Origin of the sequence: Brevundimonas aurifodinae (assembly GCF_040195595.1) — a bacterium.
Taxonomy (GTDB): Bacteria; Pseudomonadota; Alphaproteobacteria; order Caulobacterales; family Caulobacteraceae; genus Brevundimonas; species Brevundimonas aurifodinae.
In genome coordinates this window covers 1-55201 of the sequence record NZ_JBEGDD010000001.1, presented here as the reverse complement: position 1 = coordinate 55201, position 55201 = coordinate 1, and the positions used below count along the sequence as shown (strand labels likewise).

General features: G+C 68.9%; 60 protein-coding genes (1 of these 60 cut by a window edge). 25 read left to right on the top strand and 35 right to left on the bottom strand.

Features of this window, described 5'->3' with window-relative positions; translation table 11 throughout:
• The 6 genes from ABN401_RS00300 to ABN401_RS00275 all read left to right on the top strand — a co-directional run.
• Positions 1-53, top strand: the 3' portion of a protein-coding gene (locus ABN401_RS00300) for a hypothetical protein (protein WP_349682820.1). Its footprint begins 190 nt before the window's first position; 53 of the gene's 243 nt are visible here — the last part of the coding sequence; its start codon lies off the left edge, out of view; its stop codon occupies positions 51-53.
• A gap of 170 nt (positions 54-223) precedes the next feature.
• Positions 224-436 carry a cold-shock protein gene (locus ABN401_RS00295; RefSeq protein WP_349682819.1) on the top strand — a complete coding sequence of 71 codons (213 nt, stop codon included), beginning with the start codon at positions 224-226 and terminating at the stop codon, positions 434-436.
• Between the two features lie 143 nt (positions 437-579).
• Positions 580-1299, top strand: coding sequence for a heme ABC transporter permease (locus tag ABN401_RS00290; RefSeq protein WP_349683236.1), 720 nt, complete (start codon positions 580-582; stop codon positions 1297-1299).
• On the top strand, positions 1299-1493 hold the full coding sequence (gene ccmD / locus ABN401_RS00285; protein WP_349682818.1) for a heme exporter protein CcmD: 195 nt from the start codon (positions 1299-1301) through the stop codon (positions 1491-1493). Before ABN401_RS00290 ends, ccmD begins: the two co-directional genes overlap by 1 nt.
• Positions 1490-2092, top strand: coding sequence for a DsbE family thiol:disulfide interchange protein (locus ABN401_RS00280; RefSeq protein WP_349682817.1), 603 nt, complete (start codon positions 1490-1492; stop codon positions 2090-2092). Before ccmD ends, ABN401_RS00280 begins: the two co-directional genes overlap by 4 nt.
• A gap of 45 nt (positions 2093-2137) precedes the next feature.
• Entirely contained in the window at positions 2138-2344 is a 207-nt protein-coding gene (locus tag ABN401_RS00275) for a hypothetical protein (protein ID WP_349682816.1), read from the top strand.
• Here ABN401_RS00275 and ABN401_RS00270 read toward each other — a convergent pair.
• From ABN401_RS00270 to ftsY, 3 genes are all read right to left on the bottom strand, one after another.
• Positions 2341-2943, bottom strand: coding sequence for a MarR family winged helix-turn-helix transcriptional regulator (locus tag ABN401_RS00270; RefSeq protein WP_349682815.1), 603 nt, complete (start codon positions 2941-2943; stop codon positions 2341-2343). The two genes, ABN401_RS00275 and ABN401_RS00270, sit on opposite strands and share 4 nt — an antisense overlap.
• A gap of 81 nt (positions 2944-3024) precedes the next feature.
• Positions 3025-3711 carry an inner membrane-spanning protein YciB gene (locus ABN401_RS00265; RefSeq protein WP_349682814.1) on the bottom strand — a complete coding sequence of 229 codons (687 nt, stop codon included), beginning with the start codon at positions 3709-3711 and terminating at the stop codon, positions 3025-3027.
• 2 nt (positions 3712-3713) lie between these two features.
• Positions 3714-4667 (bottom strand): signal recognition particle-docking protein FtsY, encoded by a 954-nt coding sequence (ftsY, locus tag ABN401_RS00260; RefSeq protein WP_349682813.1) that lies wholly within the window; start codon positions 4665-4667, stop codon positions 3714-3716.
• 99 nt (positions 4668-4766) lie between these two features.
• Between ftsY and ABN401_RS00255 the strand changes: the two genes are divergently transcribed.
• Positions 4767-6818: an NAD(+) synthase gene (locus ABN401_RS00255; RefSeq protein WP_349682812.1), complete on the top strand. Its 2052-nt coding sequence runs from the start codon at positions 4767-4769 to the stop codon at positions 6816-6818.
• Between the two features lie 4 nt (positions 6819-6822).
• Here the strand turns inward: ABN401_RS00255 and ABN401_RS00250 are convergent, their stop codons facing one another.
• Positions 6823-7218: an NtrZ family periplasmic regulatory protein gene (locus ABN401_RS00250; RefSeq protein ID WP_349682811.1), complete on the bottom strand. Its 396-nt coding sequence runs from the start codon at positions 7216-7218 to the stop codon at positions 6823-6825.
• 337 nt (positions 7219-7555) lie between these two features.
• Here ABN401_RS00250 and ABN401_RS00245 point away from each other — a divergent pair, with 337 nt between their 5' ends.
• The 4 genes from ABN401_RS00245 to holA all read left to right on the top strand — a co-directional run bounded on the left by ABN401_RS00245 (position 7556) and on the right by holA (position 12315).
• Positions 7556-8008 (top strand): DUF3576 domain-containing protein, encoded by a 453-nt coding sequence (locus ABN401_RS00245; RefSeq protein WP_349682810.1) that lies wholly within the window; start codon positions 7556-7558, stop codon positions 8006-8008.
• A 187-nt stretch (positions 8009-8195) separates the two neighbouring features.
• A complete protein-coding gene (gene leuS, locus ABN401_RS00240) occupies positions 8196-10790 on the top strand; it encodes a leucine--tRNA ligase (RefSeq protein WP_349682809.1) in 2595 nt (864 codons plus the stop codon).
• The gene (lptE, locus tag ABN401_RS00235; protein ID WP_349682808.1) at positions 10790-11266 is read left to right on the top strand and encodes an LPS assembly lipoprotein LptE; all 477 of its coding nucleotides are present in this window, start codon (positions 10790-10792) and stop codon (positions 11264-11266) included. The genes leuS and lptE overlap by 1 nt, the downstream gene beginning before the upstream one ends.
• Positions 11263-12315, top strand: coding sequence for a DNA polymerase III subunit delta (gene holA / locus ABN401_RS00230; RefSeq protein WP_349682807.1), 1053 nt, complete (start codon positions 11263-11265; stop codon positions 12313-12315). Before lptE ends, holA begins: the two co-directional genes overlap by 4 nt.
• Here holA and ABN401_RS00225 read toward each other — a convergent pair.
• The 3 genes from ABN401_RS00225 to timA all read right to left on the bottom strand — a co-directional run bounded on the left by ABN401_RS00225 (position 12312) and on the right by timA (position 14531).
• The gene (locus ABN401_RS00225; RefSeq protein WP_349682806.1) at positions 12312-12725 is read right to left on the bottom strand and encodes a BLUF domain-containing protein; all 414 of its coding nucleotides are present in this window, start codon (positions 12723-12725) and stop codon (positions 12312-12314) included. The genes holA and ABN401_RS00225 overlap by 4 nt on opposite strands.
• Before the next feature lie 73 nt (positions 12726-12798).
• Positions 12799-13605 (bottom strand): MltA domain-containing protein, encoded by an 807-nt coding sequence (locus ABN401_RS00220; protein ID WP_349682805.1) that lies wholly within the window; start codon positions 13603-13605, stop codon positions 12799-12801.
• A gap of 278 nt (positions 13606-13883) precedes the next feature.
• Positions 13884-14531, bottom strand: a complete 648-nt coding sequence (gene timA / locus ABN401_RS00215; RefSeq protein WP_349682804.1) for a TIM44-related membrane protein TimA — start codon at positions 14529-14531, stop codon at positions 13884-13886.
• 195 nt (positions 14532-14726) lie between these two features.
• On the opposite strand from timA, the gene secB reads away from it, so the two are divergent.
• Complete coding sequence (secB, locus tag ABN401_RS00210) at positions 14727-15230, top strand: protein-export chaperone SecB (RefSeq protein WP_349682803.1); 504 nt, start codon at positions 14727-14729, stop codon at positions 15228-15230.
• A 4-nt stretch (positions 15231-15234) separates the two neighbouring features.
• Here the strand turns inward: secB and dnaQ are convergent, their stop codons facing one another.
• The 5 genes from dnaQ to ABN401_RS00185 all read right to left on the bottom strand — a co-directional run bounded on the left by dnaQ (position 15235) and on the right by ABN401_RS00185 (position 18944).
• A complete protein-coding gene (gene dnaQ, locus ABN401_RS00205; protein WP_349682802.1) occupies positions 15235-15951 on the bottom strand; it encodes a DNA polymerase III subunit epsilon in 717 nt (238 codons plus the stop codon).
• Positions 15952-16013: 62 nt separating this feature from the next.
• Entirely contained in the window at positions 16014-16655 is a 642-nt protein-coding gene (coaE, locus tag ABN401_RS00200) for a dephospho-CoA kinase (protein WP_349682801.1), read from the bottom strand.
• A complete protein-coding gene (locus tag ABN401_RS00195; protein WP_349682800.1) occupies positions 16652-17482 on the bottom strand; it encodes a shikimate dehydrogenase family protein in 831 nt (276 codons plus the stop codon). The genes coaE and ABN401_RS00195 overlap by 4 nt, the downstream gene beginning before the upstream one ends.
• The gene (locus ABN401_RS00190) at positions 17479-18078 is read right to left on the bottom strand and encodes a Maf family protein (RefSeq protein ID WP_349682799.1); all 600 of its coding nucleotides are present in this window, start codon (positions 18076-18078) and stop codon (positions 17479-17481) included. The genes ABN401_RS00195 and ABN401_RS00190 overlap by 4 nt, the downstream gene beginning before the upstream one ends.
• A complete protein-coding gene (locus ABN401_RS00185; protein ID WP_349682798.1) occupies positions 18075-18944 on the bottom strand; it encodes a pyruvate, water dikinase regulatory protein in 870 nt (289 codons plus the stop codon). The genes ABN401_RS00190 and ABN401_RS00185 overlap by 4 nt, the downstream gene beginning before the upstream one ends.
• A 505-nt stretch (positions 18945-19449) precedes the next feature.
• Here ABN401_RS00185 and hemE point away from each other — a divergent pair.
• The 4 genes from hemE to rho all read left to right on the top strand — a co-directional run bounded on the left by hemE (position 19450) and on the right by rho (position 23687).
• A complete protein-coding gene (gene hemE / locus ABN401_RS00180; protein ID WP_349682797.1) occupies positions 19450-20487 on the top strand; it encodes a uroporphyrinogen decarboxylase in 1038 nt (345 codons plus the stop codon).
• Positions 20484-21575, top strand: coding sequence for a ferrochelatase (hemH, locus tag ABN401_RS00175; RefSeq protein ID WP_349682796.1), 1092 nt, complete (start codon positions 20484-20486; stop codon positions 21573-21575). Before hemE ends, hemH begins: the two co-directional genes overlap by 4 nt.
• Positions 21572-22024, top strand: a complete 453-nt coding sequence (locus ABN401_RS00170; protein WP_349682795.1) for a HemJ family protein — start codon at positions 21572-21574, stop codon at positions 22022-22024. The genes hemH and ABN401_RS00170 overlap by 4 nt, the downstream gene beginning before the upstream one ends.
• A 229-nt stretch (positions 22025-22253) precedes the next feature.
• Positions 22254-23687: a transcription termination factor Rho gene (gene rho / locus ABN401_RS00165; protein ID WP_349682794.1), complete on the top strand. Its 1434-nt coding sequence runs from the start codon at positions 22254-22256 to the stop codon at positions 23685-23687.
• A gap of 237 nt (positions 23688-23924) precedes the next feature.
• Here the strand turns inward: rho and ABN401_RS00160 are convergent, their stop codons facing one another.
• From ABN401_RS00160 to ABN401_RS00130, 7 genes are all read right to left on the bottom strand, one after another.
• Positions 23925-24104, bottom strand: a complete 180-nt coding sequence (locus tag ABN401_RS00160; protein ID WP_349682793.1) for a hypothetical protein — start codon at positions 24102-24104, stop codon at positions 23925-23927.
• 26 nt (positions 24105-24130) lie between these two features.
• Positions 24131-25018 carry a ParB/RepB/Spo0J family partition protein gene (locus ABN401_RS00155; RefSeq protein ID WP_349682792.1) on the bottom strand — a complete coding sequence of 296 codons (888 nt, stop codon included), beginning with the start codon at positions 25016-25018 and terminating at the stop codon, positions 24131-24133.
• 21 nt (positions 25019-25039) lie between these two features.
• Positions 25040-25870, bottom strand: a complete 831-nt coding sequence (locus ABN401_RS00150) for a ParA family protein (RefSeq protein ID WP_349682791.1) — start codon at positions 25868-25870, stop codon at positions 25040-25042.
• 4 nt (positions 25871-25874) lie between these two features.
• On the bottom strand, positions 25875-26489 hold the full coding sequence (gene rsmG / locus ABN401_RS00145; RefSeq protein ID WP_349682790.1) for a 16S rRNA (guanine(527)-N(7))-methyltransferase RsmG: 615 nt from the start codon (positions 26487-26489) through the stop codon (positions 25875-25877).
• Complete coding sequence (gene mnmG / locus ABN401_RS00140; protein ID WP_349683235.1) at positions 26489-28354, bottom strand: tRNA uridine-5-carboxymethylaminomethyl(34) synthesis enzyme MnmG; 1866 nt, start codon at positions 28352-28354, stop codon at positions 26489-26491. The genes rsmG and mnmG overlap by 1 nt, the downstream gene beginning before the upstream one ends.
• Positions 28355-28424: 70 nt before the next feature.
• Positions 28425-29723: a tRNA uridine-5-carboxymethylaminomethyl(34) synthesis GTPase MnmE gene (mnmE, locus tag ABN401_RS00135; protein WP_349682789.1), complete on the bottom strand. Its 1299-nt coding sequence runs from the start codon at positions 29721-29723 to the stop codon at positions 28425-28427.
• A gap of 19 nt (positions 29724-29742) precedes the next feature.
• Entirely contained in the window at positions 29743-29970 is a 228-nt protein-coding gene (locus ABN401_RS00130) for a DUF6489 family protein (protein ID WP_349682788.1), read from the bottom strand.
• 71 nt (positions 29971-30041) lie between these two features.
• On the opposite strand from ABN401_RS00130, the gene ABN401_RS00125 reads away from it, so the two are divergent.
• Positions 30042-31013 carry a quinone oxidoreductase family protein gene (locus ABN401_RS00125; protein WP_349683234.1) on the top strand — a complete coding sequence of 324 codons (972 nt, stop codon included), beginning with the start codon at positions 30042-30044 and terminating at the stop codon, positions 31011-31013.
• A gap of 26 nt (positions 31014-31039) precedes the next feature.
• Here ABN401_RS00125 and ABN401_RS00120 read toward each other — a convergent pair whose 3' ends face one another.
• The 15 genes from ABN401_RS00120 to ABN401_RS00050 all read right to left on the bottom strand — a co-directional run bounded on the left by ABN401_RS00120 (position 31040) and on the right by ABN401_RS00050 (position 46894).
• Positions 31040-31450: a helix-turn-helix domain-containing protein gene (locus ABN401_RS00120; RefSeq protein WP_349682787.1), complete on the bottom strand. Its 411-nt coding sequence runs from the start codon at positions 31448-31450 to the stop codon at positions 31040-31042.
• A 210-nt stretch (positions 31451-31660) separates the two neighbouring features.
• Positions 31661-32107 (bottom strand): helix-turn-helix domain-containing protein, encoded by a 447-nt coding sequence (locus ABN401_RS00115; RefSeq protein WP_349682786.1) that lies wholly within the window; start codon positions 32105-32107, stop codon positions 31661-31663.
• Positions 32104-33687, bottom strand: a complete 1584-nt coding sequence (lnt, locus tag ABN401_RS00110) for an apolipoprotein N-acyltransferase (RefSeq protein ID WP_349682785.1) — start codon at positions 33685-33687, stop codon at positions 32104-32106. The genes ABN401_RS00115 and lnt overlap by 4 nt, the downstream gene beginning before the upstream one ends.
• Complete coding sequence (gene ybeY / locus ABN401_RS00105; RefSeq protein WP_349682784.1) at positions 33684-34133, bottom strand: rRNA maturation RNase YbeY; 450 nt, start codon at positions 34131-34133, stop codon at positions 33684-33686. Before ybeY ends, lnt begins: the two co-directional genes overlap by 4 nt.
• Entirely contained in the window at positions 34130-35119 is a 990-nt protein-coding gene (locus ABN401_RS00100; RefSeq protein WP_349682783.1) for a PhoH family protein, read from the bottom strand. The genes ybeY and ABN401_RS00100 overlap by 4 nt, the downstream gene beginning before the upstream one ends.
• Positions 35109-36449 (bottom strand): tRNA (N6-isopentenyl adenosine(37)-C2)-methylthiotransferase MiaB, encoded by a 1341-nt coding sequence (miaB, locus tag ABN401_RS00095; RefSeq protein ID WP_349683233.1) that lies wholly within the window; start codon positions 36447-36449, stop codon positions 35109-35111. Before miaB ends, ABN401_RS00100 begins: the two co-directional genes overlap by 11 nt.
• Positions 36450-36552: 103 nt before the next feature.
• Positions 36553-37032 (bottom strand): Fur family transcriptional regulator, encoded by a 480-nt coding sequence (locus tag ABN401_RS00090; protein WP_349683232.1) that lies wholly within the window; start codon positions 37030-37032, stop codon positions 36553-36555.
• Positions 37033-37054: 22 nt separating this feature from the next.
• Positions 37055-37486 carry a ribosomal protein S18-alanine N-acetyltransferase gene (rimI, locus tag ABN401_RS00085; protein ID WP_349682782.1) on the bottom strand — a complete coding sequence of 144 codons (432 nt, stop codon included), beginning with the start codon at positions 37484-37486 and terminating at the stop codon, positions 37055-37057.
• Positions 37487-37494: 8 nt separating this feature from the next.
• On the bottom strand, positions 37495-38163 hold the full coding sequence (tsaB, locus tag ABN401_RS00080) for a tRNA (adenosine(37)-N6)-threonylcarbamoyltransferase complex dimerization subunit type 1 TsaB (protein WP_349682781.1): 669 nt from the start codon (positions 38161-38163) through the stop codon (positions 37495-37497).
• A 7-nt stretch (positions 38164-38170) separates the two neighbouring features.
• Positions 38171-38599, bottom strand: a complete 429-nt coding sequence (locus tag ABN401_RS00075; protein ID WP_349682780.1) for a helix-turn-helix domain-containing protein — start codon at positions 38597-38599, stop codon at positions 38171-38173.
• A 69-nt stretch (positions 38600-38668) separates the two neighbouring features.
• Positions 38669-39268, bottom strand: a complete 600-nt coding sequence (locus tag ABN401_RS00070) for a helix-turn-helix domain-containing protein (RefSeq protein ID WP_349682779.1) — start codon at positions 39266-39268, stop codon at positions 38669-38671.
• A 69-nt stretch (positions 39269-39337) separates the two neighbouring features.
• Entirely contained in the window at positions 39338-39892 is a 555-nt protein-coding gene (locus ABN401_RS00065; RefSeq protein ID WP_349683231.1) for a NifU family protein, read from the bottom strand.
• Positions 39893-40136: 244 nt separating this feature from the next.
• The gene (locus ABN401_RS00060; protein ID WP_349682778.1) at positions 40137-40601 is read right to left on the bottom strand and encodes a universal stress protein; all 465 of its coding nucleotides are present in this window, start codon (positions 40599-40601) and stop codon (positions 40137-40139) included.
• Positions 40601-45499, bottom strand: coding sequence for an NAD-glutamate dehydrogenase (locus ABN401_RS00055; protein WP_349682777.1), 4899 nt, complete (start codon positions 45497-45499; stop codon positions 40601-40603). The genes ABN401_RS00060 and ABN401_RS00055 overlap by 1 nt, the downstream gene beginning before the upstream one ends.
• 249 nt (positions 45500-45748) lie before the next feature.
• Positions 45749-46894 carry an AI-2E family transporter gene (locus ABN401_RS00050; RefSeq protein WP_349682776.1) on the bottom strand — a complete coding sequence of 382 codons (1146 nt, stop codon included), beginning with the start codon at positions 46892-46894 and terminating at the stop codon, positions 45749-45751.
• Between the two features lie 104 nt (positions 46895-46998).
• Here ABN401_RS00050 and ABN401_RS00045 point away from each other — a divergent pair, with 104 nt between their 5' ends.
• Positions 46999-48510 carry a helicase HerA-like domain-containing protein gene (locus tag ABN401_RS00045; RefSeq protein WP_349682775.1) on the top strand — a complete coding sequence of 504 codons (1512 nt, stop codon included), beginning with the start codon at positions 46999-47001 and terminating at the stop codon, positions 48508-48510.
• Here ABN401_RS00045 and ABN401_RS00040 read toward each other — a convergent pair.
• Positions 48507-49013, bottom strand: a complete 507-nt coding sequence (locus ABN401_RS00040) for an S-type pyocin family protein (protein WP_349682774.1) — start codon at positions 49011-49013, stop codon at positions 48507-48509. The genes ABN401_RS00045 and ABN401_RS00040 overlap by 4 nt on opposite strands.
• 110 nt (positions 49014-49123) lie before the next feature.
• Between ABN401_RS00040 and coaBC the strand changes: the two genes are divergently transcribed.
• The 7 genes from coaBC to ABN401_RS00005 all read left to right on the top strand — a co-directional run.
• Entirely contained in the window at positions 49124-50344 is a 1221-nt protein-coding gene (gene coaBC, locus ABN401_RS00035; protein ID WP_349682773.1) for a bifunctional phosphopantothenoylcysteine decarboxylase/phosphopantothenate--cysteine ligase CoaBC, read from the top strand.
• A 131-nt stretch (positions 50345-50475) separates the two neighbouring features.
• On the top strand, positions 50476-50925 hold the full coding sequence (gene dut / locus ABN401_RS00030) for a dUTP diphosphatase (RefSeq protein WP_349682772.1): 450 nt from the start codon (positions 50476-50478) through the stop codon (positions 50923-50925).
• A gap of 81 nt (positions 50926-51006) precedes the next feature.
• Positions 51007-51375 carry a hypothetical protein gene (locus ABN401_RS00025; RefSeq protein WP_349682771.1) on the top strand — a complete coding sequence of 123 codons (369 nt, stop codon included), beginning with the start codon at positions 51007-51009 and terminating at the stop codon, positions 51373-51375.
• Positions 51376-51533: 158 nt separating this feature from the next.
• A complete protein-coding gene (gene rimP, locus ABN401_RS00020; RefSeq protein ID WP_349682770.1) occupies positions 51534-52127 on the top strand; it encodes a ribosome maturation factor RimP in 594 nt (197 codons plus the stop codon).
• Positions 52127-53881: a transcription termination factor NusA gene (gene nusA, locus ABN401_RS00015; protein ID WP_349682769.1), complete on the top strand. Its 1755-nt coding sequence runs from the start codon at positions 52127-52129 to the stop codon at positions 53879-53881. The genes rimP and nusA overlap by 1 nt, the downstream gene beginning before the upstream one ends.
• Before the next feature lie 18 nt (positions 53882-53899).
• The gene (locus ABN401_RS00010) at positions 53900-54577 is read left to right on the top strand and encodes an RNA-binding protein (protein WP_349682768.1); all 678 of its coding nucleotides are present in this window, start codon (positions 53900-53902) and stop codon (positions 54575-54577) included.
• Between the two features lie 125 nt (positions 54578-54702).
• The coding region (locus ABN401_RS00005; RefSeq protein ID WP_349682767.1) for a translation initiation factor IF-2 associated domain-containing protein at positions 54703-55201 on the top strand (499 nt) is incomplete at its 3' end.

The window sequence follows — 55201 nt, the reverse complement described above, 5'->3', positions numbered from 1 at the left end:
AAGGCGAGGACGAAACCGCCAAGCCTAAGGCGGACGAAGACGACGACGACTGAAACCGGAAACGCTTGTATCCCCAGGCTCGCCGGTCCATAAGGTCCCGGTCGATCTCTCTGCGTAACGCCCTCTCTCTCTGCGAACGCACCGAGTTTCTGGCCGATCCCATTCAGACCCGACAGGCTTCAGGCGCTCTTGCCTGAGGTCATAACTCGAACGGAGAGCTGAAATGGCGACCGGAACTGTCAAGTGGTACAACGCAACCAAGGGCTATGGCTTCATCGAGCCGAGTGACGGCGGCAAGGACGTGTTCGTTCACGTCTCGGCCGTTGAAGGCGCCGGCATGAACGGCCTGAACGAAGGCCAGACCATCTCGTACGAGGTCGAAAAGGACCGTCGCACGGGTAAAGAGTCGGCCGGCCAGCTCAAGGCCGCTGAATAGTCGGACCCCTTCGCTCCTCGGAGCGGAACGGTCTGAAGCGCGGGGTCGGGGCGAAAGCCTCGGCCCCGTTCGCATGTCCGGGCCGCTCTTGCGACACGGGCGCGCTTGCCCCGCCGCCACCGCCCGCGTAGAGCGCCATGACCATGTTCGGCCTCGCCAATCCTGAACGGTTCATGCGCTTCACCGCGCCCCTGCCCCCCGTGCTGTGGGGCGTATCGGCCGTGCTTCTGGCCGTCGGCACCTGGCTCAGCTTCGCCGCGCCCGGCGACTATCAGCAGGGCGACACCGTGCGGATCATGTTCGTCCATGTGCCGGCCGCCACGCTGGGGCTGGCGGCCTATGCGGCGCTCGGCGTGTCCAGCTTCTTCGCCCTGGTGTTTCGACACTCGCTGGCCGATGCGGCGGCGCGGGCGGCCGCCCTGCCTGGCGCGGCGTTCACGGCGCTGGCGCTGGTGACAGGCGGCCTTTGGGGCCAGCCGATGTGGGGCACCTGGTGGGTCTGGGACGCGCGGCTGACGAGCGTGCTGGTGCTGTTCCTGTTCTATCTCGGATACATGGCGCTGCGCTCGTCGATCGACGACGAACAGAAGGCCGGGCGGGCGGCCGCCGTGCTGGGTCTGGTCGGCCTGATCAATCTGCCCATCGTCAAATTCTCGGTCGACTGGTGGAACACCCTGCACCAGCCCGCCTCTCTGCTCCGCGCCGGCGGCACCAGCCTGGACCCCGTCTTCCTCGCCCCGCTGCTGACCATGATGGCCGCCTACGGGGCGCTGTTCGGAGCCGTCTGGCTGACCACGATCCGGGCCGAGATCGTGCGGCGCCGCGTCCAGACCCTGCGCGCCCGCCTGGCGCTGGAGGCCTGATGCTGGACCTGGACATGAGCCCCTATGCCGCCTTCGTCTGGCCCGCCTGGGGGCTCAGCGCCCTGGTGCTGGGCGCGGTCGTGGCGCGCGCGGTCCTGTCGGCGCGTCGCTGGAAGACCGAGCTCAGGCGGCTGGAGGAAGACAGCGAGCGCCGGCCTCAAGCGACGCAAGGCGCGTTAGGCCAGCAACGATGACCCGCTGGCTGACGGTCATCCCCTTGGTCGTGCTGGCGGCCCTGGCCCTGTTGTTCATCGGCTGGTCGCTGCAGCGCGACCCCGAATACCGGCCCGACGCCGTGGTCGGCCAGGCGGTGCCGCAGACCGTGCTGCCGATCCTGCAGGGCGATGTCGCGGGCCCCCAGAACGTGGACCTGCAGACCGCCGGTGTCGGGCGGCCCATGCTGGTCAATCTGTTCGCCAGCTGGTGCGCGCCCTGCCGGATCGAGCACCCGCAGCTGATGGCGCTGAAGGCGCGCGGCGTGGCCGTGGTCGGGGTGGCCTACAAGGACGATCCCATCGCCACCCGCGCCTTCCTCGACGAACTGGGCGATCCCTTCACGATGGTTCTGGTCGATCGCGAGGGCCGGGCCGGGCTGGATTTGGGCGTTTCCGGCGTGCCCGAGACCTTCGCGGTGGACGCCATGGGCCAGATCGTGGCCAAGGCGTCCGGTCCGCTGCTGACCCAGGCCGACGTCGACCGCCTTGTCGAGGCGCTCGACGCGCCGGCGCGGCCCCTGCCGACGGCGCGCACGCCCGAGGAACTCGCCATGCAGCGGGGATCCACAGGCGGCTAGAGCGGCGTTAACCCTTTCTCGACAGGAATCATTAACCCTGTCGGAATGAGCGCGATCCGGCCCGACCTGCCCCCCAGCCTGCCCGCGGCGACGCCGGCGGCCTCACAGGTTCGCGCGGCCCAGGCGGCCTTCTTCCGAGCGGCGTTGAATGAGGTCGGGGCCGCGCCCGCCGCTCCCCGATCGGCACCGACGACCGAGCCCGAACCGGCTCGCGCGCAACGGCCGGGGGCCCTGCTGGATATTCGGGTCTAGGCGACCGGTTCCAGCGCCTTGGCCTTCTTGGGCTTTGCGGCCTTCTTGGGCGGTTCGGCGGTCTTCTTGGCGGCCTTCTCGGCCCGCTTGGCTTCCTTCTGAGCCTTCTTCAGGGCCTTGGCGTCGGCCTTGGCCTGGTCCGGCACGGCGTCGGCAGCCATCGACAGTTCCGACAACAGGTCCAGGAAGCCGTCCCGCTTGCCCTTGGGCAGAAGGGCCATGATGCGGCGATCGGCGGCCTCCACCCGGGGCCGGGCGGCCTCCAGCACGGCCTGGCCTTCGGGCGACAGACGCACGGCCTTGGCACGGGCGTCCAGCGCCGAGCGCTCGCGCGTCAGCAGACCCTTGGTGGTCATGCGGGCGACCAGATCGGCCAGGGTCGAGCGGTCGATACCGGTGGCCTTGACCAGATCGGTCTGGGTCAACCCCTCCTTGACCGAGACCGCCTCCATCACCGCGAACTGGCGTTGGGTCGGGCCGTCAGAGCCCAGTTCCTCGGAATAGATGTCCAGCGCCAGCTGCAGGGCGCGATGCATCAGATGGCTGGGGGACTCGGCGAGCGTGCCGGACCGTCGCGCCTGTTTGCCGGACTTCACCATGGAAACCGTATCCCCTCTTGCCGTGTGCGGAGGGTTATCAGCGCGGCTTTACGGTTTGACGACAGACAATGTCGAATGTGGTCAGGGGGCGGTGTCCGGTCGGGCGGGGGCCGACGGGTCGACAGGGCCCCCGGAGACCAGGTTCTTCATGATCAGCGGCACCTGGGCCAGGCCGAAGGCGGACGATGCGATCCACAGAACGCCGCGGAAGCTGACCCAGACATCAGCGGGATCGACGCCCTCCATGCCCAGACGCGCCGCGCCCCAGGCCACCAGGGCCTCGGACCGGACCGCCTCGTTCACCAGAGCGACCGCGAGAAAGAAAAAGCCGTAGCGGATCGTCAGGATGCGCCAGGCTCGGTCGTTGACCGGAATGACGGTGCCCAGCAGGGCCTTCAGCGGCTGTTTGCCCAACAAGGTGCCGCCCAGCAGGGCAATGGCAAGCGACGCGTTCAGCACCGTGACCTTCAGCTTCACGAACAGATCGTCGTTGAAGACGATCGTCAGCACCCCGAACACCAGGGCGAACCCGCCGACCAGAAGCGGCATCAGAGCCAGCCGCTTCTCGAACAGCAGGCCGACCGACACGGCCACGGCGGCGCCGGCCACGAGCGCCCAGGTCGCCTGGACCAGGGCTTCGTCGCCCGGAAGGCCCCGCAATCTCAGAACCAGGAACGCCAAGGCGAAGGCGGCGATGGCACCGAAATCCACCACCTGACGAATCCAGGTCGGCGGGGCGGCGGGCGCGGTCGGTTCGACGTCGCTCATCCTCAGTCCTCCAACCCCACCAGAGAGCGGGAAAACGCGCGGGCGTCGAAGGGTTGCAGATCGTCGATGCCTTCGCCGACGCCGATCAGCTTGATGGGGGCGTCGGACGCCTGGGCTACGGGCACCAGGACCCCGCCGCGCGCAGTGCCGTCCAGCTTGGTCATCACCAGGCCCGAGACGAAGGCGGCGCGGCCGAAAATCTGTTCCTGGGCCAGGGCGTTGCGCCCCACGGTCGCGTCCAGCACCAGCAGGGTCTCATGCGGGGCATCGGGATCGATCTTCTTCAGCACCCGCACGATCTTGAGCAGTTCGTCCATCAGGGCGGACTTGTTCTGAAGCCGTCCGGCCGTGTCGATCAGGACGACGTCGAACCCCTCCTCTCGGGCCTTGGTGTAGGCGTCGAAGGCCAGCCCTGCCGGATCGGCCCCGTCGCGGCGGCTCTCGAAATGGGCCCCGGCGCGCTCGGACCAGACCTTCAGCTGCTCGCGGGCGGCGGCGCGGAAGGTGTCGCCGGCGACGATCATCACCTTCGCGCCCTGACGGGTCAGCTCGGCCGCGATCTTGCCCAGGGTCGTGGTCTTGCCCGAACCGTTGACGCCGACGAACAGCACGACGAACGGCTTGATGCCTCCGCCAACACCGTCCGGCCCCAGGGGGTCGAAGATCGCCTGGCGCGGCAGCAGCTCGGCGGCGACCGCCTCGGCCAGCGCCTCCTTGACCTCGCGCTCGTCCGACACCTTGCCGAAACGCAGCTCGCGGAAGCGGGCGACGATCCGGTCCGTGGCCGCCGGCCCCAGGTCGCTTTCCAGCAGGTGCTCCTCCAACCGGTCGAGGGCGGCCTCGCTCAACGGCTCCTTGACGAAGGCACCGACCACCGTCTCGGTCATCTGCTGGCTGGACCGGGCCAGTCCAGCGCTCAGTCGCTGGAACCAGCCCTTCTTGGGCGCGTCGTTCATGGCTCGCCTTTAGCGGTCGCGAGGGCCGAGGTCACGGTCTATCGTGGTGTCCGACCGACTTAGGCTCTATATGAGCAAAACCCCAATCAGGACCCCGCCTTGGCCGAGCCCCACGCCTTTCACGCCCCCCGCGCCCACGGTTTCGTCCGCGTGGCGGCGGCGACGCCGGTGGTCCATGTCGCCGACCCGGCGGCGAACGCCGAAGAGCACCTGGCCCTGATCCGCCGTGCGGGCGAGGCCGGGGCCGACCTGGTCGTCTTTCCCGAGCTGAGCCTGTCGGCCTATGCCATCGACGACCTGCACATGCAGGCGGCCCTTTTGGACGCCGTGGAGGCGCAGCTGCCGGTGCTGGCCTGGGAGGCGGGCGAGGCGGGACTGGCAGCGGTGGTCGGGGCCCCGATCCGGCACGGTGACCGACTGCTGAACTGCGCCGTATTGCTGGCCGGAGGCGAGATCATCGGGGCGGTGCCCAAGACCTATCTGCCCAACTACCGGGAATATTACGAGAAACGCTGGTTCTCCCCCGGCGACGACATCGGGGTCGAGACCCTGCGGATCGCCGGGATCGACAGCTGGATCGGCACCCGGTTGCTGTTCGAGGCCGACGACCGGACGGGCTTCGTCGTGGGGCTGGAGGTCTGCGAGGACTTCTGGTCACCCCTGCCGCCCTCGACCCGCCAGGCGCTCGCGGGCGCGCGCATTCTCTGCAACCTGTCGGCGTCCAACATCGTCATCGGCAAGGCGGAAGAGCGAGCGATGCTGTGCGCCAGCCAGTCGGCCCGGGCCATGTCGGCCTATGTCTTCGCCGCCTCGGGATGGGGCGAATCCACTACCGACCTGGCTTGGGACGGCCAGGCGACGATCCACGAATTGGGGGCCTGCCTGGCCTCGGGCGAGCGGTTCTCGCTGGAGAACCATCTGACGCTCGCCGATGTGGACGTCGACCGGATCGGTCTGGACCGGCTCCGGAACGGCACCTTCGCCGACTGCGCGCGGCGCGAGCTGGACGAGGAAGGCTTCATCCGGCTGGGGTTCAGGGTGCGCGAGACGGCCGCGGCCGGCCCGCTGATCCGGCCGCTGGACCGCTTCCCCTTCGTGCCGGACGACCCGGCGCGGCTGGATCAGGACTGCTACGAGGCCTTCAACATCCAGGTCCAGGGCCTGATGCGGCGGATGACGTCCACGGGCTCGGAACGCATCGTCATCGGCGTCTCTGGCGGGCTGGACTCGACCCAGGCCCTGCTGGTCGCCTGCGGGGCCCTCGACAGGCTGGGCCTGCCCCGGACGAACATCCTCGGCTTCACCATGCCGGGCTTCGCGACATCGGACCACACCAAGTCCAACGCCTGGTCCCTGATGACCGCGCTGGGCGTCACGGGTGCCGAGATCGACATACGCCCGGCGGCGGAGCGGATGCTCCAGGACATCGGCCACGCCTATGCCGACGGCCAGCCGGTCCACGACATCACCTTCGAGAACGTCCAGGCGGGCCTGAGGACGGACTATCTGTTCCGGCTGGCCAATCAGAACCGGGCCTTCGTTCTGGGCACCGGCGACCTGTCGGAACTGGCGCTGGGCTGGGCCACCTATGGCGTCGGCGACCATATGAGCCACTACAACGTCAACGGCGGTGTCGCGAAGACCCTGATCCGGCATCTGATCCGCTGGGTCGCCGCGCGACCGGACATGGCGGGGGCTTCGGACACCCTGCATGCCATTCTGGACACGGAAATCTCGCCCGAACTGGTCCCGGCCGGGCCGGACGGAAGGATCCAGTCCACGCAAGACACCGTCGGGCCCTATGCCCTGAACGACTTCTTCCTGTTCCACATCACCCGCTACGGCATGAGCCCGTCCAAGGTGGCCTTCCTGGCGCATCAGGCCTGGGGCGACGCGGGGCGGGGCGAGTGGCCGGCGCACCATCCCGACAGCGACCGGGTCGCCTACGACCTGGCGACCATCAAGAGCTGGCTGCGAAAATTCCTGGTGCGCTTCTTCCAGACCAGCCAGTTCAAGCGTTCGGCCCTGCCCAACGGGCCCAAGGTCGTGACGGGAGGCTCCCTGTCGCCGCGCGGCGACTGGCGCGCGCCATCGGACGGCACGGCGCGGACGTGGCTCGACGAACTGGACGCGAACGTCCCGGACGGCTGAGAGGTCAGAAGCGGAAGATGGATTCCAGCCGGACCCGGGGCTGGGCGCGGCGGTTCGTCTCGGCGGCGCGGGCCGGATCCTGTTCGGGCGCGGCAAGGCCTGCGGCGGCTCCGACGCGCAGGCGCGGCGACAGCCGATAGTAGGCCCCGGCCTCGACATCGCCCCAGTCGGCCTCGCGGCCCACGGGCTGGTTCAGGTTGAAATCCAGGCCCCAGCGGCCATTCTCGTTCCAGCGCAGGCCGCGACGCGGAGCGGGGGTCGGAGCCGTGCGCTGAGCGGCGGAGGCCTCGGCCAGGCTGACGGCGGGCGCGCGCGAACGGCTCTGAGCGGACGCGTCATCGCTCACGCCACCGAGGGCGGCGAGCCCGACAACCCCGGCGATGATGACCGACAGCCGCATTTCCAACCCTTGGCATCGCCGGTCTTCGCCGACGAGGCATTCTCTGAACTCGGCGTTTCCACCTAAGGACACCGCGATTAGACATCGGTGGTCCGCCCGGTCAACGCAACCCGTGCTCTGGGCACCGGTTCCCGCCGTTCTTGCCGACGCCTGTGGCGCAAGCGTCACGGGAATGCGGCGGCCGGGTGTTCAGGCGAGAGGCGAGCGCTGCGGTACGGGGGTCGGCGGTGTTTGCCTTGTCATCGCCCCTTTTCACCGTGTTATAGAGCTTCGCTTCGCGGAGCGCCGTGCAATCGGGCCCACGCGAACGCCTTCAATCGGTTGGAGACTTCCCTCGATGAGCTTCGTTCGCGGCAAGACGGTCGTTGTGACCGCCGTCCTGATGGCCTCGGGCCTGGCCTTGGCCGGCTGCGGCGGCGGGTTGTTCGGGGGCGGTCGTCAGGCCGAACGCGCCGATGTTCAGGCGGGGATCGGCGTCAACGGCTACCTGTGGCGCGCCACCCTGGACACGCTCAGCTTCATGCCGCTGCTGACCGCCGATCCGTGGGGCGGGGTCGTGAACTACGACTGGTACGTCAATCCGCAGACGCCGAACGAGCGTTTCAAGGCGACGGTCTTCATCCTGGACACCCGCCTGCGCGCCGACGCCCTGAACGTCACGGTCACCAAGGAAGTCCGCGACGCCGCCGGCGGCTGGACCGCCGCGCCCGTCGCCGCCCAGACCGAGGCGGACCTCGAGAACGCCATCCTGACCCGGGCGCGTCAGCTCAACCTGTCCAACGCGGGCTGACGACGTCTCCTCCCTGTCGCCGCAGGCGATGGGGAGGTGGATGCGAGCCCTTGCGAGCAGACGGAGGGGTTCTTGACGCCCCCCGAGCGAGTCCGCTTCAAGAGCCCCTCCGTCTCGTCGGCTTTCGCCGCCGAGCCACCTCCGCATCGCCAAGCGGCGACAGGGAGGAGACTCGACAAGGAACCCCGTGCCCGCCTCTCCGACCCGCTACGACCCCAAGACCATCGAACCGCGCCAGCAGGCCCGCTGGGCGGACGCCAATGCCTTCGTCACCCGGGACACGGGCCGCCAGAAGTACTATGTCCTTGAAATGTTTCCCTATCCTTCGGGGAACATCCATATGGGGCACGCCCGCAACTATGTGATGGGCGACGTGGTGGCGCGTCACAAGCGGGCCATGGGGTTCGACGTCCTGCATCCCATGGGCTGGGACGCCTTCGGCATGCCGGCCGAGAACGCGGCCATGGAGCGCGGCATCCATCCCAAGGGCTGGACCTACGACAACATCGCCACCATGCGCGAGCAGCTGAAGCTGCTGGGCCTGTCGCTGGACTGGAGCCGCGAGTTCGCCACCTGCGACCCCGAATACTACGGCAAGCAGCAGGCCTGGTTCCTGGAACTGTACCGGCGCGGCCTGGTCTATCGCAAGGACGGGGTCGTCAACTGGGACCCGGTCGACAACACTGTCCTGGCCAATGAGCAGGTGATCGACGGGCGCGGCTGGCGTTCCGGGGCCCTGGTCGAGAAGCGCAAGCTGAACCAGTGGTTCCTGCGCATCACCGACTATGCCGACGACCTGATCGAAGGCCTGTCCACGCTGGACCGCTGGCCCGACAAGGTCCGGCTGATGCAGGAGAACTGGATCGGCCGATCCAAGGGCGCGACCCTGTGGTGGGACGTCGCCGAGGTTCCCGCCTTCCTGGCCAATGCGCCGGAGGGTCAACCGAGCCACGACCGCGACCCGATCGAGGTCTACACGACCCGGCCCGACACCCTGTTCGGCGCCAGCTTCATCGCCCTGGCTCCTGACCATAAGCTGACCAGGACGATCGCCGAGCACCGGCCGGACGTCGCGGACTTCGTGAAAGCCTGCGCCCAGACCGGAACCAGCGAGGCCGATATCGAAAAGGCCGAGAAGCTGGGTGTCGATCTGGGGGTGCGGGTGCGCCACCCCTTCGATCCCGAAAAGACCCTGCCTGTTTGGTCAGCGAACTTCGTGCTGTCGACCTATGGCTCGGGGGCCATCTTCGGCTGTCCGGGTCATGACCAGCGCGACCTGGACTTCGCCCGCAAATACGCCCTGCCGGTCCTGCCTGTCGTCCGGCCGGACGGCACCGAGACCGTCGAAATCGCGACCGAGGCCTACGTCGGACCCGGCCGCATCTTCAACTCGGACTTTCTGGACGGCCTTTCGGTCGAAGAGGCCAAGGCCGAAGCGATCCGTCGGCTGGAAGCCTCGGGCCACGGCAAGGGCGCGACCATCTATCGGCTGCGCGACTGGGGCGTGAGCCGCCAGCGCTATTGGGGCTGCCCGATCCCGGTCATCCACTGCGAGGCCTGTGGGGTGGTGGAGGTTCCGGCCGATCAGCTGCCTGTCGTCCTGCCCGACGACGTGACCTTCGACGTGCCCGGCAATCCGCTGGACCGGCACCCGACCTGGAAGCACGTCCAATGTCCCTCATGCGGGGCCGACGCCCGGCGCGAGACCGACACGCTGGATACCTTCGTGGATTCCAGCTGGTATTTCGCCCGCTTCACCGACCCGACGGCGGCCGAGCCGATCAATGCCGAAGCGGCCAACCGCTGGCTGGCGGTGGATCAGTACATAGGCGGCGTCGAGCACGCGGTGCTGCACCTGCTTTATGCCCGCTTCATCACCCGGGCCCTGTCGGACGCCGGGATGTTGTCGGTGAAGGAGCCGTTCGCGGGCCTGTTCACGCAAGGCATGGTGGTCCACGAGACCTATCGTCGGACCGACGGCGCCTGGGTCGAACCCACCGACGTGGACCTGTCCAACGACGCTGGCGTCCGCTCGGCTCGCCAGCGGTCCACCGGCGAGACCCTGATCATCGGCGACATCGAGAAGATGTCGAAATCCAGGAAGAACGTCGTGGCCCCGGCCGAAATCCTCGAGAGCCACGGCGTGGACGCCGGCCGCCTGTTCGTGCTGTCCGACAGCCCGCCCGAGCGCGATGTGCAGTGGACGCCCGGCGGCGTCGAGGGGGCCAGCCGCTTCGTCCAGCGGGTCTGGGCCCTGTTCGACGGCTTCGACCCCGACGCGTCGGCCTCGGATCAGGACGCCGCCCTGATCCGGGAGACCCACAAGGCTATCAAGGCGGTGTCCGAAGGGGTCGAGGGCTTCCGCTTCAACTCCGCCATCGCCAAGCTCTATGCCTTCGTGGCCACCGTACGGGACCACGACGGCGCGGGCGGTGCGGCCCGGCGCGAAGCCCTGTCGGCGCTGGCCCGGCTGATCGCTCCCTTCACCCCGCACCTGGCGGAGGAATGCTGGACCCGGCTGGGCGAGACCGGAATGGTGCTGGACGCCGCCTGGCCCACCTATGATCCGGCGCTGGCGGCCGACGACGACGTCGTCCTGCCGATCCAGATCAATGGCAAGCGCCGTGGCGAGATCACGATGCCGCGCGGGGCCGATCCCAAGGCCGTCGAAGCCGAGGCGCTCGCCAACCCGGCCGTCCAGGCGTATCTGGAGGCCAATGGCCAATCCATCCGCAAGGTGATCGTGGTGCCCGACCGTATCGTCAACCTGGTGGCCGGCTGATGCGCGCCCTCTCCGCCCTCGTCGTGGCCAGCGGCCTGTTGCTGACGGGCTGCGGCTTCACCCCGATATACGCCGAGACGGCCGAAGGCTCGCCGCTGCGCCGAATCGCGGTGTCGACCCAGGACGACCGGCTCGGCTATCGCCTGCGCGAACAGCTGGAAGACGCCCTGGCCTGGGACCGGTCCGCCGCGCCCCTCTATCGCCTGGAGACGGCGGTGGAGCAGAACCGTCGGCCCCTGGGTCGCAGGATCGACGATACGGCCACACGCTATGAGCTGACCGTGCGCGCCGCCTGGACCTTGACGCCGATCGCGTCCGGCACGCCCCTGACCGGCAGCCAGTCGGTCACCACCACCTATGCCGCCGCCGACCAGCCCTATGCAGCGATCGCCGCCCAGCAGGACGGCGAGGACCGCGCCGCCGCCGAACTGGCCCGGTTGATCCGGCTGGACCTGATGCGGGCCCTGGCGGGGTGATTCTCGCGAAGCGGCCGGAGGTTGATCGCTTCCTGTCCAAGCCCGAGGTGGGCGTCCGCGCCGCCGTGATCCATGGCAAAGACCGGTCCGGGGTCGCCGAGCGCGCCGAGATCCTGTGCAAGGCGATCACGCCCGATCTGAACGACCCCTTCAATGTCACCGTCCTGACCGACAGCGACATCGACGCCGACGAGAGCCGGCTGGAAGAGGCCCTGACCGCCCTGTCGATGATCGGCGGGCGGCGCCTGGTGCGCGTGCGACTGGGTTCCGAAAAGGCCTCTGTCGACAAGGCGGTCGCCGCGGCGCTCAAGACCCACGGTGAGGGTGGCTACAATCCCGAGGCCATGCTGGTGGTCGAGGCCGGGGCTCTGGGCCGCGACTCCGCCCTGAGGAAGGCCGCCGAGGCCGGCAAGGCCAGCGTCGGCATCGCCTGCTACGAGGACGAGGCTGGCGACATTGCCCGGATGACGCGCGAGGCCCTGGCCGGCGACAAGGTCGGCCTGACCTCGGACGCCCTGGCCGCCTTCGTTTCCCGGCTGCCCAAGGAGCGTGGCCTGATGCGTCAGGAGATCGAGCGTCTGGCCCTGTATATCGGCCCGGGCTCCGGTCGGACGATCGACGTCGATGAGCTGGAGGTCCATCTGGGCGTCGAGGCCGACGCCTCCCTGTCGGACGCGGCATTGCAGGCCTTCGGCGGGCGGCCCGGTCCAGCGCAGGGGGGTCTGCGACGCGCCCTGGCGGAGGGAGAGAGCGCGGTCATGGCGGTCCGCTCGGCCTCGATCCATCTGGCGAAGCTGCGCCGGATCAATGTGTTGCAGGCCTCCGGCGTCGGAGCCAAGGAAGCCGCCAAGGCCTCGGGCGTCTTCTGGAAGCAGGAGGCCGAGATGCTGCGCCAGGCTCGCGCCTGGAGGTTGGACCAGCTGGACGCGGTTCAGGACAGCGTCAATGCGGCGGACGTCATGACCAAGACCACCGGCATGCCCGAGCATCTGATCGCCGAGCGCCTGCTGCTCGAAGTCGCCGCGCGGGCCCGGCGGCTGGGGCTCTAGATCAGGGACGTCAGCCGCGCATTGGCCAGGTCCGCCATGACGCCGGTCACCTGGGCGCCCGATCCGGTCTGGACCATCAGTTTGGCCAAGTGCTGCGACAGTGCGCGGGTGTCGACCTGGACCATGGCCCATCCGAGAAACAGCTGCGACTGCACCGGCCAGCGCGCGAGGACGCGCACATTGCGGTGGCGCTCGTCCGTCGAGATCGTTTCCATGAGGGTCGTCAAGGCCTCAGGCTCGCCCTCCAGCACCTGGACGAATGTGCCGTCGTGCAGGGCCAGAGCTCCCGTCATGCGACGGCGGGCGTTGTTGCGGACCGATGTGGCGACGATGGCCGACAGGTCCATGGGGCCGTCGGCCGGGGTGACCGCGTCGCTGCGATAGACGACGCGCTCGAGAAGGGAAGCCATGGATACTGTTGGTCCGGCGGCGAATCCGCCCGTCATCTAGGCCCGTTTCGCTGGTGCTCCAAACGCCTTGTCTTCAGCGCGGGACCAGACGCCACATCCGCAGGGGGTGGCGAACCGCCCCGGCCTCGTTCCCTGCCGCCGCGCCGCGACCCATGTAGAGATCGGCCCGAACCGGTCCGCGAATGGCGGACCCGGTGTCCAGCGCCATCACGAGCCCGGAATAGCTGCCGCGCGCCCCACGGAGGTTGCCGCCCTCGGCCGAGATCCAGACCAGATCGCCATAGGTCCAGCTGGCGGGATCGACGGCGATGGCGCGCCGGGCCGGCAGGGACACCCCTGCGGCGCCCGCCGGGTCGCCTCCGTCATCCAGATCGAGCGCGAAATAGATGTAGCGAGGATTGAGCGCCGTGACGGCCCGGGCGTGGCGTCCCCGCCGCGCCGCCAGCCACGCCCGGATCGCGTCGCCCGAGGTGCCGTCGGCGGGCAGGAGGCCCTGGTCGGCCATCGGCCGGGCGATGCCGACGAAGGGTCGGCCATTGTCGGCGGCATAGGCGGCCCGGGCCTTGGACCCGTCCTCGAAGGTCAGATAGCCGGAACCCTGAATCTGGAGGAAGAACAGGTCCTCGGCCCGCATCCAGGCCAGGGGCGTCGACGGCGGCGGCCCGGCCTCGATCTCGGCCCGCGCCGGCCCGACCCAGCCCCGGGCCCATCCCTCGGGCCGGCCCAGAACCGGCGTGTCGAAAACCCCGTCCGGCACCCGCCGGGCTTGGTACTCCGGAGCGAAATAGGCGGTCAGCAGGCCCGGGCCACCGTCGGCGGTTTCGGCCTGCACGACCGAGAACCCGGTCTCGAAGAAGGCCCGCGCCATCGATGGGGTCACCGGCCGGGAGGTCTGCTGGATCAGGCGACCGCGCTCACACTGTCGGACGGCCGCAGGATCGCGCGCGACCCGACAGGTCTGAACATAGGCGAAGAAGGCCGCGAGATGATCCTCGTCCGCCCAGCCAGCGAGGCTCGTCGGCGCAGACAGACCGGTCGGCGACGGAGCTGGATCCGACGGGGAGGGCGCGATCGGTGTGCCCGTCGCGCAACCGGCGACAAGGAGCCCAAGGACGCCGAGCCACAGCCCGGCGGTCCCGGCGGCAGGGCCTCTCCCGCTCACGCGTTGGCGGGTTCGACGCGAGCCAGGACCCAGTTCGGGTCGGACGCGCCCAGCGAGCGTTCGAACGTCCAGTGTTCGGCGGTCCGACGCTCCTCGATGCGCGGCTCGGCCGGGGCGCCGGGCGTGGCCTCTTCCGCCGGGGGCAGGATCCTGGAGCGCAGTTCCGCGAGGAAGCGGACCTTGGCGACGGCGCGATCGCCCTCTGCCGAAGCCAGCTCGAGGTCGGCGCGGGGCGGTTGCAGGAACTCGACCTGTTCGGTCTCTCCGCGGGTTTCACGCGCTGTGATCCCGGCCTCGAAGGATTCCAGCACCGTCGGCGTCAGCAGGGGCTTCAGCGCCGCCCGGTCGCCGGCCGCATAGCCGCGCACGATGGTCTCATAGGCCTGACGCGCGCCCTCGATGAACTTGGCGGGGTCGAAGGCGGGGTCGCGGGCCCGGAGCGAGGCGGCGGCGGCCAGGGTCGCGGCGTCCAGGCCCGGCGCGCGGGCCGCGGGCTCGGGCACGGCGGCACCGGCCGGCAGGACCGGAGCCTTGGCGCCGTCCTCGGGCTGACGGCCGACCTTCTTGCCCAGCACGTTGTAGAGCTGGAACAGGACGATGGCCGCGATCACGGCGAAGATCACGATCGAGAATTCTACCGGCACGGGGTCTTCCTGACGTTGGCGTCCTTCGGCACGGACCGGATGGACGAACTCGGTTGGACGATTAGGGGCCTATATAGGCGGGCGCAAGGCGAGGCGCACCCGTCCGCATCCGTCGGGCGAGCGTTGCGACATCGCGTCCCCGGTGCTAGTCGCGCGGGCCTTGTCCCCATCTCCGCATGAACGACTGATCCGCACATGACCGACGCGCCCCTCTCCAACAGCCCGGCCGCCGACACGACTGGGGCCGCCGCTCAGCCGACCATGCCGGGCTTCCGCATCCTGGCCCAGTATGTGCGCGACCTGTCGTTCGAGAACCCGCGCGCGCCCGACAGCCTGCGCATCGAGGGCAAGCCCTCGATCGACATGGGCGTCGAGCTGAACGCTTCGGGCCGCCCCGACGGCCTTTTCGAGGTCGACCTGAAGCTGTCGATCAAGGCCTCGACGGAAGCCTCGCCGGTGTTCCAGGTTGAACTGTTGTACGGCGGACTGTTCCAGCTGCAGGGCGTCAGCGACCAGGACATCGAACCGATGCTGCTGATCGAATGCCCGCGCTATCTGTTCCCCTACGCCCGCGAGATCGTGGCCCGGGCGACGGCGGACGGCGGCTTCTATCCGCCCTTCATGCTGGACCCGATCGACTTCGCCGGCATCTATGCCGCCCGCATGCAGCAGGCCGCCCAGGCGCCGGGCGCCGCCTGATCGCTCAAGCCGGCTCGGTCTGCAGCCCATAGCCGGCCCAGAGCGACCGGTCCTTCAGCGTCTCGATCAGAAACGCCCTGTGGGCCTCGGCCTCAGCCGGGTGCAGCCGGGGCGACAGCGGGCGTGGGCGCGGCGCATAGCCGCCGATCACGGCCTGTCCCGTCGCGGCCTGGGCCCCGGTGCGCGCCGACAGGTCCAGCACCCGCTCCTTGCCGCCCTTCAGTTCCAGATAGACCTCGGCCAGCAGGCGGGCGTCGATCAGGGCCCCGTGCAGGGTCCGCTCGACCAGCGAGACCTTGAACCGTTTGCACAGGGCATCCAGCGAGTTGGCCATGCCCGGGAACCGCTTCTGGGCCAGGGCCAGGGTGTCGATCCAGCGCGTCTCGTGGATCAGGGCCCATCCGCACAAGCCGCACTCGTGGTCGATGAAGGCCCGGTCGAAGGCGGCGTTGTGGGCGATCACCGGCGCGTCGCCGATGAAGTCCATCAGGTCCGACACGATCTCGGCGAACTTCGGGGCCCCACGCACCTTGTCGTCGGTGATGCCGTGGACCTTGATCGCGCCCTCGGGGATCAGGCGCTCTGGATTGACCAGTCGGTGAAAGGTCCGGCCGGTCGGGAGCAGGTCCTCGATCTCGATGCAGCCGACCTCGATCAACCGGTCGCCCGTCCTGGGGTCGAAGCCGGTGGTTTCGGTGTCGAGGACGATTTCGCGGGCCATAGGGGGTGATCCCGAAAAATATGGGCGGTTCTCGGATCAGATCACGCCCACCAAGGAATGCCTTAATGAATCGGTTCGTCGGCCGGGGAAAGAGGTCGGGCACGGGGTTTCCAGCCTGGCGAGAGCACCATCCCCACGATTTCCGCGACCCGCTCTCGCGCGACCTCGAGCCCGTGGCCGGTGTCGATGACGAAATCGGCGCGGCGACGTTTCTCGGCGTCCGGCATCTGGCGCGACAGGATCGCCTCGAACCGCTCCTCGGTCATCCCGGGACGGGCCAGCACCCTTCGCCTTTGCGTTTCCGCATCGGCGGTGACGACCACCACCGCATCCACAGCCCGGTCGCCGCCGGTCTCGAACAGCAGGGGGATGTCCAGGACCGCAAGCCGGACCCCTGACGCCCGTGCCGCTTCCAGGTCCGCCAGCCGGCCCGCCGCGACCAGGGGGTGGACGATCGTCTCCAGTCGGCGAAACGCCGTGTCGTCGCGGCCCAGGGCCTCGGCCAGTCGTGCCCGGTCCACCACTTCATCGACGACCACGCCTGGAAAGGCCTCGCCCACGGGACCGACGGCAGCCCCGCCCCGCGAATAAAGGCCATGAACCGCGTCGTCGGCGTTCCACACCAGGGCGCCGTGGTTGGCGAACATGGCCGTCGTGGTCGACTTGCCCATGCCGATGGAGCCGGTCAGGCCCAGCAGGATCACCCGGCCTCTCCCAGATGGGCCAGCAGCATCGGCCGGGGATCCAACGGCGGCGGCTCCGCGCCAAAGATCGCCCGGAACGACGGACCCGCCTGGCCGATGAGCATGGCCAGGCCATCGACCGTCGGGAGGCCGCAGGCCCGGGCGGCGTGAAGGAAGGGCGTCACGACCGGGCGATAGGTCATGTCCATGACCACCGTGCCGGGCGCGAGCTGCGATGGGTCCAGCTCTGGCGTGACGCTGAGAGCGTTGATCACCAGCCGGGCGTCGCCGAAGCCCTCGCCGACCCCGGCGGCCCGGACGGTGCCGCCCAGGTCGGCCGCGAGCGCCTCCGCCCTTGACCGCGTGCGATTGACGATCCGAACGTCAGCCCCCGCCCCGGCGAGGCCAGCGGCTGCCGCCCGCGCGGCCCCTCCGGCCCCCAGCAGGACGACCCGCGCGCCGTCGAGATCCAGCATGGGGGCCTGATCCGAAAGCGCGAGCAGCATACCTTCGCCATCCACGCTGTCGGCCGCGACGGCCCCGTCCTGAAAGACCAGGATGTTGGCCGATCCGCTGGAGCGCGCCGTCGCCGACGCCGAATCCGCCAGTGCGAAGGCCTGTTCCTTGAACGGCGCGGTGACATTTATCCCGGCGAGCATTCCGGCGCGGCCGGCCACGACCAAGGCCTCGAAGCCCGCGGCGTCCACCGGCGCGAACGGCACATAGGCGGCGTCCATCCCCGCCGCGGCGATCCAGGCGTTATGGATGACGGGGCTGAGCGAACGGGTCACCGGCTGACCGGCGATCCCTCCGACCCGGGCAGCGCCGGTGATGAGGGGGCGGGTCACGTCTCGATGACCCCGGCGCGCCGCAGCTCCGCCAGCACCGGCCAGAGCGGCATGCCCAGGACGGTGAAATAGTCGCCCTCGACCCGATCGAACAGCTGAGCGCCCATTCCCTCCAGTCGGTAGGAGCCGACACAGGCCAGCAGGGCCACTTCTCCCTCCGACTGAAGATAGGTCTCCAGGAAGGCGTCGGAAAAGGCGCGCATGGACATCCGGGCGGTGTCCACGTCCGACCAGACCACGGTTCCGTCCCGCGCCAGCGCCGCTGCGGAATGCAAGGCATGCGTCCGACCCCGCATGGCCGAGAGCCGCGTTCTGGCCTCCTCGAGGCTCGCGGCCTTGGACATCAGACCGCCGTCGAAGGCCAAGGTCTGGTCCGAGCCCAGAACCCAGGCTTCGGGGTCACGTCGCGACACGGCCAGCGCCTTCGCGCGGGCCAGGTTCAGCGCGAGCTGGTCGGGCGCATGATCCGGCAGGGACGCCTTGATCGCGTCCTCGTCGACGCCGGCGTCCTCGGTGGAGAATGTGACGCCGGCCCCAGTCAGCATGGCGCGGCGCGCCGAGCTGCGCGATGCGAGGATCAGACGTTCACCGCTCACCAGGAGGCTCCGAGACGGGTCGTCCGCCGTTCGTTCAGAAGGTTCAGGATCGCCGCCGCCGTCTCCTCGACCGAGCGGCGGGTAACATCGATCGTGGGCCAGCCGCGCCGTTCGAACGCCCGACGCGCCTTGATCGTCTCCTCGCGAACGGCGTCCGGCTCGACATAGGAGGAGGCGTGATTGGCGTTCAGCCCGTCCAGGCGGTTGCGCCTGATCTGCACCAGGCGATCGGGCGACACCGTCAATCCCACGACGAGAGGGTTCTTGAGCCCCACCAGCCGCTCCCCATCCTCCTGGCCGGGCACCAGGGGCACGTTCGCCGCGCGGACCCCCCGATGCGCCAGATAGATGCAGGTCGGGGTCTTGGAGGTCCGGCTGACCCCCACCAGGACCACATCGGCCCCTTCCAGCTGCTCGGCCGTGCCCTGGCCGTCGTCATGGGCCATGGCATAGTCCAGCGCCCCGATCCGGTTGAAATAGTCGTGGTCGAGCGCGTGCTGGGCCCCGACCCGGGTCGACAGGGCCGCGCCCAGGTAGCGCGACAGGGCCCCGACCAACGGATCCAGCGCACCGATGTGCGGCATGTCCAGCTGCCGGCAGCCTTCTTCCAGCTGCGCTCTCAGATCGCGGTCGACGATGGTGTGCAGAACGACGCCGGGCGCGGCCGCGACCTCGGCCAGAACCCGCTCCATCTGCTTGTCGGATCGCACCAGGGCATAGATGTGTTCGATCGGGATCACCCCGTCGAACCGGGCCGTCACCGCCTTGGCCATGGCATTCAGCGTCTCCCCGGTCGAATCCGAGACCAGGTGGACATGGAAATAGGTGGCCAGGCGCGACGCCCCGGTGGGGCGCGCCGGGCTCACGACGGCACCCGACAGAGGATGACTGGGGCGTGCAGGACGATAATGGCTCTGATTCCTGTGGACCGGACGGGGCGCCGAACGACCCGTCCCGAGGTCCGATCCCTATAGCGCGGGCCGGAGGAGGGCGCGAGACGGGATGGGATCGGACAGCGGCGGCGGTCCGGACCCGGATCATCCCATGGCTGAAAGCCCTTCCTCGTTTCGCTGGGGAAATCCTTAACGAGGCGTTAACGGCGCCCAGGCCGATGGCAAACACGCCGACCCGCCAAGGTCCCCCTGTTAAGGATTCGTTAGGATCTGTCCCCGCTTTCGACAGGCTGTCACACGGGCGTCGTGAGGCCTCCTGCTCGATCTGGAAAAGCCGCCTTTCGAGGCGGATGAGCGACGATCCATCCCCTCCGTCCCGGCCCCTGCCTTCTTCCTCCATTCTTTTCTCGAATCCTGATCAGGATAAGAGGAAGACCCTGGGCTTGAGGGGATCGCCGTGGCCCCGTAAAGCCAAGTCATGAGCACCACGCCTTCGTTGATCCGTGTCCTTCGGGGCGAGACTCTCGACCGTCCTCCGGTCTGGTTCATGCGCCAGGCGGGCCGGTATCTGCCGGAGTATCGCAAACTGCGGTCCGAAGCGCCGGACTTCATCGCCTTCTGCCTGAACCCGGAGATGGCCGCCGAGGCGACGATGCAGCCGATGCGGCGTTTCGGCTTCGACGCGGCGATCGTCTTCGCCGACATCCTCCTGATCCCGCAGGCGCTGGGCCAGAAGGTCTGGTTCGAGACGGGCGAAGGCCCGCGTCTGGGCGAACTCCCGTCCGTCGAGCGGATGCGCGAGCTGACGGCCGGCGCCGGTCAGGCCCTGTCGCAGGTCGGAGAGAGCCTCAGCCGCGTCCGCGCCGAACTGGAGCCGCACCGGGCCCTGATCGGTTTCGCCGGAGCGCCGTGGACCGTCGCCACCTATATGCTGGACGGCGGCCGCGACACGATCGGCAAGGGCGAGCGCGCCACCGCCCGGTCCTATGCCTATGCCGAGCCGGAAAAGGTCGATGAGGTTCTGGCCATCCTGGTCGAGGCGACCGCCCATTATCTGAAGATGCAGGCCGATGCCGGAGCCGACGCGCTGAAGATCTTCGAGAGCTGGGCGGAAGGGTTGCCCGACGATCTGTTCGAACGCCTGGTGCTGAAGCCGCATCAGGCCCTGATCGCCCGGGTCCGTGAGCTCGGCGTTACCGTGCCCCTGATCGGCTTTCCGAGGGGTTCGGCCCTGCACGCCGACCGCTATGCCCGCGACGTCGATGTTCAGGGCGTGGCGCTGGACACCGCCTGCTCGCTGGAGCGCGGCCGCGAGGTCCAGAAGATCAAGCCGATCCAGGGCGCGCTGGATCCCCTGCTGCTTCGCGTGGGCGGTGCGGCGCTGGACCGCAGGGTGGATCAGCTTGTGGAAGCCTGGGGCTCCGGGCCATGGATCTTCAACCTGGGCCACGGCATCCTGCCGGACGTGCCGATCGCTCATGTCGAGCAGGTGTTGAAGCGGATCGGGGCGCAGTGACGCTAGCCAGGGGGGCGAGCTCACCCAATCGGGCCAACGGTCGCCGGATCGCGGTCGTCCTGTTCAACCTGGGCGGGCCCGACGACGCGGCGACGGTCAAGCCGTTTCTGTTCAACCTGTTCAACGACCCCGCGATCATCGGATTGCCGGGGTTCGCGCGCACACCGCTCGCCCGGTTGATCGCGTCGCGTCGCGAAGCCAGCGCCCAGGCCAACTACGCCCAGATGGACGCCGGCGGCGGATCGCCGCTGAAGGCCGAGACCACCAAGCAGATGGACGCGCTCGACGCCGCCCTCAACGCCTTGCTTCCGGGCGATGATGTCAAGAGCTTCATGGCCATGCGCTACTGGCACCCCCTGACCGATGAGGCGGCGATCGATGTCGCCGCCTGGGGTCCGGACGAGGTGGTGCTATTGCCGCTCTATCCGCAGTTCTCGACCACCACGACGGAGTCCTCGCTCAAGGCGTGGAACGCCGCCTATGCCGGGTCGGGCCGGACGCGCACCATCTGCTGCTATCCCGGTCTCGACGGCTGGGTCCGGGCCCAGGCCGAGGGCGTGCGGCTGAAGCTGGACGAGGCCGTCCGCGAGCATCCCGGCAAGCCCATCCGCGTCCTGTTTTCGGCCCACGGCATTCCCGAGAAGCTGGTGACCGGCAAAGGCGACCCCTATCAGGAGCAGGTGGAAGCCACCGTCGCCCGCGTCGCCGAGGCGGCGGGACTGTCCGACTGGCTGCTGTGCTATCAAAGCCGCGTTGGACCCCTGAAATGGCTGGGGCCGTCGACGCCCGACGCCATCGTCGAGGCCGGCAAGGCGGGGCTGGGCGTGGTCATCACCCCGATCGCCTTCGTCTCCGAACATATCGAGACCCTGGTCGAGCTCGACATCGAATACGGCGAACTGGCTCATGAGGCCGGCGTCCACCCCTATCTGCGTGTGCCCGCGGTCGGCACCGCGCCCCTGTTCATCGACGGTTTGGCGGGGGCGGTGGCCGAGAGCCTGGGCCGGATCGGGACCGCGCCGGCGGGCCCCGGCTGCCAGGGTCGGTGGAAGGCCTGTCCGTGCCAGCGCGAGAGGCTCGCCGCATGAACCTCTACGATCTTGCCCGGGGCCTGCACATCCTGGCGGTGATCGCCTGGATGGCCGGTTTGCTGTTCCTGCCGCGCCTCTACGCCTATGACGCCGAACAGGCCGACAAGCCTGAGCCTCTGCGGGGCGAGATGCGCGCGCTGCTGCGGCTGTGGCAGACGCGGATGCTCAAGATCATCCTCAACCCCGCGATGGTCCTCGCCCTTGTGCTGGGTCTGTGGCTGATCCACCTGGGGGGCGCGGTGATCCTGACCCAGCCGTGGATCTGGGCCAAGCTGGTCGGGGTCTTCCTGCTCCTGGGCTGGCACGGCTTTCTGGTCGCGGAGCGTAAGCGCATCTCCGCCGGGATCTCGACCCGGACCTCGAAATTCTGGCGGATGACCAACGAAGTCCCCTTCGTGCTGGCCGTCCTGATGGTCCTGTCCGTTACCCTGGAATGGACGTTCTGAGCCGCGACGCTTGACCCGAACCCTCGGTTCGTGGTTCCGCTGATGCCGAGGCGTCCGTTCGGGCGCTGCCCTTCTCTCCGCATCGACCGATCGCTGGCCCCCCTTCGCGGGACACCGGCCGCCTTTGGACCCGATGCCCTCCCATCCGGCCGAAAGGCCAATACTTTCAGCCCTGCCCGTTCCGTCGCCCTGCGTCGGTCCGTTCGGCGGCGCGCATCCGAGCCTTTCCATGTCCGATACCCACGATACCGACGCCCCGATCGCAGAGACCGAAGAGGTGCTGAGCTCCGGCACCAGCCCGGAAACGGGCGAGGCCGATGGCGTCAATGACGCGGACGCCGCCGCCGACCTGGGCGATGACGCCGAAGCCGAGGACGACGGCGAGCCCGTCGTCCCGTCCGGCCGCATCACGCTCGAGGAGCTGAACGAGAAGACCCCGGCCGACCTGGTCGCCTTCGCCGAACAGCTGGAGGTCGAGAACGCCTCGAACCTGCGTAAACAGGACCTGCTGTTCGCCATCCTCAAGGCGCTCGCCGAGGAAGAGGTCGAGATCATCGCCGACGGCGTGCTGGAGATCCTGCCCGACGGCTTCGGCTTCCTGCGCAGCTCGGACGCCAACTATCTGCCCGGTCCGGACGACGTCTATGTCTCGCCGTCCCAGATCCGCCGCTTCGGCCTGCGTTCGGGCGACACCATCCACGGGGCCGTCCGCGCGCCGCGCGAGGGCGAGCGCTATTTCGCGCTGCTGAAGGTCGACACGATCAATCTGGAAGACCCCGAAGCGGTCAAGACCAAGGTCCTGTTCGACAACCTGACCCCGCTCTATCCCGAAGAGCGGCTGCACATGGAAATCCAGGATCCGACGCTGAAGGATCGTTCCGGCCGGGTCATCGACATCGTCGCGCCGCTGGGCAAGGGCCAGCGTTGCCTGATCGTGGCCCCGCCGCGTGTCGGCAAGACGGTGATGCTGCAGAACATCGCCAAGTCGATCGAGGCCAATCACCCCGAGGTCTTCCTGATCGTCCTGCTGATCGACGAACGCCCGGAAGAAGTCACCGACATGCAGCGCACGGTGAAGGGCGAGGTCGTGGCCTCGACCTTCGACGAGCCGGCCACGCGCCACGTCGCTGTTGCCGAGATGGTGATCGAGAAGGCCAAGCGCCTGGTCGAGCACAAGAAGGACGTGGTGATCCTGCTGGACTCCATCACCCGTCTGGGCCGCGCCTACAACGCGACTGTGCCGTCGTCGGGCAAGGTCCTGACCGGCGGTGTCGACGCCAATGCCCTTCAGCGGCCCAAGCGGTTCTTCGGCGCGGCCCGCAACGTCGAGCAAGGCGGATCGCTGACCATCATCGCCACGGCCCTGATCGACACCGGCAGCCGCATGGACGAGGTGATCTTCGAGGAGTTCAAGGGCACCGGCAACTCCGAGATCGTGCTGGACCGCAAGGTCGCCGACAAGCGCATCTTCCCCGCCATCGACGTGCTCAAGTCCGGCACCCGCAAGGAAGACCTGATCACGCCCAAGGATCAGCTGACCAAGACCTATGTCCTGCGCCGCATCCTGAACCCCATGGGCCCGCAGGACGCGATCGAGTTCCTGCTCGACAAGCTGCGCCAGTCCAAGAACAACTCGGACTTCTTCCAGTCGATGAACACCTGACGACGAGGCGAGCACTCCGCTTCGTGAGAGCCTGACGGGTTGGGTAGACCCAAACTCGTCATCCTCGGACTTGATCCGAGGATCGGATTATCCGCACCTCGGGCCAAGGAGTGATCGCTCGACCTCGCCTCCCGCCTGCGCGTGATTTCGTCCCGCATCCGATCCTCGGATCAAGTCCGAGGATGACGGCGTGGAATGAGCGAGCCGGGGTCGATTTCAGGATGGACCAAGACGGCTCTAGCCGCGCTTGGAGGCCTTGCGGAAAGCCGGCTTGGCCAGGGCTGTATTCTTCGCGCTGACGGATTTCTCCGGATGCTGGCCGGACCTGAAGGCCGGGCCGCCCGGGTGGCTGCCGGCCTTCTTGGCGGCGAGCACCCGTTTCAGGGCCTGGGCGGGGGTTTCGGTCTCGTCGGTCATACGCTCAGCCTAGCACGGCCCGGCCGTCAGCCCCGCATCAATCGGCGACACAGATCGTCCAGCTGTTCCAGCGAGGCCCAGGTCAGGGTCAGCTCGCCCTTTCCGCCGCGATCCGCCAGCGAGACCTTCAAGCCCAGGGCGTCCGCCAGATCCTGTTCCAGCGCCGCCGTGTCCGGGGACGCCGTGACCGCCGCCTTGCCCGGCTTGGGCCTGGCGTCCCCGCCGCCCTGGGACTTGCGGGCCAGGGCCTCGGCCTGACGGACGTTAAGCCCCTCCAGCAGGATCTTCTCCGCCAGACCGTCGGGATCGCGCGCGGTCAGCAGGGCCCGGGCGTGACCGGCCGACAGCACGCCCTCCCCCACCAGTTCCTTCACCCTCGGCGTCAGATGCGTCAGGCGCAGGGTGTTGGCGACGTGGCTGCGCGACTTGCCGACGATCCCGGCCACCGCGTCCTGGGTCCGGCCGAACCGCTCCATCAACGACGCATAGGCCTCCGCCTCCTCGAGGGGATTCAGGTCGGCGCGCTGGACGTTCTCGATGATGGCGACCTCCAGCACCTCCAGATCGTCCATGGCCCGGACGATGATCGGCACCTCGGTCAGGCGCGCGGCCTGGGCCGCTCGCCAACGCCGCTCCCCGGCGATGATCTGCCAGACGTCGTCCTGTCCGGGCTGGGGACGCACAAGGATCGGCTGGAGCACGCCCTTGTCACGGATCGACTGGCTGAGTTCGGACAGGTCTTCAGGCCGAAACACCTTGCGCGGCTGATCCGGATTGGGTTTGAGGCTCTCGATCGGGGCCAGCTGGACGCCGACCGGCATCGGCAGGCTCGACGTGACCGGCGCGGCGTCGGCGACGGGCTCTCCCAGCAGGGCCGACAGACCCCGCCCCAGACCTCTTTGACGTTCAGACAAACTCTTGTTTCCGTTCAGTTATCAGGCGGCGAGACGCCGTCTTTCGCGGCCCACGACTTCTTTTGCCAGCCGCAGATAGGCCTGGCTGCCGGTGCATTTCAGGTCATAGATCAGCACCGGCTTGCCGAACGACGGCGCTTCCGACACCCGGACGTTGCGGGGTATCACCGCCTCATAGACCTTCTCGCCGAAATGGGCGCGGACGTCGGCCGCCACCTGTCCCGAGAGGGCGTTTCGACGGTCGTACATGGTCAGGACCAGACCCTGGATCTCAAGACTGGGATTCAATGATTGACGGACCATCTCGATGGTCTTCATCAACTGCGTCAACCCTTCCAGGGCGAAGAACTCGCACTGCAGCGGCACCAGAACGCCGTCCGCCGCTGCCATGGCGTTGAGCGTCAACAGGTTGAGCGACGGCGGGCAGTCGATCAGGACATAGTCGTAGGGATGGGGGTCATACCCGGCGCTACCGTTCTGCCCCTGTCCCGCGAGGGCGTCACGCAGGCGATAGGAGCGCCGATCGGCCTGGCTCAGCTCGATCTCCACACCGGACATGTCGGCGTCGGCCGGGATGATGTCGAGGCCGGGCACGGCCGTCGGCACCGCAGCGTCATGCACGGAGCGCCCGTCGACGATCACGTCGTAGATGGTGATCCGGCGTGTTTCACGTGGAACACCCAGGCCCGTGGACGCATTGCCCTGGGGGTCCATATCGACGATCAGCACCCGCTCGCCGATCGCCGCCAGGGCCGTGCCCAGGTTTATGGCGGTCGTCGTCTTGCCCACCCCGCCCTTCTGGTTGGAGACGGCGAGGACGCGGGCGGGCCCCTTGGGCAGGACTTTGGCCATACTGCTAGCCACGGCGTTTCAGGCTCCGGACGGTAACGATGCGGCCGCGCGGATCGCTGCGCGAGACGGAGAGGTCCGCCTTCACTTGCCAGACCCGGGCTGCCTCCCGCAACTCGACCTCGGCCTTCTCTCCCTTGAGAAACAGACCTTGTGCACCGCGCTCCATATAGGGCTGTGCATAACCCAGCAGCTTGTCCAGAGGCGCCACCGCCCGCGCCGTTACGACGTCGACGCTGATGGCCTGCTCTTCTGCCCGGCCCCAGACGACCGTCGCCGGCAGGGCGAGCTCATCGACGACGGACTGGAGAAAACGGCAGCGTTTCTGCAGGGAATCGATCAGCCAGACCCGGGCGTCCGGCCGGCCCTTCAGCAGGATGGCGAGGATCAACCCCGGAAAGCCCGCGCCAGCCCCCAGATCCGCCCAGCGTCGGGCCTCGGGCGCGAGAGACAGCAGCTGCGCCGAATCCCAGGCATGGCGGTTCCAGAAGTCCGGCAGACTGTCCGGCCCGACCAGATTCATCACCGCATTGGTCTGGGTCAGTCGATCCAGGAACATCTCCAGCTCGGACATGCGCTCGGTCGTGGCTGCAGTCAGGCTCCGGAATTCGTCGGCGGTCATCAGGCCGCGACCGAGGTCCGTCTCACATGGGACAGCAAGGCGGTCAGAGCCCCCGGCGTCACGCCCTCGATCCTCCCGGCCTGTCCCAGGGTGCGCGGACGCACCTGGGCCAGCTTTTCACGGACCTCATGCGAGAGACCGCCAACCGACCCATAGTCGATATCGCCCGGCAGGCTCAGCGCTTCGTCGCGGCGCAAGGCCTCCGCGTCCGCCGCCTGCCGGTCCAGATATCCGGCATAACCGGCCTCGATCTCGACCTGTTCGCGCACGGCGGCGGGCCAGTCGTGGATCACGGGATAGGCCTGTTCGAACGCTGTCAGATCGACGCCGGGATAGGCCAGCAGGTCCCGGATGGAACGACGTTGCCCATCGGCGTTGACCGTCAGACCAAGGGCTCCGGCCTCCTTGGGCGTGAACCGCGTATTGCGGACGAACTCACCGGCCTCCGCCAACAGGTTCGCCTTCTCCCCGAACAGCCTTTGCCGGCGGGATCCGACCACACCCGCCGTGACGCCCAGCGCGGTCAACCGTTGATCGGCGTTGTCCGCCCGGAGCGTCAACCTGTATTCCGCCCGGCTGGTGAACATCCGGTAGGGCTCGGTCACACCGCGTGTGACCAGATCGTCGATCATGACACCGATATAGGCCTGGTCGCGGCCCAGCACGATCTCATCAGATCCGGCCGCCGCGCGTGCGGCGTTGAGGCCCGCGATCAATCCTTGAGCGCCCGCCTCCTCATAGCCGGTCGTCCCGTTGATCTGACCGGCGAGATAGAGACCCGGCCGACGCTTGACCTCCAACGCCGGACTCAGTTCACGCGGGTCGACGTAGTCGTACTCGATGGCATAGCCGAAGCGGAACACCTCGACGGCCTCCAGTCCCGGCATGGTCCGCAGGAACGCCAGTTGGGTCTCGGGTGAGACCGAGGTCGAGATGCCGTTCGGATAGACGGTCGGATCGTCCAGCCCCTCGGGCTCCAGGAAGACCTGGTGCGAAGTCTTGTCGGCGAACCGGACCACCTTGTCCTCGATCGACGGACAGTAGCGCGGGCCGCGTCCGGTCAGGCGACCGCCGTAGACGGCGCTCTCGCCCAGGTTCGCGGCGATGATCCGGTGCGTCTCCTCGGTCGTCGCGGTGATGCCGCAGGCGATCTGCGGCACGGTGATGCGGTCGGTCAGGAAGCTGAAGGGAACCGGCGTGTCGTCGGCCGCCTGCATCTCCAGCTGACCCCAGGCGATGGTCCGGCCGTCCAGACGCGCCGGCGTGCCCGTCTTCAGCCGGCCCATCGACAGGCCCGCGCCATAAAGGTCCTGCGCCAGTCCCGTGGACGGGACTTCGCCATGCCGACCGGCGGGCACGCGCTCATTCCCGCGATGGATGACGCCGTTCAGGAAGGTCCCGGTCGTCAGGACCACGGCCCCGGCGCGCAGCATCACCCCGTCGCCGGTCGTGACGCCGACGATCCGGTCGCCATCGAGGATCAGGCTCTCGGCCGTCCCCGCCATCAGGGTCAGGTTTGGCATCCGGGCCAGTTCGTCCTGCATGGCGTCACGATACAGGCTTCGATCGATCTGGCTGCGCGGACCGCGCACCGCCGCGCCCTTGGACCGGTTCAGCATGCGAAACTGGATGCCGGAGACATCGGCGAGGCGGCCCATCAGCCCGTCCAGCGCATCGATCTCGCGAACCAGGTGCCCCTTGCCCAGGCCCCCGATCGCGGGATTGCAGGACATTTCTCCAATGGTCTCGAGCTTCTGGGTCAGCAGCAGGGTGCGCGCGCCGATACGGGCGGCGGCCGCTGCGGCTTCGCAGCCGGCGTGGCCGCCGCCGATCACGATCACGTCGAAGGCAGAGGGGGAGCTCATGGCAGGCGGGACATAGGCCAGCGCGTCGCCAAACGCCAGCGTCGCCATGTTTCACGTGAAACAGCCGGTCCTACTTCCCGATGCAGAAGGTGGAGAAAACCTCGCCGAGCACGTCCTCGACGCCGATTCCGCCGGTCACGCGGCCCAGGGCCTCGGCGGCGCGCCGCAGGTCCTCCCCCGCCAGCTCGGGCGCATCCATCAGCCGGGCCCGCGCGACCTGAAGCGCCTCGCTCGCCTCGACGAGCCGCCGTCTGTGTCGCTCCCGGGTCACAGCCGGGAAGTCGGCTCCAGCAAGATCGCGCGCCAGACGCCGGGCCAGCGCTTTCTGCAAGTGGTCCAGACCCTCGCCCGTCGTGGCGCTGACCAGAAAGCCTTCGCCTTTGCCCTGCCCGCCGAGATCGGACTTGGTCCAGACGATCAGGTCGTCCGGCTGGACGAAGTCCGACGCGTCGCCCTCCGGGTCGCCCGGTCCGCGCACCCAGAGCCGCAGATCGGCCGCCTCTGCTCTGGCCCTGGCGCGCCTCACGCCTTCGACCTCCACGGGATCGGCGGTCTCCCTCAGACCGGCGGTGTCGGACAGGGTCACGGCATAGCCGCCGATCACCAGGTCGGCATCGAGCACGTCGCGCGTGGTCCCGGCGATCGGGGTGACGATGGCCGCCTCGCGCTGGACCAGGGCGTTGAACAGCGCCGACTTGCCGGCATTGGTCTCGCCGATCAGCACGATTCTATAGCCCTCGCGCACCCGTCGCCCCCGATCCGCATCCGCGAGCGCCGCCGAGATGTCCGTCAGCAGGCGGTCCAGAACGGGCCCCGCCGACCGCGCCAGATGGTCCGGCACGTCCTCGTCCGGAAAGTCGATCTCGGCCTCGACCAGGGCGAGGGCGGTCAGCAGGTCGCGGCGAAACCCGGCATAGGTGGCCGACAGGGCGCCATCCAGCTGGCCCAGGGCCTGAGCGGCCTGGGCGGAGGTCTCGGCGTCCACGAGGTCGGCGACCGCCTCGGCCTGCGCAAGGTCCATCCGGCCGTTCTCGAAGGCACGGCGTGTGAATTCCCCAGGCTCGGCGGGGCGAAGGCCGATGTCCGCCAGCGCCAGCGACACGGCCTCCACGACCGCCCGCCCCCCGTGCAGGTGCAGTTCCGCAGCGGGTTCGCCAGTATAGCTGTGGGGTGCGATGAACCGGATGACCAAGGCTTCGTCGAGCGCGGTGCCTCGATGGCGAAGTGTCCGGACGCTGGCCAGACGCGGCTCCGGAAGGTCGACCGATAGGGCGCTCAGGGCGGAATCCGTCCCGGGACCCGACAGTCTTAGGATCGCTACGGCACCCCGGCCCGGTGGTGTCGCCAGGGCATAGATGGTGTCGCTCATCGGAGGAGGCGGGACCCGCTCACTTGGTGACGACCGCCTGCATCATCTGCCGGAACTGATCCTGGGCCTGAAGACCGAAGGCGGTCCAGGATTTCATCAGTTCCTCGGGCTGCATGGCCGTGATGTTCGATTCCATCCGTGCCTGCATCTCGGCGACCAGTCGTTCGTTCAGCGGCGTGACATCGGGCAGGCCGAGAAAAGCGCGGGCTTCCTCGGGGGTGCATTCGGCTTCGACCTTGAATTTCATCACGGCGCTCCAACCTCTCGAAGGTCCTCTTAGGCCGATCCGGCCACCGAAAGGAACCCGCCATGGCCCATATGCGCGCCGTCCGTCTCGACCGTGCCGGGGGTCCGGAGGTCCTGACCCTACAGGATGTTCCGCTCCCGGTGCCGGGTCGCGGAGAGATCCTGGTCCGTCACCGCGCGATCGGCCTGAACTTCATCGACATCTATCAGCGCGACGGGCTCTATCCGCTCGCCTACCCGACGGGTCTTGGTCTGGAGGCCGCCGGGATCGTCGAGGCCATCGGCGAGGGCGTCAGCCGGTTCCATGTCGGCGACCGCATCGCCTATGCCAGCGGACCCCCGGGCGCCTATGCCGAAGCGCACGTCGTCGCCGAGGATCGCGCGGTTCGACTGCCCGACGACATCGCGTTCGAGACGGCGGCTGCCGCGATGCTCAAGGGGATGACGGCGGAATATCTGGTCCGACGGGTGTTTCACGTGAAACAGGGCCACATTATCCTGGTCCACGCTGCGGCGGGCGGCGTCGGTCTGGTGCTCTGCCAATGGGCAAAGTCGCTCGGCGCGACCGTCATCGGAACCGTCGGGTCGCAGGCCAAGGCGGCTCTCGCCTCGGCCCACGGGTGCGATCACGTCATTCTGTACGAGCAGGAGGACGTCGCCGCGCGCGTGCGACAGATCACCGACGGCCGGGGCGTGGTGGTCGTCTACGACTCCGTCGGCGCCGCGACCCTCGACGCGTCCTTGAACAGCCTCGCACGACGAGGTCTTTTCGTCAGTTTTGGCAATGCCTCGGGGCCTGTGCCGCCTGTCGAGCCTCTGCGCCTGTCGCGCGGCGGCTCGTTGTTCATGACGCGCCCGACCCTGTTCGACTATGTGGCGACGGCCCAGGAACTCGACGCCTCGGCCGAGGCGCTGTTCGGGGTGATTCGCTCAGGCGCTGTCCGGATCGAAATCGGTCAGACGTTCCCACTGGACCGCGTCCAGGACGCCCACCGCGCCCTTGCAGGACGCCGGACAGTCGGCTCGACGCTCCTGATCCCCTGAGAAAGGACAGCGGGAACCGTCAGCGGCTATTCGCTGTCAGGGCGGTCTGCCATCTCGCGGATCAGATCCAGAGTCAGCTTCTGTTGTCTCGCCGAGAGGCGCGGGGCCAGGCGGGCGATCTCGATGGTGTGCCGGGTCGCCGGGAAGTCATGATCGAACGCTGCCGCGCCGTCCTCGGCCATCCCCGGCTGCGCGCCGCCCAGGCCCTGAAAGAAGTAGGCCACGTCCACCTTGAAGAAGCGCGCGATGTCCCAGAGCTTGGACGCCGAGATCCGGTTGGTGCCCTTCTCGTATTTCTGGACCTGCTGAAAGGTCAGCCCCAGCGCCCGGCCCAGATCGCTCTGGTTATAGCCCAGGCTGATCCGTTTCTCGCAAACCCGCCGCCCGACATGCCGGTCCACCGGGTGGGGACCGTCTTCTCCCTTGCCTCTAGCCATAGTTCGTCCGTTGTCATTCAAATCTTGACCGTCGGGACGGGATGCGCCCCTGGTTCGCGACTGTCATCCAAATTCTGGGAAATGGCGATTCCGTGACCTTAGAGCCTGATCGGTTAGGGTGGACGCACCGCGTGGGTCCACCTCAAACGATCAAGCTCAAGGGGCGAACAGCGTCGACGGCGATCACGAGTGGGCGGCAGGTTCGGCCTGTCAGCCCCGCAGGCCGCGCGCAGCCGCGATCAGCAGGCCGATCTGCTCGCTGGACAGTCTCCGCGCGGCCTTGGCCAGCTTCAGAACGTCGCGGGCGGTCGGAGCCGGTTCAAAGGCCGCGGCCTCCTCCCGAACACCGGCGGGGATTGGCGGATCGGCGAACGCCTCGAACTCCGCGCGGTCTCGCCAGATGCGGTTGGGTAGCGCCTCGAACACCACATTGGCCTCGATCCCGAGGACGCCGCATATCTGCCAGAGTTGAGCCGCGCTGACGCGATTGTCTCCCTCTTCGATATGCTGGATCGAGGGCTGGGAGACCCTGAGGGCCCGGGCCAGGTCCGCGCGGGACAGGCCGCGTTCGGACCTCAACTGTTGCAGTCGGCGACCCAGGGGCAGATCGATGTGACGCGTCCGCCAGTTCGTCGCGCGTGGTCGAGCGCCGCTCATCCCGCCGTCCACCGCCCGCGAAACGACCGAACCAGAGGCGCGAGGCCGGCCAGGACCATCAGCCAGAACGAAAGATGGCCGATACGTCCAAACAGGGTCACCTCGGCGGGCGCGGGCAGACGCGCATCGATGACGCCGCTCTCGCCGCTGTCGAGCCGCTGCCCCTCGATGACCCGGCCCCAGGGATCGATCACCGCCGAGACCCCCGTTGGCGTCGCGCGCACCACCGGCAGACCGGTCTCGATCGCACGATAACTGGCGAGATTGAGATGCTGGATCGGACCCGAGGTCGCGCCGAACCAGGCGTCGTTGGAAACATTGACGATCCACTCCGGCCGTCCACGTCCCGCCGGGGTAAAGCCGGGATAGAGGCTTTCGTAGCAGATCAGCGGCTGGACCCGGGATCCGTCGGGCAGATCGATGGGCGCGGGCGTCGGTCCGGCGCTGAAATCGGCCGGCATATGGACCAGGCTGCGGATGCCGAGCGCGCCCATCAGCCCGCCCAGCGGCAGGAACTCGCCGAACGGCACCAGCCGGTGCTTGTCATAGATGGCCGCGATGCGAAGCCCGCTACCGCCCTCGTCCTCGAGCGCGATCAGGCTGTTATAGTAGCGTGCCCCGCCCCCGGCATCGCCTTCTCCCCGCGCGAACCCCGCCAGCAAGGTCTGGCCCGGCAAAAGCGCGTTCGCGATCGCCGCGCCGTCCGGCGAGCCGGGCGCGAACACCGTGTCGAAGCTGGCCGGCAGGGCTCCCTCGGGCCAGATGATCAGGTCGGGCACGGTCGCGCCCGCCTGGCCCGTCAGATTGACGTAGCGATCCACGATCGAGCGATAGGCCTCTGGCGTCCACTTCGACTGTTGATCGACATTGGCCTGGACGATCCGCACGACAGTCGGCGTCTCGCGAACCTGCGCCCCTGCCAGACGCACCGTCCCCCCGACGATGAGCAGGGCGAAGACGGCCGCACCGGCCAGCGCGACGCCGACGCGGCCCTTGCGCGGGCCGGTCGAGACCATGGGCCCGAAGGCGCAGGCGGCCGCCACCGTGACCAGGCCGAGCCCATAGACGCCCGCGACCGAGGCGAACTGCGACGCTGCCGATCCGGCGGCCCACCCCGCCCCCGCCGGGTTCCATGGGAAGCCTGTCAGCACATGACCGCGAAGCCATTCCAGCAGGGCGAACAGGGCCGCGAACACCATGACACGGGACAGGCCCTGCGGCCCGAACCGTCGATAAAGCGCCGCCGCTGCGCCCCAGAACAGGCCGATCCCGGCGGGCAGCAGGCTGGCGGCGAACGGGGCCATCCAGGCCTGGGCCGGGTTGACGAGGAAGGCCTCGGCCACCCACCAGCAGCTGACGAGAAAGTATCCGAACCCCGCCAGCCAGCCGATCCAGAAGGCGCCCCGCACCGAGTCTGAGCGTTCCGCGAGCAGCATCAGCAGGGGATAGGCGACCAGACCCGGCAGGAAACCGAACGGGGGATGCACCAGGGCCGCTAGCACTCCGGCGACGAGCGCCAGGACGACGCGGGCCCAGCGGCCTGCCGTCAGAGCGGAAATCCGTTCCTGAAACGCGGTCATGCGATCGCCCGATAGGGGTCGGCGATGCCGAGGCCGGACAGTATCTGGCGTTCCTCGGCCTCCATCTCGTCGGCGTCGGTGTCCGTCTCATGGTCGCGACCCAGCAGATGGAGCACGCCGTGGACCACCAGATGGCTGAGATGATCGGACAGGGTCTTGCCCTGCGCCTGCGCCTCCGCTCCGCAGGTCTCCAGCGCCAGGACGATGTCGCCCAACGGCGCAGGGTCGATCCCCGGAATCGGCGCGGCCGGAAAGGACAGCACGTTCGTCGGACGATCCCTGTCGCGGAACCGGGCGTTCAAATCGCGGACCGTCTCGTCGTCGGTCAGCAGGACGGTGATCGTGCCGGATACTTCGCCGAGCGCGGCCCCTGCCGCCCGCCGCGTGACGGTCTCGACGTCAGCGACCGCCGCCCAGCCCTCGACCTCGACCTCGACCTCGATCATCGCTCGGACGGGTCCTCGAGGTCGGGGGTCGGACGACTGCGGGTGGCGTCGGCGTCATAGGCCCGCACGATCCGCTCGACCATGGCGTGGCGCACCACGTCCTCGGCCTCGAAGGCCAGGACCCCGACGCCCTTGACGTCCTTGAGGATGCGCAGGGCGTGCGCCAGGCCGGAGTCCCGGGGGTTCAACAGGTCGATCTGGGACGGGTCGCCCGTCACCACCATGCGCGCGCCCTCGCCCAGCCGGGTCAGGACCATCTTCATCTGCAGCCGGCTGGTGTTCTGGGCCTCGTCGACGATGATGAAGGCGTGGCTGAGCGTCCGCCCGCGCATGAAGGCGATGGGCGCGGCCTCGATCTCGCCCTTGTCGCGGCGGCGCTGGACATCCTCGGCCCCCAGGATGTCGTTCAGCGCCTCCCAGATCGGGGCCAGGTAGGGATCGACCTTTTCGTTCAGGTCACCGGGCAGGAAGCCCAGCTTCTCGCCCGCCTCCACCGCCGGGCGGGTGATGACCAGCCGGTCCACCTGCCCCCGCCGCAGCAGGGACGCCCCATAGGCCGCCGCCAGAAAGGTCTTGCCCGTGCCCGCCGGCCCGACGCCGAAAGTCAGTTCGCAGCTGGCCAGGGTCTCAAGGTATCGCGCCTGGGCATTGGTCTTGGGCACGATGGCCCCGCGCTTGCCGATCGGCAGGGCCATCGGATCTGTGCTGTGGGCTCCCTTGCCACCGCCGCGCGCCGCCCCGATGCCCGCGCGGACGTCGGCCTCGTTGACCTCGGCCCCTTTTTCAGCGCGCTGGATCAGGCCGGCGATGACCGCCTTGGCGTTGGCGCGGTCGCGCGCGCCGCCATTGATCGAGACACCGCCGCCGGGGGCCTCGATCAACACCTTGAAGGCGTCCTCGATCAGGGCGACGTGACGGCTGTTGGGACCGATGACGGCGCGCAGGGCGTGATCGTCCAACGCCAGGAACTCGGACTCACGCGCCAAGAAGCTCTCCCGTCAGACTGTTCTGTTGTCCGCTGAGGATACGCACCGGAACGATCCGGCCGATCAGATGGTCCGCGTCCTCGGCATGGACGGATTGCAGATAGGGAGACCGACCGATCGCCTGGCGGCCGTGCCGCCCCTTCTTCTCGAACAGCACGTCCAGCGTCTTGCCGGCCTGGGCGGCGTTGAAGGCCGACTGCTGCTGCAACAGCAGGGCCTGAAGCGCGTGGAGCCTCGAAAGCGCCACCTCGGCGGGGACCTGCGTCCCCATCGTCGCGGCCGGCGTTCCGGGGCGCGGCGAATACATGAAGCTGAAGGCCGAGGCGTAGTTCACCCGCCTCACCAGATCCATCGTGTCCTCGAAATCCCGATCGGTCTCGCCCGGAAAGCCGACGATGAAGTCGCCGGAGATGGCGATGTCCGGCCGCGCCTGCCGGATGCGGCCGATCAGGTCGATGTAGGCCTGACGCCCGTGCTTCCTGTTCATAAGCCGCAGGATCCGGTCCGAACCCGACTGAACCGGCAGGTGCAGATAGGGCATCAGCTGCGGCAGCTCGGCGTGGGCCGCGATCAGGTCGTCGGCCATGTCGTTGGGATGGCTGGTCGTGTAGCGGATACGGTCGATGCCGGGCGTCTCGGCGAGCGCCCGCGCCAGCTGTGCCAGGGTCCAGACCGCGCCGTTCGGTCCAGTCCCGTCATAGGCGTTGACGTTCTGGCCCAGCAGGGTCAGCTCGCGCACCCCCTGATCGGCCAGGCCCCGCGCCTCGGCCAGCACCGCTTCGCCCGGACGCGACCATTCGGCCCCGCGCGTATAGGGCACGACGCAGAAGCTGCAGAACTTGTCGCAGCCCTCCTGCACCGTCAGGAAGGCGGTCGGCCCGGTGACGCCGCGCGTCTGGGGCAGGCTGTCGAACTTCTCGTCGGCGGCGAAATCGGCCCCGATACGCTCGCCCCGCGCCCGCGCCGTGCGGGTCAGAAGCTCGGGCAGCTGATGATAGGCCTGGGGCCCCACGACCAGATCGACCGCCGGCTGTCGCCGCATGATTTCCTCGCCCTCTGCCTGGGCGACACAGCCCGCCACGGCGATGGTCAGGGCGCCGGATCGGGCCTCTTTCATCTCGCGCAGCTTGCCGAGCTCGGAATAGACCTTCTCGGCCGCCTTCTCGCGGATGTGACAGGTGTTCAGGATGACGAAGTCCGCGCCCTCGGCCGTGTCGGTCGGGGCATAGCCGAGCGGGCGCAGCACATCGGCCATGCGCTCCGAGTCATAGACGTTCATCTGGCAGCCGTAGGTCTTGATGAACAGCCGCTTGGTCACGCCGGCGGCCATTCCCGGGTCAGACCGGGCCTCGCTCAGGGTCTGGGTGTCGGACATGGGCGGCTTATGGTCGCCGATCCGGGCGTCCGCAAGGCGGCCCCGCCCGACGACGGGATCAGGACACGCGCTCGGGATCGACCCGCGCGACGTTGCGGGTGAAGATCAGGCCCTCGCGCCGGGAGGGTTCGGCCCCCGGGATGGCCTTGCCGTAAAGCTCCAGCTTGTGGCCGACCAGTTCGAAGCCCAGCCGTTCGGCGATCTCGGTCTTCAGCCGCTCGATCTCCGCGTCGAAGAACTCGATGACTTCGCCGGTCTTGGTGTCGATCAGATGGTCGTGGTGATCGTCGCCCGCCTCTTCATAGCGGCTGCGCCCATCGCCGAAGTCGTGCTTCTCGACGACGCCGGCCTCTTCGAACAGGCGCACGGTGCGATAGACGGTGGCGATGGAGATGTGCGGGTCGATCGCTGAGGCGCGGCGGTACAGTTCCTCGACGTCGGGATGGTCTTCGGCATTGGACAGGACGCGGGCGATCACCCGTCGCTGTTCGGTCATGCGCATGCCGCGGTCGGCGCAGAGTTTTTCGATCCGGTCCATGGCGCGCAAGATAGGGCCCAGATCACCCGCTGGGAAGCGGCTCAAACAAGTTGAGAACCAGTAGCAGGGCGTCGACGGCCGGCCCCTCAGAACGGGCATAGTATCGCCGGCGTCGGCCCATGGTCTCGAAGCCGAGCCGCGCATAGAGGCCGCGCGCCGCCGCATTGTCTTCGGCGACCTCGAGGTACAGTCGATCGGCCCCTCCGGCCGCGGCGCGCGCGGCCGCCGCCTGGGTCAAGCGCGCCCCGACGCCTGTGCGGCGCGCCTCGGGATGGACGGCCAGAGTCAGGATCTCCGCCTCATCGAGCGTGACGCGAACCAGGATGAAGCCCTCATCCTCGGCCTCCAGGATCACGCCCGGCTGGACCAGCAGCTCGGCGAAGGCGGTCGGCGACCAGGGGGCGTCGAACGCCGTGGCGTGCAGGTCCGCCAGAGCCGCCGGCAGGTCGGTCACGGGTCCGCTCATCCGGATTGGGCGACCGGCCGCGCCTGACCCGGCAACCGGGTCGGTGGGGTCGCGTCCGGGGCGCGCAGATAAAGTGGGCGCGCCGGGTGACCGGTCGGATCCAGCCGCGCGGTCAGCGACGCCAGGGCCAGGACCGTGGGCTCGGTCACCGTCGGGGCGGAAACCTCGGCCAGAAGCGCCGCGCCGCTGCCCACCCAGCGCCAGTCCAGGCCGGTCATGGACAGGCGCTCCCGCGCTGTCTCGATCGTCAGGGCCTCGGGCGGCCCCAGCGGTTCGCCGTCGCGCCAGGTCTGCAGATAGACTTCGCCGCGCCGGGCATCGATCGCGGCGGCGACCGGTCCGTGCGGCCCTCCCTCGATCGTCCAGGCCAGGGCGTGAAGCGAGGAAAGGCCGATCACGGGTCGTCCCAGCGCCTGACCCAGACCCAGGGCAAAGGCCAGCCCGACCCTCAGGCCTGTGAAGGAGCCCGGCCCCACCGTGACGCCGATGCGGTCGATGCTGTCGAAGCCAACGGCCGCCGAGGCGACGACGTCGCGCGCGAAACCGCCCAGCCGCTCGGAGTGACCGCGCGCCATGACTTCGGAACGTTGGGCCAGGACGCGATCGTTTTCGCACAGACCGACGGTGCAGGCCCCAAGCGCCGTATCGATGACCAGGACCCTCATGACCCCCTCACACCGACGGGCTCTCGCCGGGCTCCATCGAAGTGGACGGGGTCGCCAGGGCCTCGACGATCCGGGCCACGGCCTGTCGGACCCCCGGCTCGGGGATCAGGGGAAAACTGTCGGCGATCGCCCGGCCTTCCGGAGTGGCGGTCAGGAACCGGGCCGCTCCGAGGGCGTCGAAGCCGCTGCCGGCCGGTCTCGCCTGTGCCGGCCGGGCCTCCGGGAAATAGGCCCCTGGATGATCGCCCAGCGCGACGGCGATCCGGTGAAGCCGGGACGCGGAGATCCGGTTGGAGCCCGCCTCGTACTTCTGGATCTGCTGGGCGCTGATGCCCAGGCGCCGGGCCAGCGCCATCTGGGTCAGTCCCAGCGACTGGCGTCTCTGGGCCAGCCGGGCCCCGACGAAGGCGTCCGTTTCGTTCGGTGATCGGGGCATGGGCGGTCCAACGGCAGGTCTTGCAACCCCGTTGTTTCATGTCTTGCCGGTCATCACAACGTATTTGTTTCATTCGTCGATCCGGGACAGGACAGCGGCGACGCGCGAGATGTCGGATCGCGGAACCACGCTGCGGGCCTGCAGGCCCGCCGGTCCTCCCCGCACGAACAGGCTTTCGGCGTCCGCGCCGTCGTAGAGCCGGATCAAGCGTCGCCCGTCGGCCAGGTCGATGACGCATCCCTGATCCTTGCGCGGCCATCGTTCCGGATCGACCTCCAGGATCACGCCGGACGCCGCCCAGGGAGCCAGGTCGTCATTCGTCAGGGGTATGCGCTCACGACCCGCCGGGCGAGGCGATGCCGTCGGCCCGGGCTGGAACGACCGTCCACCGCTCCGCACGCCGTCGCCAGCCTGTTCCTCCGCCGCGATCGGCCCGAGGGCGCGCCGCGACAGGTCCTCGGTCGTGGCCCCCAGCGCGGTCGTCAGGCGGCGCTGGACGTCGGGTCGAAACAGGCCGGGTCTGCGACCGCTTTCATACAGGCCCCATCCCTGACTGGTCATCGCCACGCGCGATCCCGCCTCCGCCTGGCTCAGGCCGGCCTCGCGGCGCAGTGCGGCGAGCGCCTCGCCCAGGCGGTTCAGTTGGGGATCGGCGTCGAAGCGGGCCACGCGTGACCTTGCCTCAGCGCGAGGCGCGAGGCGAGACGTATTGGTTTCAAATGCTTGAGCGTCAGCGCCCTACAAGACCTGTTCGACCCGGGTCACTTCGGGAACATAGTGGCGCATCATCTGCTCGACGCCGGATTTCAGCGTCATGGCCGAGGAAGGGCAGCCCGCGCAGGCACCGCGCATCCGCAGCGACAGGACGCCGGTCTCGAGGTCGAAACTGTCGAACAGGATGTCGCCGCCGTCCTGAGCCACCGCCGGGCGGACGCGGCTGTCCAGCAGCGACTTGATCTCTGCGACGATCTCGGAATCTTCGCCCGCGTCCTCCGCCGTCTCCATCCCCTCGCGCATCAGGGGCGCGCCGGAGGTGAAATGGTCCATCACGACCGCCAGGATCTCCGGCTTCAGCTCGCTCCAGTCCCGACCGTGCGCGGTTCGCGTCACCGAGACATAGTCCTCGCCGAAAAAGACGCCGCTGACGTCTTCGAGCTGGAACAGGGCTTCAGCCAGGGGCGAGGCCGCGGCCTGATCGATCGACACGAACTCGCGCGGCGTGCCCGACACGATGCGTCCCGGCAGGAACTTCAGGACATTCGGATTGGGTGTGGGCTCTGTCTGGATGAACATGGCCAACAGATGCGCCTGTCGCCAAGCCGCTTCAAGACCCCGCGCTCAAGCAGCGAGCGACCGCGTCGCGAGCGGTAGCGCCCTGGAACGCCCGCGCTCAAGCAGCGAGCGACCGCGTCGCGAGCGGTAGCGCCCTGGAACGCCCGCGCTCAAGCAGCGAGCGACCGCGTCGCGAGCGGTAGCGCCCTGGAACGCCCGCGCTCAAGCAGCGAGGCTCCGCGAGCCGAGCGTTAGCGCCCTGGCGTCATGCCAGGTCTTCGATCTCCGCGTCGGTCAGTTCGCCCGGGACGATGGTGACCGGCAGCTTGCGTCCGCCGAACCCGCCGCCCTTCAGGACGGCCGACACCAGCGGCCCCGGCCCGCGCGCGCCGGAACCGGCGGCGAGGACCAGAATCTTGATCTCGGAATCCTCGCCGCAGACCTTGCGGATAGCGTCATGGGGCTCGCCCTCCTCGATCAGAAAGATCGGCTGGGCCCCCGAACGGGCCGTGGCCTCCTCGCCCAGACGGTTCAGCAGGGCCTCGGCCTCGGCCCGCTGCTCGCGCTGGATCTCTTCGCGCACCCCCGCCCAGTGCTCGTCCGAGCCGCCCGGGATGATACGAAGCAGGGCGACCCGGCCCCCCGTCGATCGGGCACGGCGCGAGGCATAGCGCAGCGCCGCCTCGAACTCGGGGCTGTCATCGACGACGACGAGGAATTTCCTGGGCATCAGACGGCGCTCGCCACGCTTCGGATCTGGCCGTTGGCGATGGTCAGCTTGGCGAAGGTCCAGCCGGTGCCGGAGGCCTCGATCTCGTCGACGGCGTTGCGGACGCCCTCGACCAGGGCCTGGCGCGGGCCGATCCAGGCATCGACCGCCGCTTCGGCCGTAGCCTCGGAATCGCCGACCACGGCCGGGGACGCCGCCGCGACCGCCTGGGTCAGCACGACCTGCTCGCCCATCAGGTCCTCGATCAGGCGGCGCACGGCCAGCCGGTCGAAATGGTCGCCGGAGGGAACCGCCCCCGCCGCCGCCCGCAGGCGGTCGAAGTCGAAGGCGGCGCCGACCTGGTGATACAGCCGCGCCATCCGGGGTTCGGTCCACCCGGCGTCCTTGTCTTTGGCCTCTTTGGCCAGATCGCCGATGTCGGCGGTGGCGACCAGGGGGCGGAGCATGGAGACCGTCTGGGCCAGGTCTTCGCCCACCCCCATGTCGGCGAACCGCTTCAGCCGGGCCGCGAGACGCTGCTGCTCGAAGCGCGACAGGACGTCTCCGCCCGCCGCCCTCAGGGCGTCGGCTGCGGGCCTATAGGCGTCGATCAGTCCGGCCACGCTGGTCCCCGACCGGCCCGCGCGGCGCGCCAGCCAAAAGGTTTGGCGACGCAGGACGGTGGCGATCTCCAGATACAGCGCGGTCTGGGTCTCGGCCGGGACCTTCAGGTCCAGGGCGCCGACGGCGTCCCAGGCTTCGTCCAGGCGGAACACCCGGCGCGCCGCCTCGAAGGCGATGACCAGGGCGGTCGTGTCGCATCCGGCCGCGCCCCGCAGACGATCCGGGAAGGTCGGCCCCGCCATGTTGACGATCTCGTTGGACAGGACCGTGGCGATGATGTCGCGCCGCAGCCTGTGCCCGCGCATCTGGTCCTCGAACCGCGCCAGCGCGCCGGGGAAATAGCGGACCAGGGTTTCCTCGAAGAAGGGGTCCTCCGGCGCGGCCGAGGCCACGATCTCGTCGGACAGCTCCAGCTTGGAATAGGCCATCAGCACGGCCAGTTCCGGCCGCGTCAGGGCCTGCCCGGCCGTCTTCATCTCTTGGACGCGGGCATCGTTCGGAAGACCCTCGACCTTGCGGTCCAGCTTCCCGCGCGCCGTCAGCGCCTGCATGAACCGCTGCTGGCTGTCGAGCGCCCCGGCCCCTTCCGCCTGTTGCAGGGTCAGGGCCAGGGTCTGGTCGTAGTTGTGCTCCAGGACCTTCTCGCCGACCTCGTCTGTCATTGACGCCAGCAGGGGCACCCGCTCCTCCAGCGGCAGGACCCCGTTGGTCACGGCCGAGCCGATCAGGATCTTGATGTTGACCTCGTGGTCGGACGTGTCGACCCCGGCCGAGTTGTCGATGGCGTCGGTGTTGATCCGGCCGCCGCCGGCCGCGAAGGCGATGCGGCCGGCCTGGGTGAAGCCGAGGTTGGCGCCCTCCCCGACGACCTTGGCCCGCAGCTCGTCGGCGTTGATCCGCAGGGCGTCGGTGCCCTTGTCGCCGACCTGGGCGTCGGTCTCGGCCGCAGACTTCACATAGGTGCCGATGCCGCCAAGATAGAGCAGCTCGGCCGGGGCCTTCAGAATGGCGCGGATCAGGCTGACCGGATCCAGCACATCGTCGGCGACGTCCAGCGCGGCCTTGATCTCCGGCGTCAGTTCGATCGACTTGGCCGAGCGGGAGAAGACCCCGCCGCCTTTCGAGATCAGGGCCTTGTCGTAGTCCTGCCAGGACGAGCGGGGCAGCTGGAACAGACGATTCCGCTCGTCCCACGACCGGGCCGGATCGGGGGTCGGATCGATGAAGATGTCGCGGTGGTCGAAGGCCGCGACCAGTTTCGACGCCCTGGACAGCAGCAGGCCATTGCCGAACACGTCGCCCGACATGTCGCCGACGCCGACGACGGTGAAGGGCTCGGTCTGGATGTCCTTGCCGATCTCGCGGAAATGGCGCTTGACCGCCTCCCAGGCCCCGCGGGCGGTGATGCCCATGGCCTTGTGGTCGTAGCCGACCGACCCGCCGGAGGCGAAGGCGTCGTCCAGCCAGAAGCCGTAGGCGGCCGAGACGCCATTGGCGATGTCGGAAAACGTCGCCGTGCCCTTGTCGGCGGCCACGACCAGATAGGGGTCGTCGCCCTCGAAGGCGACGACATTGGCTGGATGCACCACCGACCCATCTGCGGCGATGGTGTCAGTGATGTCGAGCAGGCCGGACAGGAAGGTCCTGTAGGCGCGGATGGCCTCGGCTTGCTGGGCGTCGCGGTCTCCGCCGGCGCGGACGATGCGTGACAGGTATTTGGGGAAGAAGCCGCCCTTGGAGCCGACCGGCACGATCACGGCGTTCTTGACCTGCTGGGCCTTCACCAGCCCCAGGACCTCGGTGCGGAAGTCGTCGCGGCGATCGGACCAGCGCAGGCCCCCGCGCGCCACCGGCCCGAAGCGCAGGTGAACGCCTTCGACGTGCGGCGCCCAGACGAAGATCTCGCGATAGGGTTTGGGCAGGGGCAGGTCGTCCAGCTCGCGCGACGCGATCTTGATCGAGATGTGCGGCTTGGCCTCGCCGTCGGCGCCGACCTGATAGTAGTTGGTCCGCTTGATCGCGCCGATCAGGGCGGCGAGACGACGCAGCGCCCGGTCGTGATCCAGGCTCTTCACCCCCATCAGCAGACTGGTGATCTTGGCGTCCAACTCCGCGGCCTGGTTCGCGCGATCCTCGGCGGCCCCCTCTTGGGCGGGGTCGAACTTGCAGGCGAACAGGCTGATCAGGGCGCGGGCGATGTCCGGATAGTCCCGCAGGGCCTCTTCCTGGGTCCCCTGCGAAGGGTCGAGGCCCGTCTGCTGGCGATAGCGGGCCAGGGTGCGGATCAGGGCCGCCTCGCGCCAATCGACGCCCAGTTCGATCACCAGGCGGTTGAAGCCGTCGCTCTCGGTCCGGCCGGTCCAGACCGCCGCGAAAGCGGTCTCGAAGGGGCCCTTCATGTCGGCGAAGGCCAGGGCCTCGCCACGCGGGTCCTCCAGCAGGAACTCATGGACGTGGATTTCGCCGCCGCCGGTGGGCCGGATGGCGTGGCCGAACTCCTCCAGCGTCTTCAGCCCCATGTCGGCCAGTACCGGCAGGACATCGGACAAGGGCACGGCGGCGCCCCGGTGGTAGAGCTTGAAGCGGAACTGAAGCGGCGAATCCCCGGCCGTCCGGAAGGCCCGCACGGCGACGGGCGCGCCCTCGCTCAGGCGGTCGAACTCCTGCAGGTCGGTCACTGCCTCGGCGGCGTCGTAGCGGGCGCGGTAACCGGGATCGAAGGCCTCGGCCCAGCGGCTGCTGAGAGCCCCGATCTCGGCGTCGTCGATGTCGGCGGCGCGCAGGGCGCCTTCGAACCGGTCGACCCAGCCGCGACCGGCCTCGGTGACTTCAGCCTCCAGGGCGCGCGCGTCCGGCGTCGGATGGTCGCCCGGCGTGACGCCGACGATGTAGTGAATCCGCACGAGGGGGGCATCCGACAACTGCGGATACCAGGCCGACAGCCGCCCGCCCCAGGCGCGCGCCAGAATCCGCCCGACCCGCTCGCGGACCCCGGCGTCGTAGCGTTCACGCGGGATGAAGGCGAGGATCGAGACGAACCGGTCGAACGGGTCCTTCCTCGTGAACATCTTGATCCGGGGTCGGTCGTACAGGTGCAGGATGCCCAGCGCCGTTTCCAGCAACTCGTCCTCGGTGATCTGGAAGAGCTCGTCCCGGGGATAGTTCTCCAGGATGTTCTTCAGCCGCTTCTCGTTGTGGCTGCCGGGGGCCTTGGCGGCGCGGGCCAGCGCGTTGGCGACCTTGCGCCGGATCAGGGGCACTTGCGACGCGGCCCGATCATAGGCTTCGGCCGTGAACAGGCCCACGAAGCGGGTCTCGCCCGACGGGCGGCCATCCTCTCCGAACCGCTTGACCCCGACATAGTCCATATAGGCCCGCCGGTGGACGCGGCTGCGAAGGTTCGCCTTGGCCACGGTGACGGGCTCGGACAGGTCGATCTGCCGCTTCATCTGGGCGGTCAGGACAGCGGGCTCGGAGGTCCGACGCAGCACAGTGCGATCCGGATCGCGCAGGACGCCGACCCCGGCCGTCGACTGGTCCAGCGGGGCCTCCGCCGCATAGCCGCCGTCCTTGGTGCGCGGATAGTCGTAGTCGCGCGCGCCCAGAAACACGAAGTGGTCGTCGTTGAGCCAGCGCAGGAAGGCCAGGTTTTCCGCCACCACCTCGGGATCGATGCCGCCCGTCCGGGCCTCCAGGTGGGCCACCGAGCGGTCCATCAGGGCGCTCATCTGGCCGAAGTCGGCGACGGCCAGATGCACGTCCGCCAGCGCCGTCTCGACCGCCGCCTTCACGGCTTCGCGCCGCTCGATGGGCAGGGGATCCAGCACCACGACGATCAGGGATTCCCGGACGTCGCCGCCACCCGCCTTGCGCGACCCGTCGGCCTGGCGCGCCAGGGACAGCACCGGGTGGAACAGGGCGCGCACCGAGACCCCGGTATCGGCCAGTTCGCCCATGACGCTGTCGACCAGGAACGGCCGATCATCCTGAACGATGCGCAGCACGTCGTAGGGCGTCGCGCGCCCGCCCGCCCCGACCAGCGGCTCGACCCCCACGCGGGGGGCCTCGCCGAGGGCCCGGCGCTCGCTCCAGCGCCAGGCGTCGGCGAGCACCCAGGCGACGTCGTCGATCGACAGCTCCGGTGTCTCGTCCTCGGCATAGTCCTCGAAGGATTGATCGACGAAAGACTGCTCCAGCCCGTCCAGCGGGCCCCCGTCCCCCCTCGCCCGGGCGAAAGCCGCCCTCAGACCCTCCGCGCCGGAGGAAAAGCCAGGGGTGGAGGTGTCGCCGGACATGGGCAGGTCTCGTTCAGCGCGGCCTCGATGCGGCCGCCGGTCGCAGACCCCGGCAATAGGCCCGCCCGCGTCCGCCGGGAAGCCCCGAAAAGAAAAGGCCGCCGGACGGGCGTCCGACGGCCTCTCTTCAAGCCGGCGCTGGAGGGGGGTGGCGCCGACCGATGCCGTCGCGGCCTGGGAGGGGGAGGGGTAGGCCGCGACGTCTGAGTGGCAGATGGGCGCCGAATGGGGCGATGCAAGGGCACCGGTTCAGGGCTCGGCGGCTTGCTGGCGCGGCGGTTTGACGCGGGCCGGACGGCGCGCGGGCGGCGCGTGGTGGGGATCCTGATCCTCGTCCTCATAGGGTCGCCCGTTCCCGGACAGCAGGACGGCGATCCAGCGCGATCCCTTGAACTCCGCCAGGATGGCCATGGCCATGACCAGCAGCGGCGTCGACAGGAACATGCCGACCACGCCCCACATCTTGCCCCACAGCGCCAGAGCCAGCAGGACGGCGACCGGATCGACGTTCTGGTTGTCGCCTTGCATCCGCGGCTGAACCAGGTTGCCGACGACGAAAAGGATGATCTGCAGTCCGACCAGCAGGATCAGCGCAGGCCAGTAGGTGGGAAATTGCACCAGGGCGAACAGCGGCGGCGCCAGGCCGGCGACCGCCCCGCCCAGAACCGGGATGAAGCCGACGATGAAGATGATGAAGGTCCAGAACTCGGCGTGCTCCAGGCCGACGACCCGCATCAGGATCCAGGCCGCCGCGCAGATGATGACGCCCGTCACCGCCTGGACCCACAGATAGCCCTCGACGCCGCCGCGCACGCGCTGGAACACTTCCAGCGCCTCGCTGCGCTGCTCCCGGTGCGGAAACATGGCCACGATCTTGCGGCGGAACCCGGCCTGGGAGGCCAGAAGAAACCCCAGATAGACCATGACGAAGAAGGCGCCCGAGGCCACGCCCTGCATCTGAAACGCCAGGCTGGTCAGATAGCCGCGCAGGTCGACGCCGGCGATGAGATCGGCCGCCGTCGGCGCCGCCTCCATGCCGAACAGGCCGGCCCCATCCGCGATGATGGCGTCGATCCGGGGCCCGATGCCGCTGGAGACGCCGGACATGTCGGTGAAGAAGCCTGCCGCCCCGTTCACGATGAAGGCGATGATACCGAAGAAGGCCACGACCACCAGCGACAGGGCCGCGATCCCGGCCGTGTGGTCGGGAAGCGTCGTGTGCTCCTCGATCACCCGCTTCACCCCGTCGATCATGATCATCAGGAAGATGGCCATGGCCAGGGGCGTCAGGATGTCCCTGAGCCAGTACAGAGCGGCCCCCACGGCCACGACCGCCAGGGTCACCAGGGCGTTGCGGGCGACGGTCGAGGTCGGAATGGCGATGGGCGACTTCATGCGGTGGACTGTCAGGCCCGCCGCCGGGCCGGTCAACCGGCGATCGTCTGGCGGCGTGGTTTCGGCTCGGCTAAGCAGGGCGGGCCCCCACGGAGACTCCCAAGATGTCCGACGCGCCCGCCGGTTTGTTCCTCGGTCAGTCCACCAGCGAGGGCACAGCCCGGCGCGAGCTCTTGCTCTGGAACCGCGCCAACCGGCACGGGGTCGTCGCGGGTGCCACCGGCACCGGCAAGACGGTGACCCTGCAGATCATGGCCCAGGGGTTTTCCGATGCCGGGGTTCCGGTCTTCTGCGCCGATGTGAAGGGCGATCTGTCGGGCATCAGCCAGGTCGGAGCGCCCAACGAGAAACTGCTCTCGCGCGCCGGCGGCATGAACCTGACCCTTGTTCCCCAGGCCGCCCCGACCGTGTTCTGGGACCTGTATGGCCTGAAGGGTCATCCGATCCGCACCACGGTATCGGAGATCGGGCCCCTGCTGATGGCGCGGATGCTGGATCTGAACGACGTCCAGGAGGGCGTTCTGACCGTCGCCTTCCACGTCGCGGACAAGGAGGGCCTGCTGCTTCTGGACCTGGACGACCTGCGCTCGGTCCTCACCTACGTCGCCGAGAACGCCGCCCGGATCGGGCGCGAGGTCGGAAACGTCGCTCCGGCCTCCATCGCCGCCATCCAGCGCGCCCTGCTGCAACTGGAGCAACAGGGGGGCGACGCCTTCTTCGGCGAGCCGGCGCTGAGGCTGGAGGACATGATCCGCGTCGGCCTGGACGGCCGGGGCCAGGTCAATGTGCTGGATTCGACCCGGTTGATGAATTCGCCCCGGCTCTATGCCGCCTTCCTGCTGTGGCTGCTGTCCGAGCTGTTCGAACAGCTTCCCGAGATCGGCGATCCGGACAAGCCACGTCTGGTCTTCTTCTTCGACGAGGCCCACCTGCTGTTCCGCGATGCCCCCCGGCCTCTGCTGGAAAAGGTCGAGCAGGTCGTGCGGCTGATCCGGTCCAAGGGCGTCGGCGTCTATTTCGTGACCCAGAACCCCGCCGACATTCCCGACAGCGTCCTGGCGCAGCTGGGCAACCGCATCCAGCACGCGCTCCGCGCCTACACCCCGGCCGAACAGCGCGGGCTGAAGTCGGCCTCGGACAGCTTTCGCGCCAACCCCGCCTTCGACACCACCGAGGCGATCCAGGCGCTCGGTACCGGCGAGGCCGTGGTCTCGACCCTGGACGAGAAGGGCGCGCCCACCATCGTGCAGCGCACCCTGATCCGGCCGCCCGACAGCCGCCTCGGGCCCGCCACGGACGTCGAGCGGGCGGCGGTCATGGCCGCCAGCCCGGTCAAGGGCGTCTACGACACGCCGGTAGACCGCGAATCCGCCGAAGAGATCCTGGCGGCTCGTCACGCCCGGACCGAAGCCGAAGCGAAAGAGACCGAGGCGGACGCTTCGCCCGCCCCGCGCGAGCCGGCCCGGGGGCGCGCCCCCGCCGCTCCGAAAGCCCCGCGTCGCTCAAACCGCCAGACCCCGATGGAGGCCCTGACCAAGTCGGTCCTGCGCACGGCCGGCTCGACCCTGACGCGCGAACTGCTGCGGGGTGTCCTCGGCGGCCTCAGGCGCCGCTAGTTCGAGGCGCGTCGCTGACCGAAGGTGGGGGCCGCCGCCTTCTGTTCCGCCCAGTAGGACGGCCCGTCGTCGGGCTTGAACATGGTGCGCGCCGTGCCGTCTTCGGCCACCACGGCGAAGGTGTTGGTCGAGGCCTGATAGAGCAGGGTGTCGCCGTTCGGCCGGGTCGCGCGATCGGTGTCCGCCGGCGGCGTGCGCGTGAAGGCGACGACCTTGGTCAGGAACTCCTCGGGCGATCGCGCGTCGAAATCCGCGCCGTTGCGCTCATACAGGCGCTGAATCTTTTCATCGACGGTCTCGCGACGGTTCGCCGTGATCGGACCGGGCGCTTCGGCCGGCGCGGTCGCTCCGCTCGCGGCCGTCCCTGCCGTCGTGGCCGTCATCAGCACCTCGGACGACACCGACGTGCGCTCCCGCGTTTCGACCGCGGAGGCCCCGTCGCCACAGCCCGCCAGGGCCACCGTCCCGGCCACGGCGGCCAGGATCAATATCGTCTTCGTCATCTCACCCTCCGTGAAACCCGCAAAACGACGTTAGACACAGGTCTGATGTTCCTGCAATGTTCTTTTTGACGGAGGTCGACGCGCGCGTGCGGCGGCGCTAGACGGACGCCATGTCCGAACCCGCCCTTCATGGCCGCAAGATCCTGCTGATCGTGGGCGGCGGCATCGCGGCCTACAAGTCGCTGGAACTCGTGCGGCTGCTCAAGAAGGCGGGGGCCGAGGTGCGGTCCATCCTGACCGAGAGCGGGGCGGCGTTCGTCACGCCGCTGTCGCTGGCGGCCCTGACCGGCCACCCGGTGCGGATGGGACTGTTTCTGCCTGACGAAGAGACGACCATGGGCCATATCGAGCTGTCGCGCTGGGCCGATCTGGTGGTCGTGGCCCCTGCGACCGCCGGCTTGATCGCCAAGGCCGCCAACGGCCTGGCCGACGACCTGGCCTCCACCACCCTGCTGGCGACCGACAAGCGGGTGCTGCTGGCCCCGGCCATGAATGTGCGAATGTGGCTGCATCCGGCGGTGCGGGCCAATGTCGAGCGGCTGAAAAGCTTCCCCGGCCTGCACGGCATGGCGGTGGTCGGCCCGGATGAGGGCGAGATGGCCTGCGGCGAGTTCGGGCCGGGCCGCATGGCGGAACCGGCGGCGATCCTGCTGGCCATCGCGGGCCTGCTGAGCGGCCCCGACGCGCGTCCCCTGACGGGCAAACGCGCCGTGGTGACCGCCGGGCCGACGTTCGAGCCGATCGACCCCGTGCGAGGCCTGACCAACCGCTCCAGCGGCAAGCAGGGATACGCCATCGCCGCCGCCCTGGCCGAGCGGGGGGCGCGGGTGACCCTGGTCTCCGGTCCGACCGGGCTTGCGACGCCCGTCGGTGTCACGCGGATCGAGGTCGAAACGGCGCTGGAGATGCAGGCCGCCACCCACGCCGCCCTGCCCGCCCACATCGCTGTCCTGTCGGCGGCCGTCGCCGACTGGCGCGTCGACACGGTGGCCGGCGGCAAGATCAAGAAGGCCCCCGGCGGCCCGCCCACTCTGGCCCTGATCGAGAACCCCGACATCCTGGCGGGTCTGGCCAAGCCCGGCCCTCTGCGCCCGGCCCTGGTGATCGGCTTCGCCGCCGAGACGACCGACCTTGAGGCCAACGCCCGGGCCAAGCTGTCGCGAAAGGGTTGCGACTGGATCGTCGGCAACGACGTCTCGGCCGACGTGTTCGGGGCCGATGGGAACACCGTGCTGCTGGTGACGAAGTCCGGCGCCGAGCCCTGGCCCCGCTTGTCCAAGGCGGAGGTGGCGACCCGGCTGGCCGATCGGATCGCCGATCATTTCGGCTGATCGGCCGAGTTTATCCACACCAAGACGCTGCTTGTCCCGGTGGCGGGCCTGACTCGACCCACAGCTGGGGGCGCCATTTCGCCCGCCACGCGCTAGGTCGGTTGGTCGAGATCGCCCGAAAGACCGCAGCCATGACGTCAGTCCGCATCGAACGCCTTCCTCATGGCGAAGGGCTCGCCCTTCCGTCCTACGAGACCCTCGGTGCCGCCGGGATGGATCTTCGCGCCGCCGTGGACGGGGATGTCCCCCTCATTCTGGGTCCCGGCGCGCGGGCCCTTGTCCCGACCGGCTTCAAGATGGCGTTGGAGCCGGGCTGGGAGGCGCAGGTCCGGCCGCGCTCCGGGCTGGCGCTCAAGCACGGGATCACCTGCCTCAACACGCCCGGCACCATCGACAGCGACTATCGCGGCGAGGTCGGGGTGATCCTGGTCAACCTGGGGCAGGAGCCGTTCGTGATCCGGCGCGGCGAGCGGGTCGCCCAGATGGTGATCGCGCCGGTCGCCAAGGTCTCGGTCTTCGAGGTCGACACCCTGGACGAGACCGAGCGCGGTGCGGGCGGCTTCGGCTCGACGGGGCGATAGGCGCGCATCCATTTCGAGAGACCGGCGTTAACCCTGCGAACGGCCAAGCTGGGCCGTGAGCAACGAACCGGAGCGTGAGTGATGGAAGAGTTCTTCGCCCAGCTGGGCAATCTGCTGCAGGGGCTGCTGGCCCTGGCCGACAGCGGCTTCGACGGGGTGAACCAGGTGCTGGGCCTGATCATCGCCGCCGTGTTCGCCCTGTTCCTGATGGGCGCGTGGCGCGGCCTGTGGGGCGCGGCCTTCGGGGCCATGGTGGTCCACACCCTGGTCGAGGCGATCCGTCCCATGCTGGACGGCGGGGCCTTCCTGCTGCCCGACCTGACCGACGGTGGCTTCTGGCTGACGCGTCTGGCCCTGTTCCTGGGCTATGCGATCGTCATCGCCGTGTTCTTCTTCATCAAGACCCTGTTGACCGGCGGCTTCGGCCGTCGGCGGGCGCACGCCCACTGATCGATGAAGGGCGGGGGTTCGCCTCCGCCCTTTTCTTTCGCCGAGAGCGGGTCTATAGGCGCTCTCACATCGTTAGACCGGCGTCCAACGGCGTCGTTCAAAGCGGCGGCCCTGGATGGCCGACCGCTTTTTCTTTTGCCCGAAACAGAACGCCTGCCGTGCGCGCCAAGACCGTTGAAGATCGCGAAATCCTGGAGCTGGTCGATCCCGTCGCGGACTCGATCGGGCTGGAGATCGTGCGCGTGCGGCTGATGGGCGGCACCCTGCGTCGCCGGCTGCAGGTCATGGCCGAACGCCCCGCCGACAACGACATCGCCGTCGAGGAATGCGCGCGCCTGAGCCGCGCCATGTCCGAGGTGCTGGACGCAGCCGATCCGATCGCGGGCGAATATCTGCTGGAGGTGTCGTCGCCCGGCATCGACCGGCCCCTGACGCGGCTGAAGGACTTCGACCTGTTCGAGGGGCTGGAGGCGCGGCTGGAGACCGACCGGATGATCGAGGGGCGCAAGCGCTTCAAGGGCATTCTGGCCGGGACCGAGGACCAGAACGTCGCCATCGACCTGGACGGCGAGGACGAGACGGCCCTGATCCCCTTCGACTGGCTGGTCGAGGCCAAGCTGGTCATGAACGACGCCCTGTTGAAGCGCGGAGCCGCGATCCGCGCCGCGCGGGGCGAACCCGAAGACGACGGGCTCCCGCAGGGTGCGCCGGAAGACAAGACCAACATCAAGACCTCTGAGGACGACGCCTGATGGCCGTGACCGGTATTTCCGCCAATCGCCTGGAGCTGCTCCAGATCGCCAATGCGGTGGCGCAGGAAAAGAACATCGACCGCGAGATCGTGATCGAGGCCCTGGAAGAGGCCATCCAGAAGGGGGCCAAGTCCCGCTACGGCGCGCACCACGACATCCGCGCCAAGATCGACCCCAAGACCGGCGAACTGGCCCTGACGCGCCACGTCACCATAGTCGAGGACGACTGGCAGCCGGAAGACGAGCTGGAAGAGTTCAACGACAGCGCCATGGTGCGCCTGACCGATGCCGGGAAGCGCGACCCCGAGGCCGTCGTCGGCAAGGAATACGTCGAGGACCTGCCGCCGTTCGAGTTCGGCCGCGTCCAGACCCAGATGGCCCGCCAGGTCATCACCGGAAAGGTCCGCGAGGCCGAGCGCGCCAACCAGTACGAAGAGTTCAAGGACCGCGTCGGCGAGATCGTCAACGGCACCGTCAAGCGCGTCGAATACGGCAACACCATCGTCGACCTGGGCCGGGGCGAGGGCATCATGCGCCGCGACCAGTCGATCCCGCGCGAGGTGTTCAACATCGGCGACCGGATCCGCACCTACATCTATGACGTCCGGCCCGAGGCCAAGGGCCCGCAGATCATGCTGTCGCGCGCCCACCCGGGCTTCATGGCCAAGCTGTTCGCCCAGGAAGTGCCCGAAGTTTACGACGGCGTTATCGAGATCCGCGCCGCCGCCCGCGACGCCGGTTCGCGCGCCAAGATGGCCGTGCTGTCGAACGACAGCTCCATCGACCCGGTCGGCGCCTGCGTCGGCATGCGCGGCTCGCGCGTCCAGGCCGTCGTGGCCGAGCTGCAGGGCGAGAAGATCGACATCATCCAGTGGAACAACGACGAGCCGACCTTCATCGTCAACGCCCTGGCCCCCGCCGAGGTCTCCAAGGTGGTGCTGGACGAAGAGGCCGACCGCGTCGAGGTCGTGGTGCCCGACGAGCAGCTGTCGCTGGCCATCGGCCGTCGCGGCCAGAACGTGCGCCTGGCGTCGCAGCTGACCGGCTGGCAGATCGACATCATCACCGAGAGCCAGGATAGCGAGCGCCGCCAGCGCGAGTTCGCCGAGCGGACCCAGCTGTTCCAGGACGCCCTGGACGTCGACGAGGTCATCGCCCAGCTGCTGGTCACCGAAGGCTTCGCCTCGGTAGAGGACCTGGCCTTCGTCGAATCCTACGAAGTCGCCGAGATCGAGGGCTTCGACGAGGACACCGCCGAGGAGCTGCAGGCCCGCGCCCGCGACTTCCTGGAGCGCCAGGCCGCCGAGCTGGACGCCAAGCGCAAGGACCTGGGCGTCGAGGACGGCGTCATGGACGTTCCGGGCGTGACCCTGTCCATCGCGGTCGCCCTGGGCGAAGGGGGCGTCAAGAGCGTCGAGGACCTGGCCGACCTGGCCACCGACGAAATCCGTGGCGGCTATGAGGTCAAGAACGGCGAGCGGGTCAAGGTGCCCGGCGTGCTGGAAAGCTTCAACCTGGCGCAGGAAGACGCCGAGATGCTGATCCTTCAGGCGCGCGTGGCCGCCGGCTGGATCGACGCGTCCGAACTGCCCCAGCCCGAGCCGGAGTACGAGGAAGAGTATGCCGAGGGCGAATACGACCCCGAGGCCGTCTTCGACAGCGCGCCTGCCGACGCTGAAGCCGCCGACACCCCTGACGCCGACGGTGACGCGGAGGCCTCCGACGAGGCGTCCGACCAGCCGCGCGACGCGTGATGGGAGGCCCGGTCGTCCATGGGTCTCGCCGCCGCGACATCGGATAGAGAGCGCCGCGACCTGGTCACGCACCAGGCGATGGACGAAACCTGTCTGATCCGCTTCGTGGCGGGCCCGGACGGCCAGGTGGCCCCGGACCTGGGCCGCAAACTGCCCGGGCGCGGCATGTGGGTCGCCGCCGATCGCGCCTCGATCGAGATGGCGGTGAAGAAGAACCTGTTCTCGCGCTCGGCCAAGGCGCCGATGAAGCCGGCCTCCGACCTGGCCGATACGGTCGAGGCGCTGCTGGTCCGTCGCTGTCTCGACCAGCTTGGGCTTGCCCGGCGCGAAGGCGTGCTTATCTCCGGCTTCGAGAAATCCGCGGCGGCGATCCGCTCGGGCAAGGCCGCCTGGCTGATCGAGGCGTCGGACGGCGCGTCCGATGGGCGCGGCAAACTGCTCAATCTGGCGCGGCACCAGTCGACGCGGGTCTGCGGGGCCTTCAGCGCGGACGATTTGAGTTTGGCCCTCGGGCTGGAAAATGCGATACACGCCGTCCTGCTCGCCGGAGGGCGGGCGGATCGCTGGGGCCAGGAGGCCTCGCGGTTGGCGGGATTTCGACCGCTCCGCCCCCCGGAGTGGGGCCCCGACCGGGGCCTCGGCGGCGGGAGCGGGTCAGACGAAGACCCCGGAGACGAGCCTGTAGGGGCGGACTGACGGGCGGGGCCTGACCTCATCTGAGGGACAGGCGTCGCGCGGCTTTTTGCGTTGACGAGACGATATTGCCAAGACGACTTGGTTGAGACCCGGCGGACTTCTCCGCCCACGAGTAAAGCGACCGGATGAGCGACGAGAACGACAAGACCAAAGAAGGCCAGGGCACGCAGGCCCCCACGGGAACCCCGTCGACGACGGGACCGCGGGCGCCGCTGAGCCTGAAGCCGCGCGCCGTGGGATCGGTCCCGACCGGCACCGTGCGCCAGAGCTTCAGCCATGGCCGCACCAAGACGGTGGCGGTCGAGATCAAGCGTCGCCCGGGCGCTCCGGCCGCTGGACATCAGCGCCCGGCGGGCTTCGACGTCGCGCGTCCTCGCACGGACGCCGTCCCTCAGCCGACCGCGCCCCGTACCGCCCCCTCGCAGCCCGCCGGTGGCCGCCTGTCCAATGAGGAACAGGAAGCCCGCCGCCGCGCCATCGAACTGGCCACCCAGGCCCAGGCCGAGCGCGCCGCCGCCCAGGCCGCCGAACAGGCGCGCCGTGACGCCGCCGCCCGCGAACAGGCCGAAGCCGCCGAGCGCACCGCCAGCGCCGCCCAGGCCGAGGCCGCTGCTGCTCGCGCCG

What these genes read in the sequence shown, in the direction of transcription:
- ABN401_RS00265 (WP_349682814.1), bottom strand. Translation starts at nt 3,711, where the DNA reads ATGAGCGACGTCGAACCGACCGCGCCCGCCGCCCCGCCGACCTGGATT.
- ybeY (WP_349682784.1), bottom strand. Translation starts at nt 34,133, where the DNA reads ATGATCGAGGTCGAGGTCGAGGTCGAGGGCTGGGCGGCGGTCGCTGAC.
- ABN401_RS00115 (WP_349682786.1), bottom strand. Translation starts at nt 32,107, where the DNA reads ATGAGCGGCGCTCGACCACGCGCGACGAACTGGCGGACGCGTCACATC.
- ABN401_RS00050 (WP_349682776.1), bottom strand. Translation starts at nt 46,894, where the DNA reads ATGAAGTCGCCCATCGCCATTCCGACCTCGACCGTCGCCCGCAACGCC.
- ABN401_RS00045 (WP_349682775.1), top strand. Translation starts at nt 46,999, where the DNA reads ATGTCCGACGCGCCCGCCGGTTTGTTCCTCGGTCAGTCCACCAGCGAG.
- ABN401_RS00055 (WP_349682777.1), bottom strand. Translation starts at nt 45,499, where the DNA reads ATGTCCGGCGACACCTCCACCCCTGGCTTTTCCTCCGGCGCGGAGGGT.
- ccmD (WP_349682818.1), top strand. Translation starts at nt 1,299, where the DNA reads ATGCTGGACCTGGACATGAGCCCCTATGCCGCCTTCGTCTGGCCCGCC.
- ABN401_RS00245 (WP_349682810.1), top strand. Translation starts at nt 7,556, where the DNA reads ATGAGCTTCGTTCGCGGCAAGACGGTCGTTGTGACCGCCGTCCTGATG.
- dnaQ (WP_349682802.1), bottom strand. Translation starts at nt 15,951, where the DNA reads ATGGCCCGCGAAATCGTCCTCGACACCGAAACCACCGGCTTCGACCCC.
- ABN401_RS00280 (WP_349682817.1), top strand. Translation starts at nt 1,490, where the DNA reads ATGACCCGCTGGCTGACGGTCATCCCCTTGGTCGTGCTGGCGGCCCTG.
- ABN401_RS00075 (WP_349682780.1), bottom strand. Translation starts at nt 38,599, where the DNA reads ATGCCCCGATCACCGAACGAAACGGACGCCTTCGTCGGGGCCCGGCTG.
- ABN401_RS00065 (WP_349683231.1), bottom strand. Translation starts at nt 39,892, where the DNA reads ATGTTCATCCAGACAGAGCCCACACCCAATCCGAATGTCCTGAAGTTC.
- ABN401_RS00250 (WP_349682811.1), bottom strand. Translation starts at nt 7,218, where the DNA reads ATGCGGCTGTCGGTCATCATCGCCGGGGTTGTCGGGCTCGCCGCCCTC.
- ABN401_RS00040 (WP_349682774.1), bottom strand. Translation starts at nt 49,013, where the DNA reads ATGACGAAGACGATATTGATCCTGGCCGCCGTGGCCGGGACGGTGGCC.
- ABN401_RS00150 (WP_349682791.1), bottom strand. Translation starts at nt 25,870, where the DNA reads ATGGCCAAAGTCCTGCCCAAGGGGCCCGCCCGCGTCCTCGCCGTCTCC.
- ABN401_RS00225 (WP_349682806.1), bottom strand. Translation starts at nt 12,725, where the DNA reads ATGGCTTCCCTTCTCGAGCGCGTCGTCTATCGCAGCGACGCGGTCACC.
- ABN401_RS00060 (WP_349682778.1), bottom strand. Translation starts at nt 40,601, where the DNA reads ATGCCCAGGAAATTCCTCGTCGTCGTCGATGACAGCCCCGAGTTCGAG.
- ABN401_RS00090 (WP_349683232.1), bottom strand. Translation starts at nt 37,032, where the DNA reads ATGGACCGGATCGAAAAACTCTGCGCCGACCGCGGCATGCGCATGACC.
- ABN401_RS00275 (WP_349682816.1), top strand. Translation starts at nt 2,138, where the DNA reads ATGAGCGCGATCCGGCCCGACCTGCCCCCCAGCCTGCCCGCGGCGACG.
- ABN401_RS00270 (WP_349682815.1), bottom strand. Translation starts at nt 2,943, where the DNA reads ATGGTGAAGTCCGGCAAACAGGCGCGACGGTCCGGCACGCTCGCCGAG.
- hemE (WP_349682797.1), top strand. Translation starts at nt 19,450, where the DNA reads ATGAGCACCACGCCTTCGTTGATCCGTGTCCTTCGGGGCGAGACTCTC.
- ABN401_RS00125 (WP_349683234.1), top strand. Translation starts at nt 30,042, where the DNA reads ATGCGCGCCGTCCGTCTCGACCGTGCCGGGGGTCCGGAGGTCCTGACC.
- lptE (WP_349682808.1), top strand. Translation starts at nt 10,790, where the DNA reads ATGCGCGCCCTCTCCGCCCTCGTCGTGGCCAGCGGCCTGTTGCTGACG.
- nusA (WP_349682769.1), top strand. Translation starts at nt 52,127, where the DNA reads ATGGCCGTGACCGGTATTTCCGCCAATCGCCTGGAGCTGCTCCAGATC.
- tsaB (WP_349682781.1), bottom strand. Translation starts at nt 38,163, where the DNA reads ATGAGGGTCCTGGTCATCGATACGGCGCTTGGGGCCTGCACCGTCGGT.
- ABN401_RS00010 (WP_349682768.1), top strand. Translation starts at nt 53,900, where the DNA reads ATGGGTCTCGCCGCCGCGACATCGGATAGAGAGCGCCGCGACCTGGTC.
- rho (WP_349682794.1), top strand. Translation starts at nt 22,254, where the DNA reads ATGTCCGATACCCACGATACCGACGCCCCGATCGCAGAGACCGAAGAG.
- secB (WP_349682803.1), top strand. Translation starts at nt 14,727, where the DNA reads ATGACCGACGCGCCCCTCTCCAACAGCCCGGCCGCCGACACGACTGGG.
- lnt (WP_349682785.1), bottom strand. Translation starts at nt 33,687, where the DNA reads ATGACCGCGTTTCAGGAACGGATTTCCGCTCTGACGGCAGGCCGCTGG.
- coaBC (WP_349682773.1), top strand. Translation starts at nt 49,124, where the DNA reads ATGTCCGAACCCGCCCTTCATGGCCGCAAGATCCTGCTGATCGTGGGC.
- ABN401_RS00130 (WP_349682788.1), bottom strand. Translation starts at nt 29,970, where the DNA reads ATGAAATTCAAGGTCGAAGCCGAATGCACCCCCGAGGAAGCCCGCGCT.
- ABN401_RS00025 (WP_349682771.1), top strand. Translation starts at nt 51,007, where the DNA reads ATGGAAGAGTTCTTCGCCCAGCTGGGCAATCTGCTGCAGGGGCTGCTG.
- ABN401_RS00290 (WP_349683236.1), top strand. Translation starts at nt 580, where the DNA reads ATGTTCGGCCTCGCCAATCCTGAACGGTTCATGCGCTTCACCGCGCCC.
- ABN401_RS00170 (WP_349682795.1), top strand. Translation starts at nt 21,572, where the DNA reads ATGAACCTCTACGATCTTGCCCGGGGCCTGCACATCCTGGCGGTGATC.
- mnmG (WP_349683235.1), bottom strand. Translation starts at nt 28,354, where the DNA reads ATGAGCTCCCCCTCTGCCTTCGACGTGATCGTGATCGGCGGCGGCCAC.
- ABN401_RS00120 (WP_349682787.1), bottom strand. Translation starts at nt 31,450, where the DNA reads ATGGCTAGAGGCAAGGGAGAAGACGGTCCCCACCCGGTGGACCGGCAT.
- ABN401_RS00295 (WP_349682819.1), top strand. Translation starts at nt 224, where the DNA reads ATGGCGACCGGAACTGTCAAGTGGTACAACGCAACCAAGGGCTATGGC.
- ftsY (WP_349682813.1), bottom strand. Translation starts at nt 4,667, where the DNA reads ATGAACGACGCGCCCAAGAAGGGCTGGTTCCAGCGACTGAGCGCTGGA.
- dut (WP_349682772.1), top strand. Translation starts at nt 50,476, where the DNA reads ATGACGTCAGTCCGCATCGAACGCCTTCCTCATGGCGAAGGGCTCGCC.
- miaB (WP_349683233.1), bottom strand. Translation starts at nt 36,449, where the DNA reads ATGGCCGCCGGCGTGACCAAGCGGCTGTTCATCAAGACCTACGGCTGC.
- mnmE (WP_349682789.1), bottom strand. Translation starts at nt 29,723, where the DNA reads ATGAGCGACACCATCTATGCCCTGGCGACACCACCGGGCCGGGGTGCC.
- ABN401_RS00160 (WP_349682793.1), bottom strand. Translation starts at nt 24,104, where the DNA reads ATGACCGACGAGACCGAAACCCCCGCCCAGGCCCTGAAACGGGTGCTC.
- rsmG (WP_349682790.1), bottom strand. Translation starts at nt 26,489, where the DNA reads ATGACCGCCGACGAATTCCGGAGCCTGACTGCAGCCACGACCGAGCGC.